53 protein-coding genes and 1 other RNA gene (2 of these 54 cut by a window edge) are annotated in these 57,671 nt (G+C 40.0%); 38 read left to right on the top strand and 16 right to left on the bottom strand.

Features of this window, described 5'->3' with window-relative positions:
• The 13 genes in view from HT99x_RS12845 to HT99x_RS12785 are tightly spaced (at most 40 nt apart) and all read left to right on the top strand, a layout consistent with a single transcriptional unit that may run on beyond the window.
• Positions 1-1,103: the 3' portion of an SGNH/GDSL hydrolase family protein gene (locus tag HT99x_RS12845; protein ID WP_139016633.1), read on the top strand. The gene continues 187 nt to the left of window position 1, outside the view; only the last 1,103 of its 1,290 coding nucleotides appear in the window; the start codon falls outside the window, past its left edge; it ends in the stop codon at positions 1,101-1,103.
• Positions 1,087-2,286, top strand: a complete 1,200-nt coding sequence (locus HT99x_RS12840; protein WP_075067168.1) for a CDP-glycerol glycerophosphotransferase family protein — start codon at positions 1,087-1,089, stop codon at positions 2,284-2,286. The genes HT99x_RS12845 and HT99x_RS12840 overlap by 17 nt, the downstream gene beginning before the upstream one ends.
• Position 2,287: 1 nt before the next feature.
• Positions 2,288-3,274, top strand: coding sequence for a GDP-mannose 4,6-dehydratase (locus HT99x_RS12835; RefSeq protein ID WP_075067169.1), 987 nt, complete (start codon positions 2,288-2,290; stop codon positions 3,272-3,274).
• Positions 3,275-3,314: 40 nt separating this feature from the next.
• Complete coding sequence (locus HT99x_RS12830) at positions 3,315-4,520, top strand: glycosyltransferase (RefSeq protein WP_075067170.1); 1,206 nt, start codon at positions 3,315-3,317, stop codon at positions 4,518-4,520.
• Positions 4,517-4,948, top strand: coding sequence for a hypothetical protein (locus tag HT99x_RS12825; RefSeq protein ID WP_075067171.1), 432 nt, complete (start codon positions 4,517-4,519; stop codon positions 4,946-4,948). The genes HT99x_RS12830 and HT99x_RS12825 overlap by 4 nt, the downstream gene beginning before the upstream one ends.
• A 1-nt stretch (position 4,949) precedes the next feature.
• Positions 4,950-6,083 carry an aminotransferase class I/II-fold pyridoxal phosphate-dependent enzyme gene (locus tag HT99x_RS12820; protein ID WP_075067172.1) on the top strand — a complete coding sequence of 378 codons (1,134 nt, stop codon included), beginning with the start codon at positions 4,950-4,952 and terminating at the stop codon, positions 6,081-6,083.
• Positions 6,077-6,925, top strand: coding sequence for a hypothetical protein (locus tag HT99x_RS12815; protein ID WP_075067173.1), 849 nt, complete (start codon positions 6,077-6,079; stop codon positions 6,923-6,925). The genes HT99x_RS12820 and HT99x_RS12815 overlap by 7 nt, the downstream gene beginning before the upstream one ends.
• On the top strand, positions 6,925-7,689 hold the full coding sequence (locus tag HT99x_RS12810; RefSeq protein ID WP_075067174.1) for a methyltransferase domain-containing protein: 765 nt from the start codon (positions 6,925-6,927) through the stop codon (positions 7,687-7,689). Before HT99x_RS12815 ends, HT99x_RS12810 begins: the two co-directional genes overlap by 1 nt.
• Entirely contained in the window at positions 7,686-8,879 is a 1,194-nt protein-coding gene (locus HT99x_RS12805) for a glycosyltransferase (protein ID WP_075067175.1), read from the top strand. The genes HT99x_RS12810 and HT99x_RS12805 overlap by 4 nt, the downstream gene beginning before the upstream one ends.
• A 10-nt stretch (positions 8,880-8,889) precedes the next feature.
• Positions 8,890-10,080: an SGNH/GDSL hydrolase family protein gene (locus HT99x_RS12800; protein ID WP_075067176.1), complete on the top strand. Its 1,191-nt coding sequence runs from the start codon at positions 8,890-8,892 to the stop codon at positions 10,078-10,080.
• Positions 10,064-11,698 (top strand): hypothetical protein, encoded by a 1,635-nt coding sequence (locus HT99x_RS12795; protein WP_075067177.1) that lies wholly within the window; start codon positions 10,064-10,066, stop codon positions 11,696-11,698. Before HT99x_RS12800 ends, HT99x_RS12795 begins: the two co-directional genes overlap by 17 nt.
• Before the next feature lie 23 nt (positions 11,699-11,721).
• Positions 11,722-13,263, top strand: a complete 1,542-nt coding sequence (locus tag HT99x_RS12790; protein WP_075067178.1) for an MBOAT family O-acyltransferase — start codon at positions 11,722-11,724, stop codon at positions 13,261-13,263.
• An 18-nt stretch (positions 13,264-13,281) separates the two neighbouring features.
• Positions 13,282-14,487: a hypothetical protein gene (locus tag HT99x_RS12785; protein WP_139016634.1), complete on the top strand. Its 1,206-nt coding sequence runs from the start codon at positions 13,282-13,284 to the stop codon at positions 14,485-14,487.
• Positions 14,488-14,914: 427 nt separating this feature from the next.
• On the opposite strand, the gene HT99x_RS12780 is transcribed toward HT99x_RS12785, so the two are convergent.
• Positions 14,915-15,664 carry a glycosyltransferase gene (locus HT99x_RS12780; RefSeq protein WP_075067180.1) on the bottom strand — a complete coding sequence of 250 codons (750 nt, stop codon included), beginning with the start codon at positions 15,662-15,664 and terminating at the stop codon, positions 14,915-14,917.
• Between the two features lie 2 nt (positions 15,665-15,666).
• On the bottom strand, positions 15,667-16,629 hold the full coding sequence (locus HT99x_RS12775) for a GDP-mannose 4,6-dehydratase (RefSeq protein ID WP_075067181.1): 963 nt from the start codon (positions 16,627-16,629) through the stop codon (positions 15,667-15,669).
• Between the two features lie 220 nt (positions 16,630-16,849).
• Here HT99x_RS12775 and HT99x_RS12770 point away from each other — a divergent pair, with 220 nt between their 5' ends.
• The gene (locus tag HT99x_RS12770) at positions 16,850-18,217 is read left to right on the top strand and encodes a nucleotide sugar dehydrogenase (RefSeq protein WP_075067182.1); all 1,368 of its coding nucleotides are present in this window, start codon (positions 16,850-16,852) and stop codon (positions 18,215-18,217) included.
• A 19-nt stretch (positions 18,218-18,236) separates the two neighbouring features.
• Here HT99x_RS12770 and HT99x_RS12765 read toward each other — a convergent pair whose 3' ends face one another.
• Positions 18,237-18,653 carry a GtrA family protein gene (locus HT99x_RS12765; RefSeq protein WP_075067183.1) on the bottom strand — a complete coding sequence of 139 codons (417 nt, stop codon included), beginning with the start codon at positions 18,651-18,653 and terminating at the stop codon, positions 18,237-18,239.
• On the opposite strand from HT99x_RS12765, the gene HT99x_RS12760 reads away from it, so the two are divergent.
• The 7 genes from HT99x_RS12760 to HT99x_RS12730 all read left to right on the top strand — a co-directional run bounded on the left by HT99x_RS12760 (position 18,652) and on the right by HT99x_RS12730 (position 24,618).
• Complete coding sequence (locus HT99x_RS12760) at positions 18,652-19,419, top strand: glycosyltransferase (RefSeq protein ID WP_075067184.1); 768 nt, start codon at positions 18,652-18,654, stop codon at positions 19,417-19,419. The two genes, HT99x_RS12765 and HT99x_RS12760, sit on opposite strands and share 2 nt — an antisense overlap.
• A gap of 2 nt (positions 19,420-19,421) precedes the next feature.
• A complete protein-coding gene (locus tag HT99x_RS12755) occupies positions 19,422-20,189 on the top strand; it encodes an FkbM family methyltransferase (protein ID WP_075067185.1) in 768 nt (255 codons plus the stop codon).
• A 15-nt stretch (positions 20,190-20,204) separates the two neighbouring features.
• Entirely contained in the window at positions 20,205-20,765 is a 561-nt protein-coding gene (locus HT99x_RS12750) for a methyltransferase domain-containing protein (RefSeq protein ID WP_083482953.1), read from the top strand.
• Entirely contained in the window at positions 20,746-21,879 is a 1,134-nt protein-coding gene (locus HT99x_RS12745) for a hypothetical protein (RefSeq protein ID WP_075067186.1), read from the top strand. Before HT99x_RS12750 ends, HT99x_RS12745 begins: the two co-directional genes overlap by 20 nt.
• Entirely contained in the window at positions 21,876-22,778 is a 903-nt protein-coding gene (locus tag HT99x_RS12740) for a 2-dehydropantoate 2-reductase (RefSeq protein WP_075067187.1), read from the top strand. The genes HT99x_RS12745 and HT99x_RS12740 overlap by 4 nt, the downstream gene beginning before the upstream one ends.
• A 290-nt stretch (positions 22,779-23,068) precedes the next feature.
• Positions 23,069-23,314, top strand: a complete 246-nt coding sequence (locus HT99x_RS12735; protein ID WP_075067188.1) for a helix-turn-helix domain-containing protein — start codon at positions 23,069-23,071, stop codon at positions 23,312-23,314.
• 2 nt (positions 23,315-23,316) lie between these two features.
• Positions 23,317-24,618 (top strand): HipA domain-containing protein, encoded by a 1,302-nt coding sequence (locus HT99x_RS12730; RefSeq protein WP_075067189.1) that lies wholly within the window; start codon positions 23,317-23,319, stop codon positions 24,616-24,618.
• 272 nt (positions 24,619-24,890) lie between these two features.
• Here HT99x_RS12730 and HT99x_RS12725 read toward each other — a convergent pair whose 3' ends face one another.
• The 6 genes from HT99x_RS12725 to HT99x_RS12700 form a co-directional block, all read right to left on the bottom strand.
• Positions 24,891-25,277: a hypothetical protein gene (locus HT99x_RS12725; RefSeq protein WP_075067190.1), complete on the bottom strand. Its 387-nt coding sequence runs from the start codon at positions 25,275-25,277 to the stop codon at positions 24,891-24,893.
• Between the two features lie 130 nt (positions 25,278-25,407).
• Positions 25,408-25,875, bottom strand: a complete 468-nt coding sequence (locus HT99x_RS12720; protein WP_075067191.1) for a GNAT family N-acetyltransferase — start codon at positions 25,873-25,875, stop codon at positions 25,408-25,410.
• A complete protein-coding gene (locus HT99x_RS12715; protein WP_075067192.1) occupies positions 25,856-26,836 on the bottom strand; it encodes an SGNH/GDSL hydrolase family protein in 981 nt (326 codons plus the stop codon). The genes HT99x_RS12720 and HT99x_RS12715 overlap by 20 nt, the downstream gene beginning before the upstream one ends.
• 4 nt (positions 26,837-26,840) lie before the next feature.
• Positions 26,841-26,993, bottom strand: coding sequence for a DUF5989 family protein (locus tag HT99x_RS12710; protein WP_164468482.1), 153 nt, complete (start codon positions 26,991-26,993; stop codon positions 26,841-26,843).
• Positions 26,993-27,397 (bottom strand): SxtJ family membrane protein, encoded by a 405-nt coding sequence (locus HT99x_RS12705; RefSeq protein WP_075067193.1) that lies wholly within the window; start codon positions 27,395-27,397, stop codon positions 26,993-26,995. Before HT99x_RS12705 ends, HT99x_RS12710 begins: the two co-directional genes overlap by 1 nt.
• A gap of 5 nt (positions 27,398-27,402) precedes the next feature.
• Positions 27,403-29,247 carry a carbamoyltransferase N-terminal domain-containing protein gene (locus HT99x_RS12700; RefSeq protein ID WP_075067194.1) on the bottom strand — a complete coding sequence of 615 codons (1,845 nt, stop codon included), beginning with the start codon at positions 29,245-29,247 and terminating at the stop codon, positions 27,403-27,405.
• A 198-nt stretch (positions 29,248-29,445) separates the two neighbouring features.
• Here HT99x_RS12700 and HT99x_RS12695 point away from each other — a divergent pair, with 198 nt between their 5' ends.
• The 12 genes from HT99x_RS12695 (at position 29,446) to HT99x_RS12640 (ending at position 41,026) form a co-directional block, all read left to right on the top strand.
• Positions 29,446-30,486 (top strand): class I SAM-dependent methyltransferase, encoded by a 1,041-nt coding sequence (locus tag HT99x_RS12695; RefSeq protein WP_235528460.1) that lies wholly within the window; start codon positions 29,446-29,448, stop codon positions 30,484-30,486.
• 6 nt (positions 30,487-30,492) lie between these two features.
• On the top strand, positions 30,493-31,536 hold the full coding sequence (locus HT99x_RS12690) for a glycosyltransferase (protein ID WP_075067196.1): 1,044 nt from the start codon (positions 30,493-30,495) through the stop codon (positions 31,534-31,536).
• On the top strand, positions 31,533-32,693 hold the full coding sequence (locus tag HT99x_RS12685; RefSeq protein ID WP_075067197.1) for a glycosyltransferase: 1,161 nt from the start codon (positions 31,533-31,535) through the stop codon (positions 32,691-32,693). The genes HT99x_RS12690 and HT99x_RS12685 overlap by 4 nt, the downstream gene beginning before the upstream one ends.
• On the top strand, positions 32,686-33,477 hold the full coding sequence (locus tag HT99x_RS12680) for a glycosyltransferase (RefSeq protein WP_075067198.1): 792 nt from the start codon (positions 32,686-32,688) through the stop codon (positions 33,475-33,477). The genes HT99x_RS12685 and HT99x_RS12680 overlap by 8 nt, the downstream gene beginning before the upstream one ends.
• Entirely contained in the window at positions 33,467-34,429 is a 963-nt protein-coding gene (locus tag HT99x_RS12675; protein ID WP_075067199.1) for an NAD-dependent epimerase/dehydratase family protein, read from the top strand. The genes HT99x_RS12680 and HT99x_RS12675 overlap by 11 nt, the downstream gene beginning before the upstream one ends.
• 67 nt (positions 34,430-34,496) lie before the next feature.
• On the top strand, positions 34,497-35,450 hold the full coding sequence (locus HT99x_RS12670; protein ID WP_075067200.1) for a glycosyltransferase: 954 nt from the start codon (positions 34,497-34,499) through the stop codon (positions 35,448-35,450).
• A gap of 103 nt (positions 35,451-35,553) precedes the next feature.
• Positions 35,554-35,650, top strand: an RNA gene (ffs, locus tag HT99x_RS12665) — signal recognition particle sRNA small type.
• On the top strand, positions 35,638-37,413 hold the full coding sequence (gene dnaX / locus HT99x_RS12660; RefSeq protein WP_200957152.1) for a DNA polymerase III subunit gamma/tau: 1,776 nt from the start codon (positions 35,638-35,640) through the stop codon (positions 37,411-37,413). Before ffs ends, dnaX begins: the two co-directional genes overlap by 13 nt.
• A gap of 11 nt (positions 37,414-37,424) precedes the next feature.
• Complete coding sequence (locus HT99x_RS12655; protein ID WP_075067201.1) at positions 37,425-37,748, top strand: YbaB/EbfC family nucleoid-associated protein; 324 nt, start codon at positions 37,425-37,427, stop codon at positions 37,746-37,748.
• Positions 37,738-38,334: a recombination mediator RecR gene (gene recR, locus HT99x_RS12650; RefSeq protein ID WP_075067202.1), complete on the top strand. Its 597-nt coding sequence runs from the start codon at positions 37,738-37,740 to the stop codon at positions 38,332-38,334. Before HT99x_RS12655 ends, recR begins: the two co-directional genes overlap by 11 nt.
• Before the next feature lie 30 nt (positions 38,335-38,364).
• Positions 38,365-40,323 (top strand): molecular chaperone HtpG, encoded by a 1,959-nt coding sequence (gene htpG, locus HT99x_RS12645; RefSeq protein ID WP_075067203.1) that lies wholly within the window; start codon positions 38,365-38,367, stop codon positions 40,321-40,323.
• A 49-nt stretch (positions 40,324-40,372) separates the two neighbouring features.
• Positions 40,373-41,026: a hypothetical protein gene (locus tag HT99x_RS12640; protein ID WP_139016635.1), complete on the top strand. Its 654-nt coding sequence runs from the start codon at positions 40,373-40,375 to the stop codon at positions 41,024-41,026.
• Between the two features lie 34 nt (positions 41,027-41,060).
• Here HT99x_RS12640 and HT99x_RS12635 read toward each other — a convergent pair whose 3' ends face one another.
• The 3 genes from HT99x_RS12635 to HT99x_RS12625 form a co-directional block, all read right to left on the bottom strand.
• Positions 41,061-41,996, bottom strand: a complete 936-nt coding sequence (locus HT99x_RS12635; protein WP_075067205.1) for an ankyrin repeat domain-containing protein — start codon at positions 41,994-41,996, stop codon at positions 41,061-41,063.
• A 77-nt stretch (positions 41,997-42,073) separates the two neighbouring features.
• A complete protein-coding gene (locus HT99x_RS12630) occupies positions 42,074-47,665 on the bottom strand; it encodes a SidE phosphodiesterase domain-containing protein (protein ID WP_075067206.1) in 5,592 nt (1,863 codons plus the stop codon).
• Positions 47,666-47,852: 187 nt separating this feature from the next.
• Entirely contained in the window at positions 47,853-49,253 is a 1,401-nt protein-coding gene (locus HT99x_RS12625; protein ID WP_083482956.1) for an amino acid permease, read from the bottom strand.
• Between the two features lie 148 nt (positions 49,254-49,401).
• On the opposite strand from HT99x_RS12625, the gene HT99x_RS12620 reads away from it, so the two are divergent.
• Together HT99x_RS12620 and amaB are read left to right on the top strand one after the other, a co-directional pair.
• On the top strand, positions 49,402-50,499 hold the full coding sequence (locus HT99x_RS12620) for a saccharopine dehydrogenase family protein (protein ID WP_075067207.1): 1,098 nt from the start codon (positions 49,402-49,404) through the stop codon (positions 50,497-50,499).
• Between the two features lie 2 nt (positions 50,500-50,501).
• Positions 50,502-52,028 carry an L-piperidine-6-carboxylate dehydrogenase gene (gene amaB, locus HT99x_RS12615; RefSeq protein ID WP_075067208.1) on the top strand — a complete coding sequence of 509 codons (1,527 nt, stop codon included), beginning with the start codon at positions 50,502-50,504 and terminating at the stop codon, positions 52,026-52,028.
• Between the two features lie 6 nt (positions 52,029-52,034).
• Here the strand turns inward: amaB and HT99x_RS12610 are convergent, their stop codons facing one another.
• From HT99x_RS12610 to HT99x_RS12595, 4 genes are all read right to left on the bottom strand, one after another.
• A complete protein-coding gene (locus HT99x_RS12610; RefSeq protein ID WP_075067209.1) occupies positions 52,035-52,865 on the bottom strand; it encodes a hypothetical protein in 831 nt (276 codons plus the stop codon).
• A 110-nt stretch (positions 52,866-52,975) separates the two neighbouring features.
• The gene (locus tag HT99x_RS12605; protein ID WP_139016637.1) at positions 52,976-53,275 is read right to left on the bottom strand and encodes a hypothetical protein; all 300 of its coding nucleotides are present in this window, start codon (positions 53,273-53,275) and stop codon (positions 52,976-52,978) included.
• Between the two features lie 139 nt (positions 53,276-53,414).
• Positions 53,415-55,022: a Na+/H+ antiporter gene (locus HT99x_RS12600; RefSeq protein WP_075067211.1), complete on the bottom strand. Its 1,608-nt coding sequence runs from the start codon at positions 55,020-55,022 to the stop codon at positions 53,415-53,417.
• A gap of 137 nt (positions 55,023-55,159) precedes the next feature.
• A complete protein-coding gene (locus tag HT99x_RS12595; protein WP_075067212.1) occupies positions 55,160-55,501 on the bottom strand; it encodes a YMGG-like glycine zipper-containing protein in 342 nt (113 codons plus the stop codon).
• Positions 55,502-55,671: 170 nt separating this feature from the next.
• Between HT99x_RS12595 and HT99x_RS12590 the strand changes: the two genes are divergently transcribed.
• The 3 genes from HT99x_RS12590 to HT99x_RS12580 form a co-directional block, all read left to right on the top strand.
• Positions 55,672-56,208 (top strand): hypothetical protein, encoded by a 537-nt coding sequence (locus HT99x_RS12590; protein WP_139016638.1) that lies wholly within the window; start codon positions 55,672-55,674, stop codon positions 56,206-56,208.
• 75 nt (positions 56,209-56,283) lie between these two features.
• Positions 56,284-57,366: a hypothetical protein gene (locus HT99x_RS12585; protein WP_075067214.1), complete on the top strand. Its 1,083-nt coding sequence runs from the start codon at positions 56,284-56,286 to the stop codon at positions 57,364-57,366.
• A 261-nt stretch (positions 57,367-57,627) separates the two neighbouring features.
• Positions 57,628-57,671: the start of an autotransporter domain-containing protein gene (locus HT99x_RS12580; RefSeq protein WP_075067215.1), read on the top strand. It continues 3,331 nt past the right edge of the window; only the first 44 of its 3,375 coding nucleotides appear in the window; the start codon lies at positions 57,628-57,630; its stop codon lies off the right edge, out of view.

Genomic DNA, 57,671 nt, shown 5'->3' with positions numbered 1-57,671 from the left:
TATTGACGAAATTTTTGGCAGATGGTTTTGATCCAGAATTAGGCTGGAGTCGAAAACCCAATACGACTAAACAAGAAATAGGTAAGTATGGTCCAACGCGATATCATATAAATGAGCATGGTCAACGGATGAATCCTGGCCATGAAGATTTGCCAATCCAGATTTCAACCTATGGCGACTCATTTACTTTCTGTCGTCAAGTTAATGATCATGAGGCCTTTCAATGGCATTTGTCGCAATTGACGCAAACCAATGTCTTGAACTATGGCGTTGGCAATTATGGTTTAGATCAAGCTTTTTTGCGAATGCAAAGGGAATTTCCCAAACAGCGATCACAAATCGTGATATTGGGCGTTGTGCCATCGACGGTGGTGCGTATTGAATCGGTCTGGAAACATTACAACGAGTTTGGCAATACGCTTGCTTTTAAACCACGTTTTATAATGCAAGGTGAAACCTTAAAGCTCATCCCGAATTTTATTAATACAGCAGAAAAATTGAAAAACTATCGCCCCTATCTTAAAGAAATTAATCAGTATGATAGTTTTTATGAATCCAAATTTTTAGCCGAAATGCTTGCTTTCCCTTATTGTTATTCCCTACTGAAGGCTCCCAAACGACACCTGTCTTTGCTGTATAAGGTACTATTTGGACAGCAACAGCAGGCTTTGGATGCCATCATGGCAAGCAATCTTTCTTTGCGGCAAAGGCTATTTAAAGAGGCTGATTCGCTACAATTGCTTAATAGTTTGTTAGATAGTTTTATAAGTTATGCAAAACAACAAGAATTTACCCCCATTCTAATGTGGATGCCTCAAAAAGATGATATTTTGTGTATCCGCTCTCAGGGGCCCTATTATCAAGACTTTATTCAAGCAGCAAAGCAGCGAATGAATGTTATCGACCTGACAGAGTCATTGTTAAAAGTCGATAATATAGAAGATCTTTACAGTGATGATAGTCACTATGGTGGCCACCTAAGCAAGGAAGGCAATAAGAGAATCGCTCATGAGATTTATCAATATCTCTTAAGTGTTAATTTATTAGCGCCTAAAGACAGACATTGTGTGAATGTGACAGAGAAAGATGCGCAGACTATATAATTATTTCAAAGAAATCGTAGCACTTTTACAACATCTGCCTTTATTGTGGCAAATGATGCAAGAGAAACGTCAAGGAAGAAAGATTGTTGCTTATCAGTTATCTTCTGCTGGGCAATTACAATACATGTTGCCGTTTCATCAAGAATTACAGAAGAAGATAACCCATGTGAGCTATTATGTCTCAATGGATTATCCAATGCATGGAAAGCTAGGCGATATTAATATTGCACCTTCCCATTATTTTCCATCAAAGATTGCAAAATATTTGTTCCCGATTGATGTCTTTCTAGAAGCCGAGATTCATAGTCGTGGGCCGAAAAACGCTGTTAAAATATTTTCAGGTCATGGACAAGCCAATAAATTATCGCATTGGGCAGATGATAATTTAAAAGCATTCGATATCTATTTCATGCATGGTCCTTTAGAAAGGAAAATGTTTGAAGTCATCCAAGAAAGCAAGCCGCAAGTCACAAATCACATTAAATTGATTAATGTGGGATATCCTAAATTAGATGATTTAGTGAATGGGAATTATGATCGTATTGAGCTCATGACCAAATTGGGCCTTGATCCCAATTTGAAAACCGTATTGTATGCGCCAGCGTGGGATCCAGGTGGTTCATTACGTACTTATGGTACGCAAATTGCGGAAATGTTATTGAGCATTCCTGATATTAATCTGATTGTAAAATTACATCCTGCCAGCATGGAGCCAGAAAATAGCCCCTATTTTGATTTTTATACCGGCGGCAAACGGTGGGAGCAAGAATTTGCTAAAATCCAAAATCCACGATGCCGTTTCGTTAAAGATTATTTAATTAATCCCTACCTTCATATCAGTGATTTAATGGTCAATGATTTCAGTGGTGTTGGGTTAGAATTTATGGTTCTAAATCGCCCCGTCATTTATATTGATTGCCCTGAATACTTTGAAAAAATATTGCCCTCTTGGCACTGTGATGGTCACTTGGCAAAAACAGATGATCGATTTAATGGTGGCAGAAATGCTGGGACGGTTGTTCATAATTTAGAAGAATTAAAATCTCAAGTTGAGCAACAATTAAAAGAGCCTGACATTCATTCAGCTAAAAGAAAAGAGTTGGCAGCACAATTAATGTATAACCCAGGGCATGGGGCTGCGGTTGGCACTGCTGAAATTTTAAAAATATTAGAGTGCGCATAAAATGAAAAAAAAAGCACTCATCACAGGAATTAATGGCCAAGATGGTTCATATCTTGCTGAATGGTTATTGGCAAATGGCTATGAAGTGCATGGGCTTGTACGAAGCGAGGCTTTTGCTAAACCCAAAGAACGCCTAAATAATATTTTACCTGTGCTTGATAGCATAAAACTTCATGTCGGTGATGCGCATGATTCCATTTACATTACACAATTAATTAGCTCGATTAGACCTGACGAAATTTATCATTTGGCTGCGAATAGTTTTGTCAGTCATGCACTTGATGCAGAGCCTGCGATTGTTGAATATAATTTCAATTCAACGCACTACTTACTTGCGAGCATAAAAGCCTATCATCCAAGTTGTCGTTTTTATTTTGCAGGCTCTAGTGAAATGTTTGGGGCAGCAGAAAATAGCCCACAAAACGAACTTACACCATTTAATCCACGTTCTATCTACGGAATTTCAAAAATGGCCGGTGCGATTCTCAGTAAAAATTATCGTCGCACGCATAACCTTTTTACCTGCAATGGGATTCTTTACAATCATGAATCGGTTCGTCGCGGATTATCTTTTGTGACGCGCAAAATTACCTCAAGTGTAGCTAAAATAGCCTGTGGACAACTGCATGAACTGGAACTTGGTAATTTAGAGGCTAAGCGAGATTGGGGCTATGCGCCGGAATATGTAGAGGCGATGTGGCTGATGCTGAATCAAGAGTCGCCAGATGATTATGTGATTGCGACGGGTAAACTTCATTCTGTTAGAGAAATTGTTGAATGTGCTTTTTCTTGTGTAAACCTGGATTATCAAAATTACGTTAAGGTCAATCCAGCCTTTCACCGAGCCAATGAAGCGGTGTCACTGGTGGGTGATTCAAGCTTTGCGCAGCAACAACTCAATTGGCGGCCACAAAAAAATATCTTTTCGATTATTGAAGAAATGGTTACTCATGATATTGAAGCGATTAAGCAGGAAGTGGTTTTATGAGAAATAATGACATATCCACTCAACAAAAAGGGGCGTTTTTATGAAAGTACTATTTACGTCGCCGATGATAATGCATCCGGCGGCCAGTGGCCCTCATTTGCGGATTGAAAATTCAATTAAAGCCTTAGCCAGTGTGACAGATTTACACGTCATGTCACGAGTAGCCCCACATGTGTTAGGTGGCGCGCAAGCGATTCAACATTACAAAAATCTTGCGCCCACTTTTACCTTTGCCCCTTCGGTCGATAAATTATCGAGTTGGCGTACTTTTCGCCGCATACAAATCGTGGCGCGCAAAGCGTGGGTGAATGATGCTAAGGCGATTGTCGAATATGCCAGAAAACATCAAATTAAAGTGATTTGGTTTGGTTATGGCAATATTTCTTACCCCCTGATTAAGCAAGTGCGTCAATTAGCGCCGGATTTATTTTTGGTGTGTGATACCGATAGCGTTTGGTCTCGATTTATTTTCCGAGAACTCCCTTTTATTGACGATGAGAATGAAAAACAACGCGTCTTAAAAGAAAGCCAAGCAAAAGAGCTTGAAGAGAAAGATTGGGTTCAATTGTGTAATATTACAACCGCTGTTTCCGAAGTCGATGCAACCTACTATCGTTATTTAACGCCGCAAAAAGACAAGGTGGCGCTATTTTCCAATGTGTTAGATATTAATCAGTATTTAGCACCGATTGCGCCGCCCTCTGATTTGAAGAAACCTGCAATCTATTTAGCGGGTTCTTTTGGTAAGCCAACCAGTGCGATGAATCGTGCAGCTGATTGGTTAATTAAAGGGATTCTACCTTTAGTGAAACGAGAGATCCCCAATATTCATTGTTATATTGTAGGCAATCATTCGGATGTGTCTTATGGGCATTTAAAAGATCCATCCATTACCGTCACCGGTCGTTTAGAAAGTGTCTTGCCTTATTTAAAGAATATCGATGTTGCTTTAACGCCACTACAATTTGAGTCGGGTACCCGTTTTAAAATTTTAGAAGCAGCGGCTTGTAAAACACCGATGGTCTCAACCACGCTGGGGGCAGAAGGTATTCCGGTAGAGCATGGTAAACATATTCTGTTAGCAGATAATTCCGAAGATTTTGCCGCAGCGATTGTGAAGCTGATTAAAGATAAAGCTTATGCAACAACCCTTGCTGAAAATAGTTTCCAACTCGTGGCCAAAGATTATGGACTAGAGCAACTAGCTAGAGAGGCCACAGATATTTTATCGAGAGTAACATCATGATTGAAAAAATTGAGCATCAAGCGGAGCTATATGCACTGATTGTTTATCATACCTTTGCAAAACCAGGGATTTCCTTTTTTACACCCGATGAATTCTCGCAACAACTCGCTTATATGAGCCATCCCGCCGGTAAAATCATTCAGCCGCATATTCATAATCCAGTCCCAAGACAAGTCAGCTACACGCAAGAAGTGCTTTTTATTAAATCCGGTAAATTACGCGTTGATTTCTATGATGAGCAGAAGAACTACCTCACTGGCCGTGAATTACAAGCTGGCGATGTCATTTTATTAGCCAAAGGTGGTCATGGTTTTGAAGTGCTTGAAGATCTGGAAATGTTTGAAGTCAAACAAGGCCCTTATGCGGGTGAACAAGATAAAACCCGTTTTACCGCTATTTCTAAAGAACAAGTATTGATAGAAGGTTAATATGGATAACTACATTGCAGTCAATACCCCTTTGCTCAATGGTAATGAAAAAAAATATTTAAATGAATGCATTGATACCGGTTGGATTTCTTCTGAAGGACCTTTTGTTAAAGCATTAGAAGAACAATTTGCCCAAAAAATGGGACGCTCTTATGGTATTGCCGTTTGTAATGGTACGGTCGCGCTTGAATTAGCGTTAAAGGCAATTGATATTCAGCCCGGTGATGAAATCATCATGCCAACCTTTACCATCATTTCCTGTGCTTTAGCGGCTGTTCGTTTAGGGGCAAAGCCTGTTTTGGTTGATAGTGATCCCATCACGTGGAATATGGCGGTTGATCAAATCGAAGCTAAAATTACCTCACGTACTAAAGCCATTATGGTGGTGCATACCTATGGCTTACCGGTTGATATGAATCCGGTTTTAGCTTTAGCGCAAAAATACCAACTTAAAATTGTTGAAGATGCAGCTGAGATGCATGGCCAAACGTATTATGGCAAACCCTGTGGCAGCTTTGGTGAAATCAGTACCTTTAGTTTTTACCCCAATAAACTGGTGACCACGGGCGAGGGGGGGATGGTCGTCACCGATGATCCAGCAATCCGTGATAAGTGTCAGTTACTGCGTAATTTAGCATTTGAACCCAAGCAACGTTATTTACACGAAGAATTGGGATGGAATTTCCGCATGAGCAATTTGCAAGCGGCGGTAGGGGTTGCACAACTCGAACGAATGGCAGAATTTATTGAGCGCAAACATGCGATGGGGCAGCGCTATGATGAATGCTTAAAAGAGATAGAAGGGATCCAACGCCCCCTTGCAGCAACCGATTATGCGAAAAATATCTACTGGGTCTATGGGATTGTCCTAGACGATGATTTGATGAATGGCAAAGCATTAATGCAAGCCTTGCATGCGCAAGGGATTGGGAGTCGCGCTTTTTTCTATCCGATGCATCAACAACCGGTATTGCTCAAAATGGGATTATTTGCCAATGAAAGCTATCCGGTCGCAGAACGTCTTGCAAGACAGGGTATTTATATTCCCAGCGGCTTAGCCTTAACGCAAGATGAGATAACCAGCGTGAGTGACAAGTTGAAAAAAATCTTAGCCAAGGCATCGGTGACATGTTAAAAAAAATTCTGAGCTATATTCATACTTCACGCACCTTAGCCAGAGTGAATATGGCTTTATCGCGTGCACAATCGGGAAATTTTCGCAATCTCTGTCCAACACTACCTACGAGTTGGGAATTTTGCGGATTTAGCCAAAATGGAGAAGATGGCATCATTGATTACTTGTGTACCCAAATTATTGAGCCTAATCGCTATTTTGTGGAAATTGGTGCCGCAGATGGTTTAGAAAATAATACCGCATGGCTTGCGATCGCTCGAAAATTTTCAGGGCTAATGATTGAAGGTTCACCGCAATTAGCTGCCAGAGCTGCAAAAGCGATCCCACAATATAATTTAGGTGTAAAGGTATTAAATGCTTTTGTCACACAAAATAATGTAAAAAAGGTATTGCAAGAATGCCTTTATCAAGATCCGGATGTCTTCTCATTAGATATCGATGGCATGGATTATTACGTGCTACAAGCGATGTTACAGGCAGGATTTTGTCCCAAGATTATCGTTGTTGAATATAATGCGGCTTTTGGCCCTGAAAAAGCGATGACCATTCCCTATCAAGAGCATTTTGATTATACGCAAGCAGATGCTTCAGGCTTATATTATGGGGTATCTGTCATGGCATGGCGTCATTTACTTGAAAATCAAGGTTATCAATTTGTGACCGTCGATAGTAATGGGGTGAACGCCTTTTTTATTCAGCCAACCTGTTTTTCTGCGGAATTTATTGCATCCTTAAAACCAAAATATTTTGCAGAAAACTTTTATCAACGACAAAAATGTAAAGGCGATTGGAAAACACAATTTGCCCATATTGCCAATAAACCTTTTAAGGAAGTCGTGTAATGTCTATTTTTGCTGATTACTCAAAATATTACGATTTGCTTTATCAAGATAAAGATTATAACAGTGAAGTGGGTTTTATTGATGGATTGCTAAAGCAATATGCCAAGCAACCCAAAACGCTTTTAGAATTAGGAAGTGGCACCGGAAAACATGCGTGCTTATTGGCGAAAAAAGACTATCACGTGGTTGGCATCGATCAAAGCCGTACCATGCTGGAAATGGCAGGGCATCTATTAGCACAAGAGCCACAAGCTGCTAAACAGATCCGCTTATTTGAAGGGGATGTGCGGACTTTTGAAATAAAAGAACAATTTGATGCGGCTATTTCTTTATTTCATGTGCTGAGCTACCAAACATCAAACCACGATGTTGAACAAATGTTTGAAACCGTCAAAAAGCATGTCAAACCGAGTGGGATATTTATTTTTGATTGTTGGTATGGGCCTGCGGTGCTAAATCAAAAGCCGGTTGTTCGATATAAACGGTTAGAAAATGAGATATTAGCGGTAGAGCGAGTTGCGGTGCCAACCATCGACGAAAACGCGAATACGGTTAATGTCCATTATCATTTATTCGTTCAAGAAAAGCCGAAGCTTATCTTCCAGAAAATGGAAGAAGATCATTTGATGCGCTATTACTTTTTGCCAGAACTGGAACGCATATGCGCCGCCTTTTCAATGAAAATAGAATTAGCCTGTGAATGGTTAACGCAAGAGCCCCTTAGCCAGGATACCTGGGGTGCATGCTTTGTAGTGCGTGTATGAAAAAGAAAAAAGTAGGCCTTTACTTAGATGCGGGCCCTGCATGTGGTGGCACCTATCAATATAATCATTTGATGCTTGAAGCATTGATGCAGTTGCCAGCCTCTGAATATGAGCCTGTGGTGTTCTATGGCTCACCACATTGGCAGAGCTTATTAGAAAAAAATCAAATTCGTGGCCAATTGATTCAAGTCCCCAAAATATGGCAAAAGATGGCAGGTCTTTGGCGACGTCTCAAATTCCCCTTATCTTTCTGGCATCATTTTGCTAAATGGGGACATCCGCTTGCTAGAGCGATGTTAAAAGAGCAATGCTCGCTTTGGATCTTCCCTTCGCAAGATGCTTATGCTTATTTGATGCCGGTCCCTTCATTAGCAGCAGTGCATGATTTAATGCACCGCTATGAAACAAGATTTCCTGAGGTGGGAGCTAAAAAAGAATATGCCAGAAGAGAATATCATTATCAAAATACCTGTAAGTGGGCAAAAGGCATATTGGTAGATTCACCGCTTGGCAAAGAACAGGCGATGGAGAGTTATCAGATCACCGCGAATGCGTGTCATGTGCTACCTTATATTGCTAATCGTTATATCGTGCAAATCCGACCATCAATCGACTTTGATCAAAAATATTCATTACCTAAAAAATATTTATTCTACCCTGCACAGTTTTGGCAACATAAAAATCATGAAAATTTGTTAAAAGCCGTTGCCATTTGTCGCCAAACAATACCGGATATTCAATTGGTGTTAGTGGGTAGCCCTAAGAATCATTATCAGCAGGTCATTGAGTTGATAAAAGAATTAAAGCTGGAAGCCAATGTTCATATTTTAGGATTGGTTGATGAGCAGGATATTCCTGAATTTTATCGGCGTGCGAGAGCGCTCATCATGCCAACCTTTTTTGGCCCAACCAATATTCCACCCTTAGAAGCTTTTGCTTTAGAGTGTCCGGTTGCCATTTCGGATATCTATGGCATGAAAAGCCAGCTGGGAGATGCGGCACTTTTTTTTAACCCATTAGATGTTAAACAAATTTCAGAAACAATAAACTTATTATGGCTGGATGATTCATTAGGTGCTGAGCTTAAGAACAAAGGAAAGACTCATCATGAAAATAAGGGTTTTTCACAATTTAATGTTCATTTTCAAAAGATAATGGAAGACGTTTTATTTAAAAAATATAGAACATAAGATAAAAAACATGAAAGCGATTATTGCCTCTTTTATCATTTGTTGTGTCATCACGATATTATGCATCAAACTCGCTCCTGCCCCTTATTTTTGGGCGGGAATAGCATGGAGCTTGGCCTTAATGCTCCTTTGTGTCAAAGACAGGAAGAAACCAAAGGCAGCCCTTTGGTTTAATTTAGCCTTCGTAGTTACGTTGTTAACGCTAGCAGAGTTTTATTTTTGGGCACCTTTTAAAACGACGGTGCAAGCGCAAGGTAATATGTGGCTACCTGAGCAATTCGTCAAACATGATATTTTAGGGTATGCACCTGCTAAAAATGTCAATAATGTTTTTGGTAAGAAATATTATAATGATCAGCTTTTTTATGATACGACATATTCAACCGATGAAAATAGTCAAAGAAGCACTTTTCCACGGAATCCGCGCGCAACCAAAGCGATAGTCTTTTTCGGTTGTTCCTTGACATTTGGTGATGGCTTGAATGATGAACAAACACTACCTTATCAAGTGGGCTTATTAGAAAAAGAAAAGTTCAATACCTATAATTTTGGGTATTCCGGGTATGGTGCTCACCAAATGCTTGCGGCGCTTGAGCATGGATTGGTTGATACTGTTGTCAAAGAGCAGCCACAGTATGCTATTTATACCGCGATACCTGGGCATATTGTGAGAAGTGCTGGTTTGCAAACTTGGATAGTGACCGCGCACGATCCTCGTTATGATTTTAACGCCAAAGGGGAGTTAACCTATCAAGGCCATTTTGATGATGACATTGAAAAAACAGGTAAATTTAAGCGAAGAATTTTAGCTTATTTAAGTAATTCATACATTCTTCGAAATATCTATAAACCGTTTAAATTTAACCAGAAGGGGCAACAAACTGACAAAGACTTACAACGATATATTCAAATTGTATTGCGTGCAAGAGAGGTCTTTGAACAGCGTTATCCTGGTGCTGAGTTTCATATTGTGCTTTGGCGTTTGTATGATTCAATGAATACCGATCGTGAATTCAACTTGTTATTGACAGCGTTTAAAGAACACCAAGTGAGAGTGCATGTCATCAACGATATCTTACCTGGGTTTTATCAAAATAATCCGCATTATCAGCTGGTACATGATAGTCATCCTACGGCTTATGCTAATTATTTGATAGCGCGTTATATTGCAAAGGATATTCTGCATGAGACTCATACTTAAACAAGGAACTATACCGCTCATTCTTTTAGTGCTCTTATTGTTTAGTCCATACCATGCATTAATGAAAGATAAGCTCTATGCTGATGATGCTTCCTATTTAGCACATGGGTTTACCTTAGGGCTTGACTATAATCTGCAATATAAAGATTCCGTCGCAGAATGGAAAACTCAAAATCAGCAGGCAGCGGCGCATCCGATAGGTCCGGGCTTATTTGCTTCCCCTTTTATTGCCGCGTTCTCATTGCTTGATAAAATAAGCAATCATCCTGTTATCAAAAATCATACCCATTTTCAATATTCATGGTCTTTTTTCGGATTTGCTTTTTCTTCGGTTGTATTTTTTGTTCTAGGATTATATTGCTATATCAAAGGACTGGAAGATTTATCATTCAAGCTATCAAGGAAGCATTTTTTATTTGTTGCCAGCAGCTTTGGCATTTTATTCTATGTGTTGTTTAGACCTGTTATGGGGCACTCGTTTGAATTTTTTACGATAGCTTTATGCTTTTGGTCTACCATCAAAATGTTTTTGACTATTTCAGCGCATGAAAAACTGCCATATCGTTATGCCTTTATTTGTGCATTAAGTATCATCCTAACAATGCAGATACGCCCTGCGAATATCAATGTTATATTGCTGCCAGTCGTCATGTTTGGTTTTCTATATGTGACTCAAAAAAAAGAGATGACGGCGAGCGATTTGAAAAATTGTTTACTGACATCAATGTTTGGAGCTGTTAGCGTACTGATTTGTTATTTGCCATTTCTGTATATCAACGAACAACTTTATGGCATGTTGTATCCAAGTTCGAGTGCAATGTATGGCCCAACCACCAATCCAGTGCCAGAAATTACTAGCTTCTCTGACTTTATTAATACCTTGTTAGTGTTACTGTCACGGATGCCACATATTTTGACTATCTGTTTTTCTTCTGAATTTGGTTTGGCCTTTTCTTCGGCTATCTTATTTTTTGGTACGGTATTCCTTTACTATTATTTATTCGCGAACCTAAAACAAAAAAGCGTCTTGGCATTATCAACCTTAATCTTTCTAAGCCTTTACATAGCCTTGCCGGTTGTTATTACTTTATTTTGGCAATCTTTGGGTGATGCTTACGGTTATCGGTTTTTATATTGTCTTTTTCCGCTTGCCATATTGGGGTATGGTTTTTGGCATCAACAGTTAAAATCCTATTTAGCCAAGGTGTTGCAAGTGACTATTTTGTTACTTTGTGGCTATGGTCTGTTGGGTAATATGTTATTTGGCCTGAATAACGATTTATTATACAAATCAGATGTAGCTAATTCCTTTGGTCGAGAAGGAGGAGGCGCCGTGGGCTATAACTTTGCGGTGTTAGAATCGGCAGCGAAACCTTCAACCTGGGTCAACCTAACCGCAACCAGAACCCCGGGCTTTTTTATGATGGGCATTTTACAGATGCTATCAATTAATCCCCAAGCTCTTGATTTACCCCAGGCCTTAGCTGAAAGACGGGATAAATTCTTTAGTCAGCATACGCAACCACCCGTGCAAACGTACTTACAAGCCTTGATTATCTGCTTGTTTTTTGTCGGTTCCTATATCATGTTGATTAAAAATGATCCATTAAGAAAATGACATCTTAAGGTAGATTGATTGTTATGCTGTTTGACTCCTATATTTTTATTTTTGTTTTTTTGCCTGTTTGCTTATTACTTTATGGGCTGTTAACGCAATATAAGCAATACGGCTACGCGCTATCTTGGCTAGTATTAGCTTCATTGTTTTTTTATGGCTGGTGGAATCCACCCTATCTTATTTTATTGTTAACATCGATTGCGGTGAACTTTGTGATAGGGCAATCTTTAAGGCAACGAGCAAAGCAAAATAAAAGCAATACGGTACCATTAGTGTTTGGGGTGAGTTTAAATTTATTGTTCATTGGCTATTTTAAATATGCCTACTTTTTTGTTTCCAACCTCAACCAATTTACGGCGCAACCCATTCCCTTCGATCCGATTATTTTACCATTGGGCATTTCGTTTTTTACCTTTCAAAAAATTGCTTTTCTGGTTGATGCCAGCCGTGGCGAAATCAAGGATTTCCGTTTTATTGATTACTGCTTGTTTGTTACTTTTTTCCCACAACTGATTGCAGGCCCGATTGTTCAACACAAACAAATCATTCCACAGTTTGCATTCAAAGATAAATTAAAAATCAGTAGTGATAATTTTAGTATTGGCTTAACTCTGTTTTTATTAGGTCTCTTTAAAAAAATAGCACTTGCGGATTCTATTGCTGTATATGCCAATGCTGCATTTAATGGGGCAGCAGCAGGCATCAACTTATCATTCTGGGAAGCTTGGCTAGGCGCTCTTGCGTATGCACTGCAGCTTTATTTTGATTTCTCAGGCTATTCTGATATGGCGATTGGTCTTGCTTTCTTATTTGGTATCAAACTGCCGCTTAATTTTTATTCGCCATACAAGGCTAAAAGTATTATTGATTTTTGGCATCGTTGGCATATGACGCTTTCCAGTTTCTTACGTGATTATTTATATATACCGCTGGGCGGTAATCGCAAAGGTCCTGTTAGGCGCTACGTTAACCTTATTATCACGATGTTGTTAGGCGGCTTATGGCATGGTGCGAATTGGACGTTTGTGCTTTGGGGAATGCTGCATGGATTATATCTGACCATTAACCATGGGTGGCGATGGCTTTTTGGCCAGCGACAAATATCACCGCTTTGCTGCCAGCTCGTCACTTTCTTTGCGGTGGTTGTTGCTTGGGTACCTTTTCGTGCAGATAACATTCAAGTAACGCAATCGATGCTGACAAGCATGTTTTCATTGCAATCAATCTCGCTTCCTAAGAGCGTATTGACGCAATTTTCGGCATTGCAAGAATACGTGACGATATTGGGATTACAAGGTAAAGGCATGTTTTATAATGGCCTTGCCAATTGGCATTATGGCCTTTTATGGATCATTGGCTTACTGGGCTGTGCTTGGCTGATGCCCAATACCTCGCAAATCATGAATCAACATTTTGTCCCGGAAGGGATAGCACCCGAAAGAGTCAGCGCAAGTCGATTGAGTTGGCAGCCATCAAAACGTTGGGCACTATTACTGGCAATGATGGCATTGATCTCCATTATGCTGATTTCTGAAGAAAGTGAATTTTTGTATTTTCAATTTTAACGCTTGATGTGAATGGAAATGATGTATAACCAATACCTAAAAACACTTGTCATTTTTATTATCTTATTCGCATTGCCCATCTGTGGAAATTGGCTTTTTCTCTACAATAGTGGTGAATTGTTGCCCGTCGAGGAAATTGCACACAAACAATGTGTCAATAATCAACAGTGCATTGTTGGTTTAGCAACCCGTAATCAAGGATATTACTACAAGAAAGCACTTTATCAGGAAACGAAGCCCAAAGTATTAATACTCGGTTCTTCTCGTGTCATGCAATTTCGCAAAGCTTTTTTCTCACAAAGCATGATCAATGCCGGAGGAGCTATGAATTCTATTAATGAGGGATTGAGTTTTTTACGTGACGTTCTTAAAGAATCAACTCCGGAAGCAGTGATTATTGGCCTTGATTATTGGTGGTTCAATCAAAATGCATTAGAGCCTTCACTTGCCGTGAAACCGCCGCCGAAATTGAGCCATACCTTAACACTACGAAGCTATCTACTTCCTTATAAGTGGCTGTGGCAACAAAAGATCACCTTGGGGCAATATGTTCAGCGAATGAATCCATTGTATTCGTTCCTAGAGCATGCAGAATATGGCATTGGGGTTGATGGTATTTTCTACCAAAATGGTTTTGCTGAAGATGGTTCTTATGTTTATACCAAAACGATAACCGGCAGAGAAAAAAATATTGATGATAAATTTGAATTGTCTTTCACGAGCATGGCACAAAATGGTCCTCGCTTTGAATATGGCGATAGTATTGATGCAACACACTTTGAGCAATTTAAAGAGATAGTCAAATTATTAGAAGGTAACAAGATTAAAGTCTATTTCTTTATTGCCCCACTCGCTCCAAGGATCGCCAACAAAATGGATGAGTATCAGAAAGAATATGCCTTTATTGCGACATTGCGCTCAACGTTAACGGCAGCAGGTATTTCGTTTATGGATTTTCATCACCCTGATTTAATTGGAGCAACTGATTGTGAGTTTATTGATGGCATCCATGGCGGTGATTTAGTCTATGCTAAAATATTACGCTCCCTTGCCGCTACTCACCCAACATTAAATGCTTATGTCGATCATCAATATCTTACGCAAGTGACGCATTATTATCGCGACATTGCGATGATCCCACCGCAAAATGTGCAACAAACAGAAATCGATTTTTTGCATCTAGGATGTGATAAATCAACCCAATACGTAAGTCTTCGCAGCTGAATTTACGGCGTTGCGAAGTCCGCCCATAGCTTTAGCGACGGCGGATTGCCGACCTAAATGTCTTGCTCGAGGCTTGGCGCCTGTCTTCGCTAAAGCTACGTCGGGGTATAGAATTTTATTCATTCCAACCGGGGCGCCGGTGACACAATCATTGTTTCACTGCTACCGCAGTTTTGATTTTAGAAGATTTTTTTACCCCGGGTTCCACTCACTTGCCTTACGGCTCGTTCGTTTTACCCGGGGCTATTTACTGTCGCATCCCCTCACGCTGCGTTTGACTCGCTTTGCTCGTCAACCTTACGCGGGGTATGAGTCCATCCCCCCCACACCCAAGCCCCGTAGTGGCGCAGGAAAATTCAAAATATTTCTGTGGACAAGCCGCGGCAAGTTCGCAGTAAAGCGAAGTGCAGTCCTTACCAGAATCAGATTAAGAATCTTTTAGAATATCACCAACGGCACTGGGTTGTTTGAACATGCGATAAAACAGCCCATATTTGACGATACAATAAATGGCTCTAAATCCATCCTTCCAGCCAATTTTCTTACCTTCTTTATAGGTACGACCGTAATAAGAGATCCCAACTTCATAAATATGAATATCAGGAATACGAGCAAGGTGAGCGGTTACTTCGGGTTCAAAGCCAAAGCGACGTTCTTGCAGTGGAATGCTTTGGATGATTTGGCGCTTGAAAACTTTGTAGCAGGTTTCCATATCCGTCAGATTGAGATTGGTAAACATATTGCTTAGTAAGGTTAAAAAGCGATTGCCCATGGAGTGCCAGAAATACAAGACCCGATGTGTTTCGCCGCCGATAAAGCGACTACCAAAGACCACATCAGCCTTGCCTTCCAGTAAAGGAGCTAAGAGCTTTGGATACTCTTGAGGGTTATATTCTAAATCGGAGTCTTGAATAATCACATAATCACCGGTGGCATGTTTAATCCCGGTATGCAATGCTGCGCCCTTGCCGGCGTTTTTAGGATGATGAATCAAGACATCAATCATCGGTTTGAGTGTGGTATTTAGGAGTTCATCGACCCCATCTTGCGAACCATCGTTGACCACAATGATTTCCAACTTGCCCTCAATCGGCGCATTACGAACCGATTCTAATAACTGGCCAATCGTTTTCTTTTCGTTATAGCAAGGAATAATGACGGATAGAGTGTATGACATAATTAAACACTAACCACATTCAGTTGATGAATTTTTTTTTGGAAATAGGCTATCGTCTTTTGTAAACCTTCTTTAAGATCAACAACCGGTTCCCAATTTAATTCTGCTTTCGCTCGACTGATATCGGGACAACGCTGCTTCGGATCGTCGGTTGGTAAGGGATGGTAACTAATGGTTGAATGGCTACCGGTTGCGGCAATAATAATTTGTGCAATTTCTTTCATGGTTTTTTCAATCGGATTACCAATATTAACCGGTTGGTGGCAGTGAGGTTTGGCCATCAACTTCATTAATCCTGAAATAGTATCATCGACATAGCAAAATGAGCGGCTTTGCTCGCCATTACCATAAATGGTTAACGGGGTATTTTGCAGTGCTTGAACAATAAAATTACTAACAACGCGCCCATCATTTAAATTCATTTGTGGGCCATAAGTGTTAAAGATCCGCGCAATGCGAATATCAACTTGGTGTTGGCGATGATAGTCCATAAATAAGGTTTCAGCGCAACGTTTGCCTTCATCATAGCAAGCACGCGGACCGTTGCAGTTAACATGACCCCAGTAATCTTCTCGTTGCGGATGAACGAGCGGATCGCCATACACTTCACTCGTTGAAGTAAACAAAACAGGTACTTTTAATCGTCGTGCCAGATCAAGCACATTCAAAGCACCTAAGACGCTGATTTTGGTGGTTTGAATGGGGTCACGTTGGTAGAACACGGGGCTTGCAGGGCAAGCTAAGTGATAAATGGCATCGACCTCAACGGATAGGGGCTGACAAATATCGTGTCGTATCACTTCAAAATGAGGATTGTTCGATAATGCTCGGATGTTCTCTTTGGTGCCGGTATAAAAATTATCTAAACAGACCACTTCTTTACCGATTTTAAGTAGGCGTTGGCAAAGATGTGAACCTAAAAACCCTGCACCACCTGTCACCAAAACACGATTTGTATGTCTCATAACTTTTATTAATCCAAGCATGCTGAAAGCCCGAAAGTCTAGCATGGCCGCAAGCGACAAATCTATCGAAGAGATGGATCCCTATACTCAAACCCATTTGCATCTAGGCAACAACCGGTCTTTGCTAAAGTGAAGACAAGGCTAGTTTTGACAGCTTGAAGAGAAGCCTTTATTGTTGCGGTTGTTCTTCTCACTTCACATAAACGGTTATTTAAATAACATGAAAATTACGGTATATGGTTCAGGATATGTTGGCCTTGTGATGGCCGCCTGCTTCGCCGAAGTAGGTAATGAAGTCGTGTGCATGGACGTTGATAAAGACAAGATCAGCCGCTTACAAAAAGGCGAGATCCCTATCTACGAACCAGGCCTTCATGAAGTGGTGATAAGCACCCTCAAGTCAAAACGACTGCAGTTTACAACGGATGCTGCGTTTGCGGTTAAGCATGGTGAGTGTCAGTTTATTGCAGTAGGAACGCCACCTGATCCACAAGGTAAAGCCGATTTGAAATTTGTGTTAGCGGTTGCAAAGTCGATTGGTGAACATATGCAGCGCCATACGATTGTGATTAATAAATCGACTGTGCCTATCGGAACCGCTGATAAAGTACGTGAAACCATTCTCAAAACATTGGCTGAGCGCAAAAAGGACATCCCTTTTGATGTCGTATCCAACCCTGAATTCTTAAAAGAAGGGGCTGCATTAGCGGATTTTAGAAGACCCGATCGCATTGTTTTAGGGGTTGAAAATGCGGTAGCAGGTAATGTGTTAAGAAAACTTTATGAACCCTTTAATCGCGATAATAATCGCTTAATGGTGATGGACACCCGTTCAGCAGAGCTCACCAAATATGCTGCAAATGCTATGCTAGCAACTAAAATCAGTTTTATGAATGAAATGGCGAATTTAGCCGAGAAAGTTGGTGCTGATATTGAAAAAGTACGCATCGGCATTGGCGCGGATCCGCGCATTGGTTATCACTTTACGTATGCTGGTTGTGGTTATGGCGGCTCTTGTTTTGGTAAAGATATTCAAGCCCTGATTCATACGGCAGAAGATTTTAATAGTCATGCAGAAGTGATCCAAGCCGTTGAAAGAGTGAATGCCGATCAGAAAAGACGTTTATTTGATAAGATCAATGCTCATTTTAATGAGCAGCTGACCAACAAAGTATTTGCTATTTGGGGTTTGTCGTTTAAACCTGAAACCGATGATATGCGTGATGCCCCCAGCTTAACGATTCTGCGAGAATTGTGGAAAGCAGGCGCGCGAGTCAAAGTATACGATCCGCAGGCAATGCATGAAGCAAAGAAAATATTTGGCAATAGAGATGACTTAATCTATTGCGCTGATGCGCAAGATGCCTTAGAAGGCGCCCATGCATTAGTGGTATTAACAGAGTGGCGTGTATTTCGTTGTCCTGATTTTTATGCCATTAAAGAGTCACTACAAACGCCAGTGATTTTTGATGGAAGAAACATTTACGATCCAATCCTGCTTAGCGAAATGGGTATTGCTTATTATGGAATGGGACGCACCAATGTAAAGCAAGCGGTTGAAACAGCGATGCTCACTGCTGTTGAGTAGGTAATGCTTAAGCGCTTGCCTAGGCAGGCGTTGCCGTTTTAAACACCAGGTACTTACGGGATAAAAAATTCCAGCCAAAGGCAGTACCCATCGCGAAGAGTTTGCTGATAACAAGGCTTAGCGCCAACCATTCAAAAGTCAGAAAAAGGCAAAAATGGTGAATGCTAAGCCCAATACCACTAACCAAATAAGTCAGCATAAAGCGCGTTTGTGAAGAATGGCGTTGCTGATGCTTAAAGACGAATTGATTGCATAAGATAAAATTAGCTAGAGTGGCAACGATGAAGCTAAACGTTGCTAGAATTAAGTAGTGGTAGGCAAAATGCTGGCGCAGTAGCAAAAATAAGCTAATGTCCAAAATAGCACAAGCGCCTCCCGCAATGATATAGCGGTAAAGCTTCGGATCGCGGATAAGTTGTAAGATAAACGTTACCATGTTTCAACCTTCAGTCTCTGTCATAATTGCAGTTAAGAATGCTAAAGCGTATTTAGCACAAACTTTAGCAAGCATTCGCGCTCAATGCTATCCATTGCTTGAAGTCATTGTCATTGATGGCGCTTCAACCGATGGTACGCTCGATGTTATTAGAGAGAATCACGACCTGATTCATTGTGTGATTTCTGAGCCGGATAAAGGGATTTCAGATGCATTTAACAAAGGGTTAAGACAAGCAACGGGAGATTATATTAATTTCCAGGGAGCCGGTGATGTGTTTTATGCGCCTGGCTGCCTTACGCAACTATTTCACTCTCTGGATGACAGTTACCAACTTATTTGTGGCAAAGTAGAGCGTGTTGAAGAAGATGGTGTTACGCCATTATGGGTTGCGCCAAAACACATTAAACCTTTTAATAAAAAGTCACTCCTTTTTAAAATGTCCTTGCCGCATCAAGGTTTATTCACTCATCGGTGCTTTTTTGAGCAGTTTGGCAGCTTTGATCTCAAAGTGCGATTCGCGATGGATTATGAATTATTATTAAGAGCTTACGAAGAGTTCCCTAAAACAATTATTAAAGATGTATTCATTTCACGCTGGCGTGCAGGCGGAGTGGGTGCTCATCGGATCATGGAAATTTTTGATGAATATCATCGTATCAAAAAACAACATCGCGTTGCTTCCACTATGGCGTTACAAGCAATCGATGCATTCACTCGCTTAAAATACCTCATTAAAGATAAATTGCTAAAAATGGCCTATTAAATATGAAACAAATTTTGCCTATTCTTCGCTATATCATCCAAAATAATTCGCCATTTGCCATACCTTATCGATTAGGATTAGCCTTCTTGTATCAAGGTTATAAGCGGTGTGTCAAAACCATTTTTAGCAAGCGATTATTTAATGGGCAAAAAATATTTTTATATCCCAATAATTGTATTTCATCTGCTTTTGTCTATGCGAGTCACCCAGACAAGCAAGAGATAGCAGCGCTTCGCCAACTAGCCGATAATCAATCGGTTTTTTTAGATATTGGTGCCAATATTGGTGCATACAGTATTATGTTAATGGATAAAGTTAAAAAACTTTATGCTTTTGAAGCACATCCGCATACTGCTAATTTATGTAAAATGAATTTTTTATTAAATGGTTTATCTGAAGAGCAGGTAATTGCAAAGGCGGTGAGTGATAATAATCAATCAACCTATTTTAGCAATCTGGACGACGGCGATCCTTTAAATACCATTGTGCAAAATAGTTCACAGGCGATTGAGGTGCCATCGATTACATTAGATCAATTCATTCAAGAAAAGCAATTTGAATCAGGCACAAACTTTTTGCTGAAGATCGATGTTGAAGGTTTTGAACATCATGTCTTGCAAGGCGCTGCAGACTTTTTAAAGAATCAACCCATTAAAGCCATTTTGCTTGAAACCTTTTCGACAGAACATCAAGCGATTCAACAATGCCTTGAACAACTGGGTTTTAAAATGAAAATGATAAGCAAACACAATATGCTTGCTTATCGATAAGGATATCATCTTCATATGCGTAGTGATTATTTCACGCCAACACAAGCGTTTGATAAATTTTTAACCCAATATCGTTATAATCGGATGTTTAAAGCATTAAAACAGTTTAATCATATCAAACAAGTTTATGATTTAGGCTGTGGTTCGGGGCAATTAGTGCATTTGCTTTGCGAACAGGGATATGATGCATATGGGATTGATGTCAAAAGCGATCAGCGTATCATTGCTGCTGATTTAAATAATACCCTTCCACTATCTGATGAATCGGTCGATCTGATTACTTCATTAGCCAATATTGAACATTTAGAAAAGCCATTGTTTAATTTGCATGAGATCTATCGTGTGCTTCGCAAAAATGGGGTACTTATCTTAACGACGCCAAGTACCGCTGCCAAACCGATATTAGAATTTTTAGCCTATAAATTAAAATGGATTAATGAAACGGAAATCCGAGATCATAAAATTTATTTTTCGAAGAAGCTATTGGAGCACTATTTACAAAAGGTAGGCTTTCATCAATTTCAAGTAAAACGTTTTCAAATGGGTCTGAATCTACATGCCATCGCAATCAAATAAAACATCTGCTGTGGGAATGTATTATTTTCTTTTGATATTGCTGGCTGGATTACGAGTCATTATCACTCAGCCTAAAGGCTGTCCCGCTTTTTTTGATTGTAATTCCTACCTCGCAATGATGCAGTCTATTGCTTACGATCCCAATATTGCAGGCCATCATGCCATGCGAGTATTGCCTGTTTTGTTAGCCAATGGTTTATCTTATTTGGGTTTTAGTGATGAGATGGCATTTCGCATACTCTCAGGGGGCGGCTATGTTGCTTTTGGAGTACTACTCTTTTGGTTTTTCCAAAAATGCTCCCTTAAATCTTGGGTAGCATTTGGATTTACACTTCTGTGCTTGGCAGCAAACGAAGCCATCCGTATTCCATTGGTGTTGGTTTACCAAACTTGCGATATGTTCACTTATTTATTCATCATATTGATGTTTTACTGCTCATTAACCCGACAGACAACAAGTTTATTTGTTCTTAGCATGCTAAGTATTTTAACTAGGCAGAATCTGCTGATATTAGGCGTTGCTTCCTTACTCTATTGTTATAGCCAGACAAAGCAGCGGCGAGTTTTCTTTTATACCGCGGTTTTAATTACGGCCTACAGTTTTTTACAAAGTTATTATCATGCCACCTCAACCTTTACGGCTTTGCTACAACCTCCGGCAGGCTTTTTTACCTTTTCTCATTTATGGTTTGTGGTAATTGATTCAAAAGTGCTTGAGCTTTTTGTGCCGCTGTTGCCATTTCTGTTGCTTTATGCCAAATCAATGATTCAATTAATGTTGCGCTATTGGCATTTAACCTTATACATGGCGATTACCATTGGCCAACCGTTCTTGGGCTATCACATGACTGGCAATAATTTTGCCCGCATTGCGTTGCAAGGGGTGATTGGTTTGTATCTTTTAGCAGGCATGGCAAGCGCACAATACCAATGGTCCAAAGCACAGATTATGCTTTTTCTGGGGTATGCATTATTAATTTATACCACGTGGGGCATCACTTATCGGTTGGGTATCATGGTGCTGTTTAGTGTGGTTTTTGTTTGGATGCTTTTCAAACAACATAGGCAATCATCATCATTACTATCCTCTAATATACAAAGGTTAAACGCATGATCATTTCCATTGTTGGCGCTGGTGCTTTAGGTAAAACTTATGGTGGGCTATTAGCTCAGCAGCATGAAGTGCATTATTTAATGCGTTCAGAATATGCCCAAGTTAAAAGAGAAGGTGGTTTTACGTTAGTGTTTCCACCGCCGCAAAATAGTATGCAGATTGAAGCGCCTTTATTACACCAAGATGCCAAAACCTTGCCCCCCTCTGATTTAGTCATTATTAGCACCAAAACAACTGCCAATCATGAACTGGGTGCATTATTAGGCCATTGCATAAAAGAAAACACACTGGTATTGGTGATACAAAATGGGATAGGGAATGAAGAATGGATATCGCAATTAGTTCCTCATAATCCTCTTATCTGCGGCGTTTCTAGTATGAAAGCCACACGCTTAGAGAATAATACAGTCGAGATTGCTTATATTGCAGAATTACGTTTAGCCCCGTTTCAAGCGGCAACTGAAAAACAGTGTGAAATCATTGAGCAGGCTTTTGCGGCAACTTCACCTGCTATTCCGGTTAAAGCCTATCAGAGTTATAAAGAAATTCGTTGGCGCAAATTAATTTGGAACGTTCCTTTTTCGGCGCTTTCGATTATTTATCAACAGGATACTCAAGTATTAGCAACCCGTCAGCCGTATGTGAGTATTGTGCGCGCTTTAATGAATGAAGTGGCCGATATTGCCAAAGCAGATGGTGTCACTATTTCACAAGAACATATGGCAAAAATGCTAGAGGCGACTCAAAAGTCAGGGCCATACTATCCGAGTATGTATTTTGATTCTATTCAGGGTAAGCCGATAGAAAAAGAATACATTATTGATAATGTTTTAGCACTTGCAAGGCAATATCATATTGAGACACCAATGTTGAATTTGATTCAAACGAATTTGAATTAATAAAATTGCTCTGATGATGAGTGCAGCGATCAAGCGCCCACTTTGTAAAAGGGGGCAGCTTGGTGCGATCTTCCGTCGAAGTTTTCTTGTCTTGCGTAGCCTCTTGGCGAAGCAAGAAGCGAAGACGGAAGCACCAAGCGGGGGATTTTATCTTAGGTTTTTAAATGGTCCAACGAAGGTTTTTCTATCACTTCCTTGCATTTATCCCTTAGAGGGTATAATATTGAAAATATACCCTTAAGGGGATAAATTTGAAATATACCCTGCAGGGTATAAATAAGGAGTGAACCGTGTTTATCCGCTCTCCTCAAGAATTTGCTGTGATGGTGATTGATCAAAGGAAAAAGTTAGGTATAACTCAAGCAGAGGTTGCTAGTAGGGTCGGACTTAAACAAAAAACCATATCAGCTTTTGAAAATAAGCCTGAAAATACCAAAATCTCGACGCTCTTTTTAATCCTATCGGCTGTTAACTTAGATATGAATGTTATACCTAAAAATGCAGAATCGAAATCAGATTGGCAGCATGAGTGGTAAAAATGCCTAGAGATGTACGCACATTATATATATTCATGAATGAATTTTTGGTTGGCAGATTAGAAAAGCAATCCAAAGGAATCTTGCAATTTTTTTATGAACCGAGTTGGTTAGCAATGGCTGGGGCGCGTCCCCTGTCGTTATCTCTTCCTTTAAGTGCAAAACGATATATGGGAGATGTTGTTTATCATTTTTTTGATAATCTCTTACCAGATAATCCACAGATAAGAGCAAGAATTCAAGCAAAATTTAGTGCAAAAACCGATCAGCCTTTCGATTTGCTTGAAAAAATTGGACGAGACTGTGTAGGGGCTATTCAACTCAATGATGTGACTAATATCACAATCGTTAAAAGCATTCAGTTAAAAAAGCTCAATGAAAAAAATATTGCTGAGATATTACGTCATTACCAAAACTACCCGCTTGGCATGATGGAAGATACTGATTTTAGAATTTCCATTGCTGGGGCTCAAGAAAAAGCAGCATTGCTGTATTATAAAAAAAAATGGAGTTTACCATTAGAACAAACACCAACAACACATATTCTTAAATTGCCTATTGGTCGTGTACATGGTATGGATTTAACAGATAGCTGTGAGAATGAATGGCTATGTGCACAAATTGCAGCAGCATTTGGTTTACCGGTAGCAAAGTGCGATATATTATATTTTGAAGAAGTGAAAGTGTTGGCAGTAGAACGGTTTGATCGAAAATTATCCAGTGATAAAACCTGGATAATGCGTTTACCTCAAGAAGATATGTGTCAAGCATTAGGATTTTCTCCAAATCTAAAATATCAAGCTGATGGAGGTCCTGGTATTTCTGAAGTGATGAATTTATTACTAGGCGCCATTGATCCTTTAAAAGACAGAGATGCTTTCTTTCGTTCGCAAGTATTGTTTTGGTTATTAGCAGCAATTGATGGTCATGCTAAAAATTTTAGTATCTTTATTGAGCCTGAAGGAAAATATCAACTAACCCCATTATATGATGTTATGTCTGCATATCCATTGATAGAAAGTAAGCAATTACAGCCGCAGAAAATAAAAATGGCAATGGCGCTAAAAGGTAAAAATAATCATTATTATTGGCATAACATTCAACATAGACATTTTATTGAAGCTGCTAAAAATGCAAATTATTCTCCTTCGCGAGCTCAAGCAATATTAGATGAAATGTTGGAAAGAGTGGATAGTGTGATTGATAAAGTATCGACAATGCTTCCTTCTTCTTTTCCTAAACAGATCTCTACTTCAATATTTGAGGGGATGATAAAAATGAAGAAAAAATTAATTAAAAGATAGAAGAGAGCAGTGAAAAGAACATGGTGTTTTGTGGCAGAAATTAAAAAACATTTTTTCTTGATAATCATTTGTTGCATCGCTACCGCGATTAAATAAATAATGAGTTTATTATCCCCCATTCCCACATTCACGGCTAACGCCGTTTCATGTTTGCATAGGGGGCTAGCGAATGTCGCAGCTACCGCTGCTAAAAAACTCGCGGCAGCGAGGAAATTCCCTTTTAATGGAAGAAAGAGAAAGGACATCCAACAATATGAGATGTCCTATAATCTTTAGTTTAATGTCGCTCGACTCGTCGCGCTTGGCATTTCAGCAAGGGTTGGCTCAATCGTTTCAGTCGATGAACGTCGTGGTAGGTATGTGCTTGCCGCATTGTGTAACCAAGTCAGTGGTCTTGTCATTTGGGTAAACAACGTTGATTCTGCTTGCGTTTGAACTGGTGCGATACCGTCCGCTTCAACATCACGGCCTATGCTTTGATTTTGGCTTCGAGCCCAATTCCACACAGAAACAGCGGCGTTGCTGATGGCTTGCCAGATACTATCTGCGTGTGCGCGAGTAAAATCCCAGCTTGCTCGTAATGCATTTTTTATCGCAACTGCATATTCATTGGTATGAGTAGCGATCGATTCAAACGTATTTCTTAACATAGTAATCATGATAAACCTCTTTGGTTGTTAATTAAATTTGAGGCGTCATGAATAACATGGTGATTGTTAGCGAAACCATTCAATTGAGACCAGCGATTAAGTTGGTCAGATTATTGGTACAAATAAGTCGACTAACTTATCAAATAACGGGACCTTCTTTTTGTTTTAAGAACTTACGAAAATAGCGTGATTCATATTCACCATGATTGTTATAACCATAAGAATCATAAAAATCATGAGCGCCATATTTAAGGCGTTTTAAACTACTGGTGAGCTCAAGGGCAGTGCAACCTTTTTCCTTTGCGTGACGTTCCGCATAAGCTAACAATTGTTTGCCGACTCCTAAACGTCGATAGGGCGCATCAACCACGACAGTGACAATTCTGCTGTAACGTTCAGTGCAATGAAATAAATCATAAACATGAACAGCAATCACACCGATCGGTTTTTCGTCGACCAGTGCAACCCAGGCTGCATCATTATAGCCTTGATAGAGCGCTAATCGGGCAATTAACTGTTCTTCAGAAATAGGGTAACCCAATTGGCTTATTAAAGGTAATAACGCTTTAACATCACATAAGGTAACTTTACGAATTTTTATTTTCATAGCTTAATTGCTCTTGCGCCAATAACGCCTGTTTTAAATCAGGTTCAATCAATGCTGCCCATTGTTGATGCCCTGCAATTGATAAATGTATTTCATCATGAAAGTACGCGGCTGCTTGTGAAGCAGGAATAGATTGTAAGCGGTCTTTTAAATACACAACGTGTAGCTTGTGATCTTGGAATAATTGTTTTAGTGCAAGATCTTCTGTTTGCGTCTTGAGTATTTGTGAACGACTCGGTGAAATATAAATAAGATGGGTTTTACCTTCACTTTTTAAATACTCATCCAGTGCTTTTAAGTTCCTGACCGCAAGGTTTGCAATATGGGTGCGCTGCGCCGTTGTCATTTCATAAAAATGAATAGGAGGTACTTGGCGTTGTTGAATTTTATAAATGAAATAATGAAATAACTCTTCCAAAGCAAAACGGGGTTTTTTAGTCCAAAAGGGTTGTCCGCCAATGCGGGTTAAACCACGATAAAAATCCCCTTCGGGAAAGACGCTAACATACACATCGGCTGGCAGAAAATGCATTTCTTTTACCAGCGCATACACATTGTCAACACCCCAGCCATTGACACCAGCATTGCCACTTTCATAGCCTGCGAACGATTTGATTGCCAAAGATGAGAATAGTTGATCATTATGAATATAGCTTCCGCCATAGGTGACAGAATCGCCTAAAAACAGAATTTTATGCTGGGGCTGATTGAGATCCCAATCTTGATTTGCCCGTAATCCTAGATTATTAATTTTGACGACATCGTTCTTATTGCGCGCGACAAATTGATTAGGTTCAGGACGATAGCCATAAACAGGATGTGATTCATAAATCACAGGATGCCCCAAGCCAAACAAAGAGCCTGCAGCAAGCTCTAAACCCGCAATACCAGCTAATCCGAATAAAAGAAGCACCCCCGCTAATGTCAGTCGGGGGTGTTTTTCAAAAACACTTTTTTTCATAGAGTTAAAAGAGTGTATAGATGAAAGGTGCAATCGCTGAACCTTGGGTTAGAACGACTAAAGCGCCTAGCAAGGCCAAAAAGGAAATAATAGGTAACAACCAAAACTTTTTTCGTACTCGCATGAAGCGCCAGAGATCCATCATTAAATCTATCATTAGAAAGGTTTCTCCATGTGTTGAATGCTTTGCGATGCAACTTGTTTACGATAAGTTTTTAATTCTTTATCAAATTGCAGACCCAAGGAATCTTTACCTAATACACGACGAAATAATCCTATTGGTGTAATCAGAAAGAAAAAAATAAGCCCTAATATAATTCGAGTATTAATCCAGCCGAGTACGTGGCCGATTTTCATCCACGGATGATAAATAGCTTTTAACCAAGCCGGTTTTGTCATGGTCGGAATTAAAACTGCGATCCCTATGATCCATGGCCAAGAAGGTATTGGCTTATTAAAGAGTAAAGGAAACAAAAGGCCAAATGCGCCAATAAAAACGGATGCTAGGGTTAAGCCGAATTTTCGTAATTCTGGTATGGTTAAGCTTTGAATGTTCATCATAATCCTTAATCTAACGCAAATTCTTCTTGCCAACGACTGGTTTCTTGCCAAGCAGGTTGCTCCTTCTTGCATAGAACCAGATTTTCTAAAATCAGATAATCCATTTCCGTACGCATAAAGCAGCGATAAGCATCTGCCATACAATGAACAATCGGTTCGCCCCGAACGTTAAAAGAAGTATTAATTAAAACGGGGCACCCGGTGATTTTTTCAAATTGATTTAACAATTCATAAAAACGTGGGTTGGTTTCAGGGTGTACCGTTTGTAACCTTGCCGAATAATCAACATGGGTAATCGCTGGCAAAGTAGAACGAGGAACATTTAATTTTTCTATGCCAAAAAGTTGCTGTTCCGCCTCGGTCATTGCAACACGATGATTTTCTCGAATCGGTGCAACCATTAACATGTAAGGGCTTTTGCCATCAAATTCAAACCACTGTGAAACCTGGTCATGTTTAATAACCGGAGCGAAAGGTCTAAAAGATTCGCGATATTTAATTTTCAAATTCATGATGGATTGCATTTTAGGACTTCTGGCATCGCCAATAATGGAGCGCCCCCCTAAGGCTCTTGGGCCAAATTCCATGCGCCCTTGGAACCAGCCAATCACGTTTTCATTTGCCAGCAAATCGGCGACATGAGGTAGTAAAGCATCATCGGTCATGAAATGATATTTAGCGCCAATGCTCTCCAAGTAATCAATCATTTCTGCATTGCTGAACTTGGGCCCTAAGTAACTGCCACCCATGCTATCTTGCGCATCGGGCTCTCTGTCTTTTTGTAAATACTCATACCATACACTCAGCGCAGCACCTAAGGCACCTCCTGCATCACCGGCTGCAGGTTGTACAAAAATATCTTTAAACAATTTTTGACGATGAATTTTGCCATTGGCAACGCAATTGAGCGCAACGCCGCCTGCAAGGCATAAATAGTCGGTGCTTAATTCTTTTTTGACAGTATTCGCAAGCTTAAGCACAATATTTTCGGTAACCGCTTGAATAGAGCTTGCAATGTCCATTTCACGTTGCGTAATCGTTGATTCGCCTTGACGAGGAGGTCCACCAAAGAGTTCGTCAAATCGGCGATTGGTCATCGTGAGGCCGGTTGGATAGTTAAAGTAATCCATATTGAGGCGGAAAGTCCCATCTTCTTTCAAATCCAACAAATGATCGAGAATGAGATCAACGTATTTAGGTTCCCCATAAGGGGCAAGGCCCATTAGCTTGTATTCACCAGAGTTTACTTTGAATCCGGTATAGTAAGTGAATGCGGAATATAAAAGGCCCAGAGAATGTGGAAAGTCGAGTTCCCATGCTAATTCCAGTTTGTTTTGATTACCTAACCAAACTGAACTTGTTGCCCATTCACCTACGCCGTCTAAACACATGACGGCTGCGCGTTCAAAAGGGCTTGGAAAAAAGGCAGAAGCGGCATGGGCTTGGTGATGCTCAGTGAATAAAAGAGGAGGCAACGCTTTTATTGGCATGTTGCCAAGCTTGGCAAGCGATTTTTTTAAGAGATCTTTTAAAAAAAGCTTTTCCTTCATCCAAATGGGCATGGCTTGTAAAAAAGAGCGAAAACCCCGGGGGGCAAAAGCTAGATAAGTTTCTAAAAGACGTTCAAATTTGACCAAGGGCTTATCGTAGAAAACCACATAATTTACTTGTTTGAGAGAAACGCCTGCTTCTTTCATGCAGTATTCTATGGCATGTGTGGGAAACGCAGGATCGTGTTTTTTACGGGTAAAACGCTCTTCCTGTGCACAGCTGATAATCTTCCCATCTTGTACAATGGCGGCAGCACTATCGTGATAAAACGCAGAAATGCCTAAAATTGTCGTACTCAAAAGCGCTCCTTAATGTTCCCACAGTCCATCCGTCGACTTCCGTGACGGCAAGGTGAAAAAGTGTAACGAAATTGAATAACTAGAGCTAGTCTTTCCTCTGTATGATGATTGCGGCAGAATACGCCCATTCATCTGCTGGAAAAGACCATGCCCTTAATGACAAACTATAAAGAGTTGGAAAGTATACTAAGATGTCCATTGACTCGCTCCAACTTAAGTTGGCTGAATGACGGCGATTTGCAAGCCTTGAAGTCTCGAGTCCAAAAACAAGAACTTCGTTCATGCCATGCTTCTTTTGATGCTGCTATTTGGCAGGGTGCTTTTAAAGCAACCAAGTTTGATGTCTATTATTTGGTTGTCGATGACATCATTTATTTACTTCCTGAGTTTGCTTTGCAAAAACAAAATGTACTCCGTCTTGCAGAGCATGATAACGATATGACCAAACAATCAGTCAAACAGTTTTATGATAGTTTTGGCTGGCAGCAAGAAAGTGGTATTTTTCAAGATGCGCTCGATTCTGAAGATTTACGAGAAGTCTCAAGAGATTACATTGAACAATGTCATGCCAGATTAAAACAACATTTACCCGCAACCGGGCGCTATTTATTAGATGTTGCCTCAGGCCCCATTCAGTATGATGCTTATTTGGCTTATAGCGAAAATTATCATTATCGACTTTGTGCCGATATCTCTTTGCGAGCATTACAAGCCGCCAAACAAAAATTAGGTGCAAAAGGCATTTACTTATTAAGCGATGTAACGCGTCTACCACTGCAAACCGGGAAAATTGACGCCGCTATTTCTTTGCATACCTTGTACCATGTTCCTAAGGAACAACAGCTGCAAGGCTATACCGAGATCCAACGCGTATTAAAGCCCAAAGGCAGTTCGGTTGTGATTTATAGCTGGGGACGACGTGCTTTGCTAATGAATGTCTTGATGTTTCCTGTGAAGCTATGGTCTTTATTGAAGCGACTGCAACGCACAAAGCAAACAGGGCAAACATTATATTTCTATGCACATTCTTACGAATGGTATCGTCGACATATTCAGAGGCAATATGATTGTAAGCTGTATTCTTGGCGCAGCGTTAATGTGCCGTTTTTAAAGTTATTTATTCATCGCAAATTTGGGGGACGCATGTTATTAAAAGCCTTTTTCTGGCTTGAAAATCGCTTCCCTCAATTAATGGGACGCATTGGTGCTTATCCGTTATTTGTTAGCACTAAGCCATAAACATCAATGAAAACGGTTGACATCGTCTTTGTTACGCATTTGCCCGCTTTTTATAAAGTAAATCTTTATAATGAATTGGCTAAGCATTGCCGGCTATTTGTTATTTTTATTGCCAGCGCTTCCAATATCCGCACCAAAGATTTTACCCCAAGTGATTTTGCATTTGATTATTGCATGATCAATGAAGGGGCATTTGAAGAACGCATGAAGTTAAAAAGCCTCGCGCAACTTTATCGACAGTTAAAAGCTTTAGATTATCAGCAAATTATTGTCGGTGGTTGGGATCTATGGGAATTTTGGTTGATTGCCATGTTATTTCCTAAAAAGCGCAATGCTTTAGCACTGGAATCTTCTATTTTTGAAAGTAAGACGCAAGGTTTGGCCGGGAGCATAAAACGGTTTTTCTTGTCGCGTATCGAACGAGTTTATTGTTCAGGCGATGCCCAGCGCCATTTGCTGCAAGCCCTTTCATTTAACAAAGAGATAAAACAGACGCTAGGTGTTGGGATTTTTCATTATGCAGTGAAGAAAGCGAGTATCGCTAAAACCTTTCATGGAAAATTTCTCTACGTTGGTCGCTTGTCCCCTGAAAAAAATCTTGAAAATTTGGTGCAGTTTTTTGCGGAATTTCCTCAATATCAATTAACTCTCGTTGGACAAGGGCCATTACAACGGAAACTAGAAGCCTTAGCAGGAAAGAATGTGATATTGGCAGGGCATGTGCCAAACCAAGATCTTGCTGAATATTATCAAAGCCATGATATGTTTATTTTACCGTCTTTAAAGGAACCTTGGGGCTTAGTTGTAGAAGAGGCACTTTATTATGGATTACCAGTTATCGCTTCCAATCAGGTAGGTGCCGCAAAAGATTTTATTACGCGTTACCAGGCGGGCAGATTATTTGAACCAAAATCGCTACAATCCTTCGCTGAAGCATTAACGTGGTGCATTGCTCATTACGCTATGTTATTAGCGAATGTCGCTGCCATTGATTTTAAAGCACGTGATGAATGGCAAGTGAAACAATATCTTGAAACGGTGACGCTATGAAGATATTAGTGATACACAATGCTTATCAATCTCATTTGATTGGTGGCGAAGATATTATTGTGCAAAGAGAATTAGCCGCTTTAAAATCAACCTTAGGTAGTGACAATATATTCGAATATATTGTGAGCAATGATGACATTCGAATGTTGGCATTGGCGCAAAATATTTGGGGTGATAGGCGACATTTTAACGCCATTGCGACGATAGTGCGTGAACAGCAAATTGATATCGTGCATATCCATAATTTTTTTCCCTTATTAACCCCGAGCGTCTTTGCTGGGGCTAAGGCAGCTGGTGCTAAAGTCGTTCATACTTTACATAATTTTCGTTGGTGGTGTATGGCAGGTACCTTATACCGAGAAAATAAAGGGAATTGTGAACAATGCGTCGGTAAAGCGTTGGCGCTACCTGGTATTTTACATCGTTGTTATCGAAATTCTTGGCTACAAAGTAGTGCAGCGGCGCTAGCCTTCGCTTGGTATCGTTTTAAAGCCTATCAACAATATATCGATGCCTATTTTGCCTTGAGTCATTTTCAGCTACAAAAATTATTATCATGGCTACCGAAACAGAAATTGTTTTATAAGCCTAATGCCATTGTGCCTGCGACCCAATTATGCCCATTGACTGAAAAAAAGGGTTATTTGTTTGTTGGTAGACTTGAAGCAGCAAAGGGGATTGAATTGTTGCTTGCTGTGTGGGAAACCTTACCTTCCCATTTTCATTTGACTGTCATTGGCAAAGGTGAGGATGAAGCACGGTTAATTGGGCGCTACAAAAGTCCTCAGATTTCTTTTGTAGGGCAGTTGCCACACGCGCAAACCTTATCATACATTGCCAAAGCAAAATATCTCATTCATAGTTCGTTAGCTTATGAAACGTTTGGTTTAACGATGATTGAGGCTTTTGCACATCAAACCCCGGTGATTGGCTTGAATTATGGTACACGTAAAGAAATGATTGAACATGGTAAAAATGGTTTCTTATGTGCACAAGAAGAATTAGCACCCACTATTTTGCAATCGTATGATTATGCAAATTACGAACTGTTGGCAGCATCTGCCCTTAAGAGAGCACAACAGTTTTATATACAACCTGTCATGACACAACAAATGAATCTTTATCAAAAAATCTTACATGAAGACGCTCATGCATAAACCACTTAAAATATCGATTATTACGGTTTGCTTTAATAGTGCAAATACCATTAGAGAAACCTTACAATCTGTTGCTTCTCAAGAATATCCTCATGTGGAATATATTTTGATCGATGGTGGTTCTAAAGATGGTACGCAGAATATCATTGAATCCTTTCGTTCGCATATTAAAACGGTTGTGTCTGAGCCTGATAAAGGCATCTATGATGCAATGAACAAAGGCATTCAATTAGCAACGGGTGATGTGATTGGTTTATTAAATGCCGACGATCTTTATGCACATTCAGCTGTGTTGACGCAGGTTGCTAATGCATTTGAAGATAATCACTTAGATGCTTGTTATGCGGATCTTATTTATTTTGCAACACATTCGCCTGAAACCGTTTTACGTTATTGGCGCTCTAATTCATTTCAACCGGGGTTGTTTGCTAAGGGTTGGTGTCCGGCCCACCCCACCTTTTTTGTGCGTCGTCGCGTTTATGAACAGCATGGTGTTTTTGATATTCATCTTAAAGGTGGAAACGATGTTGAATTGATGATGCGTTTTTTAGAGAAACACCGTATTACGACGCGCTATTTGCCACAAGTCATGGTCAAAATGCGTTTAGGTGGCGTATCCAATAACAGCATCAAAGGCATTATTCGACAGAATCAACAAATTCTGCAAGCAGCTAAAAAATTAGATATTGCTATTTCACCATGGTCTTTCTTTTTTCATAAAGTATTGTCACGTTTGAATCAATGGACTCGTAAACCAAAGAGAGAAGCCCTGCATGTCAAGTAGCCTCCACACGATATTGGTAACAGGTGCAACCGGCTTTTTAGGATTGCATTTGTGTCAACATTTATTAGATCAAGGATATCGCGTTAAAGCAGTAGGCCGGCAACCGGTTTATCCTCTTACCCATGAGAATCTGAGTTATCATCCCATTGAAAATATCGATGGTAAAACGGATTGGCAAGATCTATTAGACGATGTTGCTGTGATTGTGCATTTGGCTGCGCGTGTTCACCATATGAAAGATCGTAAAATGAAAGCTTTAAGCGCTTATCAAGAGGTGAATGTCAGAGGAACACAGCAACTCGTACGCCAAGCCGTAAAAGGGAATGTTAAGCGATTCATTTATGTGAGCAGTATTAAAGTGAATGGTGAACAAACGTTTGAAATGCCATTTCGTGCTGAAGATCACCCACAACCACAAGATGCTTATAGTTTATCGAAATTGCAAGGTGAACAAATTCTCAAAGAAGAAGCAAGACGTCAGGGGATGGAATGGGTCATTATTCGCCCCCCACTTATCTATGGTCCTAAGGTAAAAGGCAATTTCCAACAGCTGATTGCGTTAGCGAAAACACCTTATCCTTTACCATTTCGGTTACTTAAGAATCAACGTAGCCTAGTCAGTGTTTTTAATTTGGTGAGTTTTATTGAATGTTGTTTGCATCATCAAAATGCACACCGAGAGATTTTTTTAGTTTCTGATAATCAGGATTTATCAACGTCACAATTGTTGTTGGCGTTGCGTAAGGCTTTGGGACGAGGTGGGCGATTATTCCCCTTCCCCTTATTCGTGCTCAAATTATTCGGCTTGCTCACGGGTAAACGCCGTCAGGTAGGGCGAATAACCGAATCATTACAAGTTAATATTGAGAAATCTACTCGACTATTGAACTGGCTACCGCCTGTGACGGTTGAAGAAGCTTTAAAAATGACGGTTGCTGAATCTTTGAAGTGACATTTTCCGGTCAGATTGCCTTATAATGCGCAATCTCGTTGATATGGATTAAATTTAGGTTGTTCGTTTGACTTACGTTCTTGATTTAAAACGCTTATGGTCCGATCGCTTAGCGATCACCGAAAGCCAGCGCAAAGCGGCCGCTAGTGTTCATTTAGATCCGAGACAAAAAATGGTATCGGTCATTGTCGCTATTCAAAGCGATGATCTACAAGTAATGAAAACCTTACAATCTGCTATCACGCAATTGATGGTAAGAGAGCTCATTATTGTTAACGGTAGTCATTCAAGCTTGATGGAAGATGCGTTAACGCAATTTGCTTATCAATATCCACGTGCCATTTTGGTCGATGGGCACAACGTTTGTGGTCTTGCTGAGGCTTATAATTTAGGGGCGCAATATGCTTCTACGCCTTTTGCCTTATTTTTAAGTGCTTATGGTTTATTGCAAAAGAATGCCATTATGCAGCTATTAGCCATTGGGATCCGTAAACCCGGTGCATGGGTTGTGGGGGCTGCATTAACCAAGAGAGAACAAAAACATCATCTGCCCTCGCAGTTTATGAAGAATTTTAAGACATTAACAACGAATGAAGTACCCGAAGTCTCATTGGTAGGAGGGGGGCTTTATGCACAAGTGGTATCAGCAGAGTGTTTATTGCTTCCTATGCGCACTTTTGCGCAGCTGAAAGGTTTTGATAAGCGCTGTTATCACACGACCTTTCATTGGGATCTGTGTTTGCGGGTTCACCAAATGGGAGGGGATGTTTTCCAAGCGCCTGAAGCCGTTTTGGCAATCGCTAATCCTGCTTTGCGCTCTAGAAGATTATTCAAGCAAGAATGGCAATCTTTCTTAGGGTGGAGCCATTTTTATCAGAAAAACTTTAGTGAACTGACAAATATTTTTTCACGTAGTTTCTTCTACCTAGCGCTAACCTTATCGAGTACTATTTCTTTCGGTAACCGACTAATTAATTTGCTGACTAAACGCGAAACGACGCCAAAACGTAAAATGGCCTGAAGGCTCTGCGAAGGGTGCTTAACTTAGTCGCCAATAATATGATAAGCTTTGCGGGCTTTTAACGCTTGAATTTTGAGCGAATAAGTATATCCTATGGTGATCTCGTCGGTCCCTCCGCAATGATACACTATGAACCCCGCCAGGCCCGGAAGGGAGCAACGGTAGTAGTGGACTCATGTGCCGGAGTGTGGCTGACGAGGTTGCCGCCAACCTCAAACCAATACCTTTACTTAACAAAGGATGTGTTGTGGCCTATCAAGTGTTAGCGCGTCAATGGCGACCCAAAACTTTCTCGAGCTTGCGTGGTCAAGAACAAGTCACCCGTGCATTAACGAATGCTTTAAAACGACAGCAAGTTCATCATGCTTATCTTTTTACTGGAACGCGAGGGGTGGGTAAGACAACCATTGCTCGCATTTTAGCCAAAGCGCTTAACTGTCAAAAAGGCATTACACCAGAACCTTGCGGTGAGTGCGCTGCTTGCATTGAAATTGATAATGGACGCAGTGTTGATTTGATTGAGGTGGATGGCGCATCCAGAACCCGTGTCGAAGATACACGAGAATTATTAGATAATGTGCAATATGCCCCAACGGCTTCACGTTTTAAAATCTATCTCATCGATGAAGTTCATATGCTATCAGGGCATAGCTTTAATGCACTGTTAAAAACGTTAGAAGAACCCCCAGCACACGTTAAGTTTATTTTAGCAACAACCGATCCAGAGAGGATCCCTGTCACGGTATTATCGCGTTGTTTGCGTTTGAGTCTTAAAGCCCTCTCCTCAGCCGATATCTTCGCGCAGTTACAAGATATCGTGAATAATGAAAAAATCCCTTATGAGCTTGGCGCATTGCAACGAATTGCCCGCCTGGGAGCAGGGAGTATGCGTGATGCTATTAGTTTATTGGAACAAGCAATTGCTTATAGCAACCTTGAATTGAAAACCAATGAAGTCGATGAATTATTTGGCTTAAGTTATTATCGATATTTACCTTCATTGTTGCAGGCACTGGCTGACGAAGATTTGAAACAATGTTTAGCTATTGTTGAAGAAATCGCGACAGTGGGTGCTGATTATGAAAAAATATTAGGTTCATTATTACAGAGCTTACATGCCATTGCCTTAGCGCAAGCTTTACCCGAAGAATCAGCCTCATTGGCAGCTTTAGCAGAAATTGATGAAGCAACCTTAGCCGTTAAAGATAAATTAAGCCAAGAAGCGGTACAGCTTTTATATCAGATTGGTCTAACAAGCCAAAAAGATCTGCGTTTTGCGCCTGACATGCGAACAGGTTTTGAAATGACTTTACTGCGAATGGCTCTTTTTAAACCGCGCGAACTAAGTGATGGGAATAAAGTCACCCAGCGTCCTGTGCCATCGAAAGTGCCAGCGCCTCTCACCGTGCCGCCTGCAATGACAACACCCGCACCGATGATTGCAACAGCGGTTAGTCAAGTGCCCATTGCAGCACCGGTGCGAGAGCCATCGCCTGTGGTTGCGGTTTCTCCCAATGATGCGCCACCAGCGCCTGCTCCTGTTGTAGCACCTGCTGCTGTTTCCGTTCAAGCGAATCTTGCCTCCAGTGCATCCGAGATTAATTGGTTAGAGCTGAGTGCTAAATTACCGTTATCCGGGTTAACCCGCATGTTGGTGAAACATTGCATTCTAACAAAATGGGATGGGCGCAATATGGTATTAACCTTAGAAGAATCGCAAAAGACGCTGGTTAGCCCATTACGCCTAGCACAAATACAAGACGCGCTAAAGAGTCAGCTGGGTGTTGAGGTAAAACTGACCATTGAATTAGGCGTTGTCCAAGGGACGACATTGATGATGCAAGAGCAAACGCAATTAGCCGAGCGTCAGCAACAAGCCGTGCGCTCTGTTGAAGAAGATCCAATAGTACAATCTTTAGTATCGACTTTCGATGCTAAAGTTGAAGATATTAAAGCCGTTTGAGGTACGAAAAGATGGATAACAATAATATTGATTTAAAAGCCATGATGAACACCCTATTGCAAAATGCGCAAAAGATACAAGAAAATATGCGCCATCAAAGTGACAAAATTGTAACAGGGCAGGCTGGGGGCGATTTAGTTATTGTGGATGTGAATCTAAAAATGCAAATAACTCGTCTAGCACTGGCACCTACTTTATTTGAAGAAAAACCCGAAGTCATTAGTGAACTCATTATGGGCGCTGTGAACCAAGCATTACAAAATGCAGGGCAAATGGTCAAGCAAGAGATGATGGAAGCGACTAAACAAATGGGCGGAGGAAATTTTGGCTTTTAGCCCGCTTGTTAAACAATTAATCGAGGCATTGCGAGTGCTACCGGGTGTTGGGCCTAAAAGTGCGCAGCGCATGGCATTTTACTTGCTCGAGCGTGAGAGAGATGGCGCGCAGCGTTTAGCACAAATGCTCTCGTTAGCGATTAAACAAGTCGGTAAATGCGAAAAGTGTCGTTCGTTATGTGAACAGCCTTTATGCGCTATCTGTGAAAATAAAAACCGTGATCGCAGCTTATTGTGTATCGTGGAAGGACCTGCCCATCTTGCCGCTATTGAGCAAACCGGTGGGTTTCATGGGATTTATTTTGTATTGACAGGTCACTTGTCGCCTATCGATGGTATTGGGCCAGAGGACATTGGGATTAACGAATTGGTGGCTGTGCTTGAAGAAGGCACGGTAAAAGAGGTTGTCTTAGCAACCAATGCAACGGTCGAAGGAGAAGCGACCGCTTATTATATTGCAGATTTAGTAAAATCTTTTAACATACAGGCCACTCGTATTGCTCATGGCGTGCCGATGGGGGGCGATCTTGAGTACATTGATGGTGGCACTTTAGCAAAAGCACTCGCCGACAGAGCAACAGTCTAAAAAGAGAAACGAAAAATAGAGAGGTAAACCATGAACGTAGCGACAGCAAAAGAAACACGTGGCTTTGAAACTGAAGTCAAACAGCTGCTGCATCTGATGATCCATGCTCTTTATAGTAATAAAGAAATTTTCCTAAGAGAACTTATCTCTAATGCTTCGGATGCGATAGATAAACTGCGTTTTGCTGCTATTTCTAATTCAGAACTTTTTGAAGGGGATACCGAGCTTGCTATCCATGTCTCCTATGATAAAGATGCTAATACGATTACGGTTCGTGACAATGGCATTGGTATGTCACGCGAAGATACCATTTCTCATTTAGGAACGATTGCCAAATCAGGTACACAAGCTTTCTTGCAATCCTTGACCGGCGATCAAGCAAAAGATCGCAACCTAATTGGCCAGTTTGGCGTCGGTTTTTATTCCAGTTTTATCGTTGCGGATAAAGTGACGGTGAAAACCCGCAAGGCAGGGTTACCCCCAGAAGAAGGCGTTTGCTGGGAATCGGCTGGTGAAGGTGATTATACCGTTGAAAATATCGAGTTACCTGAACGTGGTACTCAAATTATTTTACACTTAAAGCCAGCAGAAGATGAATTTCTGAGTGGCTTACGTTTGCGTAATATTGTTGGCAAATACTCCGATCATATTAACGTTCCCGTCTATATGAAGAAAGAGCCCTATAGCCACTGGGCCGAAGGTAAAGAAGTGCCAGAAGATACCACCGAGCAAGAAGTGGTAAATCGCGCAACGGCTTTATGGGTTACACCTAAAAGTGAAATTGATAATGAAGCCTACTGCGAATTTTATAAACATATAGCGCATGATTTTGAAGATCCCATGTTATGGGCACATAACAAAGTGGAAGGTAAATTTGAATATACAACGCTGCTATATATTCCTTCAAAAGCACCCTATGATCTATGGCAACCCAATAAACCCCGTGGTTTAAAATTATATGTTCGTCGCGTATTCATTATGGATGATGCAGAACAGTTCTTACCTAGTTATTTACGTTTTGTGCGCGGGATTATCGATAGCAATGATTTGCCTTTAAATATCTCTCGAGAAATTTTACAAAGCAATAAGTTGGTCGATGCAATTCGTGCTTCAGTTATCAAACGAGTGCTAGGAATGCTGGCAGATTTAGCCAAATCCGATAATGAAAAATATCTTAAATTCTGGCGCGAATTTGGCCAGGTGTTAAAAGAAGGCCCTGCTGAAGATTTTGTTAATAAAGAAGCGATTGCGAAATTATTGCGTTTCTCTTCTACTCACAATGACAATGAAACTCAGGAAATTTCGTTAGATGATTACTTATCAAGAATGAAACCCGAGCAAGAAAAAATCTATTACATTGCAGCAGATTCATTTAATGCTGCTAAGAATAGTCCGCATCTTGAAATTTTCCGCGCTAAAGGAGTGGAAGTTCTCTTATTGAGCGACAGAATCGATGAATGGTTAATGTCACATTTAACAGAATATGAGAAAAAACAATTTCATTCGGTTGCCGCAGGCAAACTCGAGAATTTAGATTTTGTTAAAAGTGAACATGAAAAGGAATCAGAAGCAGATAAAGAAAAGAAATCAGCTGATGAAGCTACATTTAAAGATTTACTGATTAAGGTAAAAGCTGCGCTAGGTGATAAAGTAACCGAAGTACGCTTAAGTGAACGTTTGACCACCTCTCCTTCTTGTATTGTCAGTGATGAAGGGCAGATGAGTAGTCATATGCAGCGAATTTTACGGCAAGCAGGTCAGGCGGTGAACAATCAGCCGACATTAGAGCTGAATCCCCATCATTTGTTAGTTTTGCGTCTGAAAGATGAACAAGATGTGAGTCGCTTTCATGATTTAAGTGAAATCTTGCTAGATCAAGCTATTTTAGCAGAAGGTGGGCAATTAGATGATCCAGGTACCTTTGTGAAACGTTTTAATGAACTATTGCTGAATGTGGCACACAAAGGTAATGGTAATTCGACGAACTAATTTTCGCTTGAGGGCTGTAAGCCCTCGCTTTAAGCAAAATGGAAAAAAAATGATATCAAGTATAAAAAGTTATGTAGCCTCTGATAATAGAGGCTTCATTGATTACTTCCTTTTTTTTTATAGTCTGATTTTAGTTTCCGCTAATTTTGTCGGTGATCATTCTTTACGATTGTTTTACTTTAGCTGTTCATCGGGTACTTTGTTAATTCAGTTGATATTCTGTGGTGTGATTTTTCTGACAGAGACGATAGGTTTTCGCAAAACCAATTACATTATTGGTTATACAGCGGCTATCAATCTGATCATTGCCGTTTTTATCTACTATGGATTGTCGCTCCCTATCCCGACATTTTGGGTCAAAGACGATGTGGATAATATTGAAAATTGGCAACAATTTGGCATTGTCTTCATGTTAACCTTAAGTTATTTATTGAGCGCAAAGGCAATAGTCAAAGCTGGTGCCTTTTTGAAAATCAAATTGGGTAAAGATTGGCTGTTACTGCGGATCTGTCTGCTATTGCTTGGGGTTTTGGTGCTGGATATGTTAGTTTTGGCGCCCATTTTTCACTGGGTTTCAAGTGATTCTTATATTGCATTATGGAAAATGTTGTCTTTGCTATCCGTTAAAATTTGGTTAAGCATTTGTTCTATTCCCATGTGCTTTTTATTCGTGAAATTTTTCGGCCCCAAAGCTCGTTATTAAGTATATAAAAAGAAGCCGGCAACTGCCGGCTTTTTTATTGCATAGACATTTTGTTAAAACTTGAAACTAAGGCTTTGCACTCATCATCATTTTGTGCGGCACTGACAAAATCTTGTAGACCAACCTGCTCGAGAATAAGTTGATAGATTTCGGCTGGCAGGTTAACTTTTTTCTCATCAAACAAATTGAGTAAAAATTGCCATTTTGCATCGTCAGCAAGTGCTTTAGCTTTCGCGGTAACGATTTCTTCTAAGGCTTTCAATTGTGTATCGCAACCAATACTTTGCAGATAAACGCTATTTGAACCCACCTGAAGAGGTGTTCGTTGTTCGCTATCTTGCTGCATGAAGTTAGCACTATGTTGAATTAATACTTCAAAGGATTCTTTAGGAGCGTTGCATTCAACCGCATAATGTAATGGCGTTTTCATTTTATTACAAAGGGGGTTGATAGGCGATCTGTATTCCAATAAAGCAGCAATAATGTTAGGGAAACGAACGGCAAAATGAATGGGGAATTGCCTTGAATTATTCATCGATAACACGCTACCTCTATCTTTATCCAATAGAAACGTAACAGCATTGAGATGTCCCATTGCGCAGGCGACATGAAGCGCAGTATTGCCCTCATTATCAAAATCGTCAATGTTGGCTTTAAAAGAGATTAATAATTGCATCAGTTGAATATCATTGCATGCTGCGGCTTTAATAAGCGGGGTTTCACCATTATCCGTGTCTTGACAGTTAGGATTGGCAGCTTGGCGATGTGCTAAACAATAATGCGCATATTTATACAAATATTTTTGGTGAAAATCGGTGGTGTCTTCGTTAACACCATCTCTTGCTAAAAGTTCAATCAATTGCTTATGTGTATTGCCATCAATGTTAGAAGGCGTCTTACCTTCTGCTATTAATAAGAGATGTTGGCTATGAATTTGAGAATAAGTTGTTCTATTTGAAAATGTTAGCATAATATGTTGATAACCACGTTATATTGAGACTTTGGTAATATTAATCTAACTAACATCTGGTTGCAACAGTTTATCGGCTAAAGATTTCTTTTTATCCGTTTTTGCTGTGTACCTGCTAATAGTTCATCCGCAGAAAGAGGGATGCTATTCCAAGTTTTTGCTTTACTGATTCCCGCCAGTCTCTGTTGTACGTCTTGGGGATTTTTGGAAACAATAGCCTTTGCAAGATCTTGATACAGCTTAATTTCTGGATCATTGTCTTTATATCCCATCGCCGCCGCAAAATAATTAATGAGTTCAGGTTTGTCAGGATGTTCGAGTGCTGCAATCATGATGGGAGTTTTACCTTCATCATTTATGAGATAGGAGGCATGGTAAAGTGTGTTGTGTAGCCCTCTGTACCATCCTCCGAAAAGGGTATCAATGTCACCTAATAGCGTCAGATTTGCCGATTGTGCTAACAAATGTGCTGGTGTATTGCCATCGTTATCTTTAATGCAAGTGGGATCATACGCCGTAGAAAACTGTTGTTTCCAACTGCTACTATCTAATAATAATTTGATAACATCCATGCTGTCAGTGCGTTCTACAAGATAGTGTAGAGCTGTTTTTCCATGTGTATCTTGAGACGTGCGTCTTGTATCTAATGTCGTTTTATTAGAAAGCAATTTATGAACAGTTTCTAGATCGCCTGCTTTTGCAGCAGCGAGTAAAGGCGTATCATTTTCTTTGTCATCTTTACGGGCAGTAGAAAGTTTAACTTGCTGTTTATTCGTTAAATGGATTAAATTTTCTAATTCATCATGATGTTTTCCTAGTGAAAGAGAGGCTAATAAAATACTTAAATAGGTTTTGACCCCTTCGAGATCTTGAGCGGCCAATAGATCGTGGTAAATAGCTTCAATTTCAGCGGAATTGTTTTTAACAGTTAAGGCTTGTTCAAATTGCTTTTTCAATTCATCAATTGTTTTTGGTTTGCTGATTAATTTAGACACATTGCCAAGTTGCAATTTTTGAAACTCATGGGGCATTTGCCATTGCTTAGGAACAAAGCCTGGGATATTACCATATTGGTCAATATTGCGTTGAATTTCAGCTAGATGCTGGTAAGGTGCTTGCGCCATCCATAGATAAATAAGCCGTTGATTGTTAGATAATTTTGCTTTTTCTGCAAATAGCACGATAGCATCAATATTTTGGGTGAGTGCTGCAATCATGATAGGTGATAAACCGAATTGGTTAACTGTAGTCACGGCATTGACACCAAATAAGGTATCAAATTCGCTGGCACTTTTTTCATCTAATAGATAATTTAAAATCTCACTTCTGCTTTCAGCAGTTTCTGGCTCATTAAAAGCAAGTATATGCAGTGGCGTATTACCTTTTTTATTGAGATGAATACCTGTGTGATAGATATAAGAGGTATAACTTCGGCGAGAAATCAGTGATTGCACTAGATTTTTAAATCCCTCAATATTTCCAGCCTGTGCTAAATAATGTAGCGGAGTATCTCCGGTTTTTTCATCAACGGCCATTCTGCGTAAAGCTAAATGTCCAGAAGGTCTATTAAAAATGCCGATATTTTGTTCACGGGTGGCCAGTAATTCCTTAAGCATTGCTGTTTGATTATAATTTGCGGCCAAGATGAAGGCATTAACAGGATTCTTATCTTTTGCAATAGCATCAAGGCTAATTGGGAAATATTTATGATTGTAATTTTCGCTTGAACTGTAAACTTTTAATAGTCTAAAGATTTCGATGTCGCCAGAGGCAATGGCATCAAAAAATAGCTGATAAAGCGCTGTTTGCTTTTTCTCGTCGCTAGAGAAATTGCTATTCATATAAATAGCAATTTGATTGATTTTTTCATTGAGTTGAATTTGTCGCTGATTTATATCATCGATGTTTTTAAACAAAGGAGAAACCGATACCACCGGTGATTCTGAGATTTCATTGGGTTGAATCATTTGCTTCAGCAATGCTTTTGCTTTCTGATGGGCATCTTCATCGGTATATTTAAAAGGATGCATGAAGATACTTCGCTTCAACTCATCTGGAACCTGATCTTGTTTAGCCAGATTTTTTCTTTGTGCCTTAATAACAAGGCCACATATTTTTTCAGAGAACTGATGTAGTTTTTCGTGGTATTCTGCTTCAATTTTCAGGTTGGTTGGCAGCGAATAATACGTGTTAACCTGCATACGGTCAGGTTCAAATAAATCAGGATGAAGATATAATCTCGCTTGAAATTGACCCATGTTTTTACGTTCATCCATCTCTGAGCTATAATCATTATCGTACACTTCTGCTTTATGGTTTATTTTAAGATGGTCAATAAAGAGGTCTGCATTGTCTTTGTTCTCTAGCAAAGACTTTCTTTTGATGCCAGCTTCTTTGATAAATTCATCAGGGCTTTCAGTGTAATAATCTAGGGTTTCGCTAAGTTTTTCTGTCTCAACGATTTCTCCTATTGGGTTGTTGACCCCAGGAAGTTTAAAACCATAAGCGCCGCTTAACCAAGCATAGCGATCGATATCCTCAGCCGATAATAAAAATTGAGTCATACGGGCACCCAATTGATTGCTCAGTTCTATGAGTTCTTGATATTCTTTATTGAGTTCTCGAATCATTTTTTCATCTAAAATCACGCTGCTTAATTTGGGTAAAATTTCTTTCTCCCAACGATCAAAAGTCTGGACATTCCTATTATGTGCCCAAAAATCTAAAGGGCTTTCATTTTGTAATGGTTGAAAAGGGCTTAAACCACAACAAAGCCCTCTGCTGTGAAATTCGGGGCCTCCATCCATTATTTTTTGCGTTTCATAAACATCTTTTCTAAAATCTTCTGCGGTATCGTAATCAAATCCTTCTGAAAATAAACGAAACATCGCATCATAGCCTTTACCAGCAAATAGCGAGCTGAGTTCTCGAATGACATCATTACCGACACCTAAATTGGCAGACATTGCATTATATAATGCATACGAGCCTGCATTTTGCGTTTCTGCGAAGACCATTTGCTTTAGCTGTTCGCATAAATGTTCAATCAATTCCTCATCATATTGACCATCGTCGCGTTGAAAATCTGCGACGCGACCAAAAGTGTGAGCATCTTTGTGATAATAGAGCCATTTATCACCAACCTGACCGCCATTATAAAGCATTGCTCTAATGAGTGGATCTTGAAAATATTGTTTAATGTTTTCTTTTATTGAAAGTAAAGGATCATAGTTAGCTCTGAGAAAATTCTTAAGATGAACCAAACTGACCACATTAAAATTGATTTCAGTCTTATCAGAAGCTTTAACATCAAGTAGTTTATGAGCGAGATTTTCTTTACGCTTATAACGAGCAATCATCTGAGCACGATTATCATTTGGGACCATTTCACGAAGAATAAAGGTCATTTCTGTTTCAAGTTCTTTTAATTTATCTGCAGCTATTTCTTTTACTTTTTGTTGCGTTATTTTAGCTTCCTCAATTTCTTGCTTGAGCTTAAGAAGCTCGGCAGATTCAAGATGGACCTGTTTTGACACCATCTCAACTTGTTTAGCTATAAGACTTCGCAAATGTTGATTGGCTTTTGATAGTAAATTGATTTGATGTTCATATGCTTTCATTAACATTGCATAATGCATTCTCAAGCTTTTATCAAAAGAGGGATCTTTGTTAAATGCTTGGCGCATTTCTTCCAAAGATTTTCCCTGTTCTACGAAACGTGATGCTAATAGCTCAAGGTTGTGTCTAAGTTGTTGTTTTTTTTCTTCTTGCATTTGCGTTCCATTCTCTAGATTTTGCGTAATTTCTCTCATTTTTACGCCAACTTGATGGAATTTTTTGCCTGTTTCCAAGTAATTTTCATAAGTAATTTCAATACCTATACTAGTCTTGCCTTTATGAATGTCATGGATATTCGTTTTGCCTGCATCCTTTTGCGGAATTTTTTGTAGGTCCGCTAAAATTTGTTGGCGTCTTATTTGATTGATTTGTTGTTCAAATAAGATGACAGGATCGTTAAAAGGTAAACCTTGCCATGCATCATGAGCAACATAAAAGTTATAATGGACGCTGGTATGATGTAGATAAACAGTGGGATGAGTTGGATCGGTTTCAATGGTAACGGGAGCTTGAGCTTGTCTATCAGAAAAAACAACAACATTCATCTCTAAAATTTCTGCCATTTTTTTTAGCTCGTATTCTCCTCCCCAAGTATCTAATTTTTCTACTTCGTTAATATATTCATCAAAAGTTTCTATATTAGTTCTAAATTCTCGATTGTATCCTTCTATAGCTGCAGCAAAATCGCCACCAATATCATTGGGATTAAGATCATAATCGGCCCGCATTCTCCTCGCCACTTCTTGTCTTAGTTCATAATGGTTACTAATTCCCCGGGGTAATTGAACGCCCGCTTGTTTCGCGGCAACAATCGCAGCATTGTAACAGCAATTATTATCGCCAGGGATACGTACCTCATCTCGCAGTACACCATCATAGCATAGGCTATTTTTAACCATAACCTGATAAGAATTAGCACCATAAATTTTCTGCTCAGTGCTTTTACTTTCTTTACCATTTGCAACCTTACCCGTTAATTCTGCAATTTCCTTCTTTACCTCTTGCAATTCGGCTGTTTTTTCTTGAATAACGACAACTCCATCTTCTCCCAGCCCTTCAAGAGCAATGATCCACTCTTTTAACTCAGATTCCATTTTTTGTAATTCTAGCAGTCGCCTATTTTCTTCATCAGATAATTTTTTGGGTTGGGGAGGTTGTGGTGAAGTTATTGCAACTGGTTTTTTATTATTAATAAGGTATTGAATACCAAAGGGGGGCTTAACGGAAACTATTTGTTGTAAACACTTTTCAACCGAATATTGGCAATCTTCAAATGTTTCTAGATTAAGTGGTATTTCATCTCTCTTAAAAACGGGAGTAGACTTAGGATAAGTTATGTCGCCATGTTGTAGCGAAATAAATTGTTTACCAGGACCGATATCAATTTTATCTAGTGTATCACCGGTTGCTTCAAACAGTGAGACAATGTAATCCATATAATCAAGCGCTGATTTTTCGTCAAATTGTTTAACCAGACCACCAGCAATACCGTTATAATTGTCAGACATATAGAACATTTCAACAGATTTGTCTTGCAATCTAATTAACTCTAAAGCATGAACTTGACGCATAATCTTCATTTCTAGTGAATGTTGGTATGGGTTATGCGCAGCTTCGGCAATAATGGCTTTATATTTTTTAATATCGTCATTTTTAAATAAATGACTCATATGCTGTTTAGCAAATTTTTCAAAGTTATCTGCGCTGGCTTGTCGATACCTGCCACGTTTGTCACCACTATTGAATTCACTTTGTCTACCTGATATTTGAAATAACAAGGCAATCATTATTTTTTTTAGTTCATTTTCATCTAACGCTTCACTCCCTTTTACCCCTTTATTTTTTAACAGCTGATAATAGACAGGAGCATAGGCAACTTTTCTCATGGCATGGATTAATCCATGAAGCGGACGATCGATGTACTGTTTAGAATATCCTGGTTGCCTTCCACCATCACCAAAGCCCTCTGTGTAAGGCAAGCTAAGATGTTGCTCTAAAACATAATTAGCTGCATTGATGAAATCTTGGTCAAAATTGATATTTAAACTCATTCCAATACCCTCGTTGCACATTTTGAAGATTATGTGTAATTACAGTTTTAATTGCAGATAATTACTCAGGTATACGACATTTGAGGGAAAATATTAGTTCAATGATGTAGGGTGCAAAAGCCTTGTATTCGGGGGAATAAGACGGATAAATTGATAGAAAAATTTATCCATCTTGTCATGCTCGCATTTAATTCTGGGCTAAATACTTACGCCACCACTGCCATAAAAAGGGTGGTGCTGAAAACAGAATAATACCGCTTAAGAGGGTAAGGGTGTAGGTTTTTTCATCAAACTGGTATTCAGGTGGCGCAATGAAGCCTAATAGAAAAGCCGCAACACAAAAGAGAGCACCAGTTCCTGCCACTATCCAAACGCCATAATTGCCGCCGGGGATACGATAGATACGTTGTACGCCAGGCTGGGTATAACGTAATCGAATCACACTTAAAAAAATCATCAGATACATTAGAAGAATTAATTGGGCCGCTTGCACTTGGAAGATCCAATAAAATTGATTCATGGTGGGAATGAATAAATTCATGCTAATGAGGCAACTACCAATCAGAGCTTGCATCAATAAAATCACAATGGGTGAGCCATTACGGTTGGTATATTGCGTGATTTTAGGTAAATCATCATGTAAGGCACTGGCATGTAACCCTTTACTTGGGCCAATAATCCAAGTGTTTAATAAGGCTAACCCCCCGATCACTGAAAAAATCGCAAAGACCGGCACGGCCCACGGCATGTGTAAGAACTTGAAGAATTCAGTCATGGCTTGCATCATGCCAGAGGCAAGATTCAAATCTTCTTTAGGGATCACAATCCCAATCGCCAAGGCTCCCAACACGTAAATCGTAATGATGATGGCAGCAGAAATAAACGTGGCACGAGGAAAAGTGCGGGTGGGGTTTTCAGTGTCTTGTACATAAAAGGCCGCGACTTCAATCCCGGCAAAACCCAAGGCAATCACTGTAAAATAAGAAAGAGATGAGAGAGAAGAAAAATCAGGTAATAATGCCGCCGTTGAAAATTCTAATTGTACCGGTTGGCCGGTAGCAAACCACATTGAGCCAAGTGCAATAATAATCATACCTGGGATAAGACTACCGGCAATGATCCCAAGCGTACTCACCCAACCTGAGGTTTGCGTGCTTAAAAAATTGAGCAAGGTGCCAGACCAAAGCACCGTTAACATTACAGCCAACATATAATAGCGATTTTGAGCGAGCACCGGATCCACCACATAGGCAATCGCTGATGCGATAAATGAAAGCACGGTAGGTAGCCAAACCACGCTTTCAATCCATTCAAGCCATACAGCTAAAGCACCCGCTTTTTCCCCAAAGGCTTCTTTGACCCAGGCATAGACCCCACCATTTTTAGGCCACCCGGAGGCTAATTCTGCACAGCAAAGCGCAACAGGAATAAAAAACAACAAAGCCGCCAGCACGAGTATAGAAACGATAGAGAAACCATTTTTCGCTAAGGTAGGTAGGTTTCGCAACGCAATAATGGCTGAAACACTGATCATCGAAAGTGTAAACAAACCTAAGGCTTTTGCTGGACGTGCTGTCGTTGGGTTCACTTTGATCCTTTGGGTGCTAATATTGAAAAGGGTAATATGCCTTGCCTAAATGCAAAATGGCTGGCGTATAGTAGCACCCTTTATTGAAAAATTAAGCAGTTCACATAAGTTATTTGTAAGTTAATTAAGAAAGTGGCAAGGAGAAGCTATGCAAAAAATAATCGTAGCGGGCGCAGGCAGAATTGGGAGCCTGATTGCCACCTTGTTGGCAACCGTCGATGAATATGAAATTCATTTGCTGGACAGTAAATCTGAGTCGTTTAACTCTGACTTAATGCCAACCGCAAAGGCTTATCGGCAAGTCGTGTTAGATGTCACTTCAAAACAACTAGACGCTTATATTAAGAAAGAAAAGATCACTGCTTTGGTTTCGTGCTTGCCCTATACCGCCAATATTGCGCTTGCAACGCTCGCTAAAAATCATCACCTTCATTACTTTGATCTGACAGAGGACATCCAAGTTTCTGCGGCCATTAGCCAGCTTGCGCACCATGCAGAAACGGCCTTTGTGCCACAGTGTGGAGTGGCTCCGGGCTTTATTAGCATTGTTGCTAACGAACTCATGAAATCGTTTACCAGCTTAGAGAGTGTTTACTTACGTGTCGGTGCTTTGCCTAAACATACGAATCATGCCTTAAAATATGCGTTGACCTGGTCGCCAGAGGGCTTGATCAACGAATATGCCAATCCTTGCAATGCTATCGTTAATGGCCAACTTACTCAGGTACAACCCTTAGAAGATCTAGAAAGCATTGAAATAGATGGTCTTCATTATGAAGCATTTAATACCTCGGGAGGCTTAGGCACCTTGGCAATGACTTATCAGGGTAAGGTAAATACCTTGAATTACAAAACGATTCGCTATCCAGGTCATTGTGAAAAAATGCGTTTTCTGATGATTGATCTGAAATTAAGCCATGCCAGAGAGAGCCTTAAAACAATTTTGCTGAATGCGTTGCCCCAAAATGCCGAAGATGTTGTCCTGATTTATGTTGCGGTGAAAGGTAATCATAACCAAACCTCGGTTGAAAAAAATTATGTGAAAAAGTTTTATCCACAAGTTATTGCAGGTAAAACATGGTCTGCGATTCAAATAACCACTGCCAGTAGTGCAAGTGCGGTGATTGATGAAGTCTTACAAAATCCAAAAGCATTTAAAGGGTTAATCAAACAAGAGAATTTTGCGCTTGAGGCCTTTCTGAAAAATCGCTTTGGCAGCATTTATAAAAATGAAGAGGATAAGTAGTGATGGATTTTTTAAAGAAATTAGGGATTAAAAGCGAAAATCCAGGTGCCAGTTGCGGTGATGGAACATGGTTAACCAGTGCTACTTCAAAACATGTCATTGTTTCAGAAGATCCTGCTACCGGTAAAGAAATTGCCAGTGTCCATGGAGTAACCCCGCATGAGTATGAACAAGTCATTAAAAGTGCAAAGCAACGATTTGATTCCTGGCGACAAGTACCCGCCCCTAAGCGAGGTGAACTGGTTAGGATGATAGGAGAAAGACTGCGTGAGCATAAAGAGTATTTGGGAAGTTTAGTTGCTTATGAAATGGGTAAAAGTAAGCAAGAAGGTGATGGCGAAGTTCAAGAAATGATTGATATGGCAGATTTTGCTGTAGGATTATCACGCATGCTTTATGGGCTTACCATGCATTCAGAACGCCCCATGCATCGCATGTATGAACAATGGCATCCGCTTGGTGTGGTTGGCGTGATTACCGCATTTAATTTTCCTGTGGCAGTGTGGGCATGGAATGCATTTATTGCTGCTGTTTGTGGCAATACGGTGGTATGGAAACCTTCTTCCAAAGTCCCTTTATGTGCCATAGCAGTACAACATATTTGTAATCAAGTAATGCAAGAGCAAGGCTTTGCAGGTATCTTTTCTTTGTTTATCCCACAGTCTCGTGATCTTTCTGAGCAGTTTCTACAAGATGAGCGGATTTCATTGATTTCCTTTACAGGTTCAACCGCCGTCGGTAAACATGTTAATCAAGTCTTAGCTAAACGCTTAGGTCGCGTATTATTAGAGTTGGGCGGTAATAATGCCATCATTGTTGATGAGACTGCGGATCTCGATTTAGCGATTCCTGCGATTGTATTTGGCGCCGTGGGGACAGCAGGGCAACGCTGCACAACAACTAGGCGGCTATTGGTACAACAATCTTGTTATGACGAGGTGGTAAAACGTTTAATCCATGCTTATCACCAGATCACCATTGGTTCTCCTCTTGAGCCGAAAAATTTAATGGGACCTTTGATAGATAAGCAAGCGGTTGAGCAATATGTCCAAGCAATCCAAAGCATTAAAGCACAAGGGGGAGAGATTTTATGGGGTGGCAAGGTGATACCAGGTCCAGGCTATTTTGTTGAACCTACCTTAGTGAAAGCCGAGAATACTTGGCCAATTGTACAACAAGAAACTTTTTCGCCTATTTTGTACGTGATCCCTTATCAATCTCTAGAAGAGGCTATTGTCATGCAAAATGCGGTGAGTCAGGGGCTTTCATCGGCATTATTTACCAATTCATTGCGTCATAGTGAACAATATTTATCAGCCATAGGCAGCGACTGTGGTATTGCGAATATCAATATTGGCACCTCTGGCGCTGAAATTGGTGGCGCATTTGGTGGTGAAAAAGAAACCGGTGGTGGCCGAGAAGCAGGTTCAGATGCTTGGAAAGCCTATATGAGGCGGCAAACCAATACGATTAATTGGGGAAAAACGTTACCCTTAGCACAAGGTATTCAGTTTAAACTCAAAACCTAAGCGGGGTTATTTTGCGGATGGAGGAAACGGTATTGTTTGAAACTGACTCACTTCCATCAGATTGCCAGTAAAATCTTCACTGCCGTGATGTGATAAAGTAATGCTTAAATCTGCATAGACTTTTCCGCCTATTTTGCTCCATAAACGACAAAAGCTATAATCGCTTGATAAGTATTCACCATCGATATTTTCTTGTTCAAATAATGAATAAAGATGATTTTGTACCTTTGCTGGAAGTTCAGTAAAATTGTTTATTTTTCTTTGCGGATACGCTTTTTGCATTTGTTCCAATACTTGTCGTTCAATCAACATAAATGCGGTTGCAACCTGTTTAACTTCAATGACATGATGATTGACTTCTCTTGATTCACCAAACCCAATGGCATAATCGACCAAATTGGCTTTGATTTTTCGTTGAAATTCTTGGGGTGAAAGTTTGTCATTTAAAACAAGTTCTTTGACGGATGAAGTTCGTAATTTTTCCCAGAGATATTTTTTCATGGGAAACGTTGCAGCAATAAGCGGTTTTTTAGCGCTTAATAATTTTTCAATATGTTCTGGCATCCAACTGATGTCCGCATCAATAAAGAGCAAATGCGTTAAAGTAGGATCACTTAAAAAGTAAGCAACAAAATGATTTCTAGCACGGGGAATAGAACAATCATGCAAACGAAACTGATGGACAATCTCGATATCTTGGCGTTTTTGAAAGTGAACATAGGTTTTAACAAGGGATAAAGCATATCCGGTATGCACTTGTGCATCGTAACTTGGGGTCGCGATAAGCAATCGCATCGGTTTACTCAATTTATGATCAGCATCGGTCATGATTGTCATTTAGAAAGAAGAACTCTAAATGCTATCGGCAGGTGATACTTGGTGAATGAATGCTGGATTTTTTTAGCTGTCCTGCCTGCGATGAAACGCAGGCAGGATAAAGAAGGGTATTACGCTACCGTCGTTACAACTGCAACAGCCGTCACTTCTTCGGGGGCGATTTGCAAGTAATGATCTAAAGCATTGGCTCCCATGGAAGCTAAAGAATAAGCGCCAAATAATGCACCGGTTGCTAATACCGGATTAGCAATCAAAGTGGTAACACCCAGTGCGACTGGAATGCCAGGAAACATGAGTCCCATAAAACCACCTAGAGCGGCATTACTAATCACATTTGAAAAAGTGTGTCCGTTTCCGCAACCACCGCTGATTGCTGTTATTTCATTGGATGCTAAATTTCTCATCATCATTTCCCCTTAAGTGATTTTTTTTTAAAGTTTTGCGATGGATGAGAGCGTATAGCAGAAAAGCGTGGGCGCCAATCAAAGACAGATAAACGGTAGGTATCATTTGACCTACGTTATTTGTGAGTCGACTTGTGTTTTCTAACTAATATTTAGAACGATGATCTAATTGTTGTAACAATTTATTACGGGTTGCATGAGAGATTTCATTGTTATGCCAAAGACGAGATAATTCTTTGCGTTCCACTTCAATCAGTTTGACAGCAAGATGAACAGAGGTAGTGAGTTCGGTCATATCATCGTGTTCTTGATCATCTTGTAGCGCTTTAAGGCGCTCAGAAAGTTGTTTCTTACGCATTTTGTATTGCTCAATATGCAGTTGCACACTGGCAACTAAAGGTTGATTTTCTTTCACGATAGCTTCGTATTCTTTTAGCCATTTGATGGCTGCTTGTGTCATCTTTTTGAGGGCTTTCAACTCAACGATTTCTTCTTGTTTTTGCTCTTGCTGACGATATTGTTCTATCGCTAAGTGCTTTAAAATCCATGGTAAGGTTAAACCTTGAATCAATAAGGTTGAGCAAATGACTGCAAAAGTAAAAAGGATAATTAAATCTCGACTATTGCCACCAACAAATGAGTTGGTTAATGGTGGAATGGCAAATGCGGCGGCTAACGAAATGGCTCCGCGCATTCCTGCCCATGAGGTGACAAAAGGATATTGCCAGGGAGGATAGGGATCTTTCTTACGAAGAGAAGGCATAAAAAAGCGTGGTAAATAGGTGGTACCGTAAGTCCAAATAAATCGTCCAATCATCACGGTGAGTGTTACCGCGATACTATAGATTAATAATTTTTGGTGAGTGAAAAAATCATCGGCTCTGTCAATCACATATTTTAAATTCAGCCCGACTAATAAAAATAGAATACTTTGTAAGCCAAAACTGATGGATGTCCATACCGAGTGAGTGACAAGACGTACTTCAGGTAGGAATTTATCGAAGTAACGATGCCCGATAACAAGTCCTGTGACTGCGGTTGCCAATACGCCACAGCCTCCCAGACGCTCTGCGGGTAAATAAGCAAGAAAAGGCGTCAAGAATGAAAAAAGCATCTGTAGACGGGGATCGGTCACCGTTAAACGTAATTTGCCAATAAAATTCCCTAATGCTAATCCATACAGGGTTTCACCTAGCACAATTAATAAAAAAGTACCAAAAGCGCTGGATGCTGAGAATTCATGCGTTAAGAGCGCAGCCAGAGAAAAACGAAATAATATCAGCGCAGTTGCGTCATTTAACATCGCTTCGCTTTTTAAAATGGTAAGAATGCGCTGTGGAATATTCGCTTTTTCTGCAATTGCCATGATGGCCACATCATCAGGCGGTGCAACCACGGCACCTAAGACGAATGCAAGCGGCCAACCAATATCTGGGATTAAGGTATGTATCAGTGTGGCGACCAAGATAGCAATAAACAGGACATGGCCTATCGAGAGCGAGATGATAGGGCGTAGATTAATTTTCATTTCTCGCCAGGAAGATTCAGCGCTCATTTCATAAATCAGTAAGGGGAGAATAATATCGAGCACCATATTCGATTTGAGATGCACCTCTGGCATAAAAGGAACGAGACTCACTAACATGCCAATGATCACGAGCAATAGGGAAATAGGGACGGTGACTTTACGAGAAAGCAGTCCTACGACGGCAATAATGCCAAGGAGGATAATAAAGATTTCAATTTGCGCCATTCTTTATTGATAGTCGATTTTTGGCGCTTGTGTATACTCTTCCCAGTTTAAACTGGTTTGAATATCAATGCGGGTGACATAACTGCGTAATGCAGTCTTTATGGGCAGGGCCTTATCGACCCTACCCACATCAAGAGTTAGTCGGCGTAGTATTCTTCTTCGACGATTTCATTACCATTGGCATCATAGTAGTGATGGTATTCGTGACGGTGATGTTTACCGTTTTGACGTTGTTGTTGGCGACGTTGTGCTTCGCCACGTTGTCGGTCTTCATCAATAATGGCACCACTCACCGCACCAACGCCTGCGCCAATTAATGCACCTTCGCCAGCATGACCGGATAATGCGCCAATCGCCGCACCGCCAATAGCGCCCAATGCACCGCCGCTTAATGCGCTTTGCTCACCGGAGGTCATGTTTGCGCAACCTACCAAAAAGCAAAAGGGTAAAACGCACATGAGTGTAGTTACAGTTTTCATTATTATACTTCCTTAAATTAAGCAAAAATGCCGTAAATTGGGCAGATTTTTACACCATCCATTTTCTTTTGTCTAGAGATATTTCCAGTCCTTTCATTAAATAGAGAAAGGATTATCCAAAGAGCCAATCCTTTACTAAAATGGAAAATGAATGCAAGGAAGAGGCTGTTATGGATACGATCACCCAATTTGGCAAAAAAATAAGTAGCTGGTTTCAAGATAAATTAAGCACCTCCAACGAAGACAAGGCGGTATTGCAGCAATATCATACCGAGCTTTCTAATGCCTTGAAGACGTTAACTAAACTCAATCAAGAATTATCACAAAACCGCCCTATTCTAAAAACGCTATCGTTTTCAGAGTTAGAATTATATGTCGATGATAAGCATCGTCATGCATTAATTGAATTAAAAAGCAAAATGAAAGATGAAATTATTGAGTGTTATCAGCTGATTGATGAGTTTGTTGCAGCGGGTAAAACCCAAAATACCAATTTTGAAAAATTTGTCTCACTTTATATCCGAAATGGTTTATCGTTAACCGGTATTAGTCAATACCATCCCGGCAAAACCAATGCCTATCCTGAGGTGAATCAGCAGTTTGATAAGTTAACTCAAAGTTCGAAATCTGTGATGGATAATGGCTTAAAATCAACGAAAATGTTGGCACAAGCTTTAAAGAAGATTGAAACGATTGTGCCGGTGTAGCTTCCCCCATTACTATTTTGTTAGCACCATAATCTATTATCAGTTATAATGCCGGCCTTATTTTTGGAGGGCGGCATGCTAGCAGGTACCAGTTCTAATTTTTATTCATTAACTGAAGTCAATAATATGTTAGAGGTTGCAAAACAGTTACTTGATTGTAATGAACCGCAATTATTAAGAGCCTCTCATCATGCTGAAGTCGCTACTGCTTTCATTAAATTTATCCAGCCTGAATTAAATAATAACAAAGATGGCGAAGAAAAATTAATTGTAGCAGCAATTACTGCATTCAAGACGCTGCAAGCGGAAAAGGGTGATTTTAATCGCAATCACATGCTTGCCTTTTTATTCACCCATTATTTTCAAAAAGGGGATTTGTTCGATTTAGATAGAGTCAGTGTGATTATCAGTTGGCATCTTTTTCAGGCAGGTTTAAAAGAATTAAGTAGCAATAAAGAAATGGATCCTAATGCCATTGAAGGAATTTTTTTAGGATTTATGGGCGAATTACAAAAAGCTAACCAATTTGAGACGCTTAAGGCTATCCATCATTATTTTCATATTAGCTATCAGATTGTTGCAGCAAAAGATAATGGCATGCCACTTGAACATTGCGCTGCCATTCTTGGACCTTCCTTGCTCGAAGGATTAAAACTGCAAGACAAAATTTTACCAGGGGATGTACCTGCAGAATGGAAAATGATGTCGACTATTTGTCGATGTTTATTACAACTCGATCTCTTTAAAGAGCCATTCACCGCAGAAAAATATACATTGTGGTCGTTACCTAAAAGTGAATTTTATAAAACGCGCGAGAAAGCTTTGGGACAATTGCATGTTACACCGGTCGCAACGTATGAACCCAACGGTGCTGAAATTCTAAAAAAGCAAACCCATGTTGCTAAACTGATTAAAGGCCAAGCCGCAATAGCTGCCACTAAAAAAGAATCGGCTGAGGAAGCTTCAGAAGGAACGGTTACCCCATCGCCGCTAGAAAGAGGATTCGGCGAGCTTCAGGCTGCATTATTAGATATTCCTGAAACTGTCATGTTACAATTTTCAGAGAAAAAAGCGTCTTCTCAATCTACGGATTCAAATCCCAAAGAAGAAAGTAAGTCGAGTAAGAAAAAATCAGCTATGTCTAATAGTAAAAAATAACATTTTTGAAGTATTCATTGAGCCTTACCTTCTCTTGCGAGAGAAGGTAAACACCTTCTAAATAGCTAACTTTCTCACTATTGATATTTTTCTGCACAAATCGGTTTTTCAACGTCAAGCGTTCTAGCCAAAAACAACTCTGACTGTTATATGTATATATTAAGCGTGGATCTCTATTCTGCTATCTAAGTGGGTATTATAGCTACCCAAGGAAATACTTAGAAAAATAACTCTTTTCAAGATCGGTCAGGGACGGACACGATGAAACAGATTTCCCGAAGTAAAAAATCCTTCTTATGGCAAGC

Origin of the sequence: Candidatus Berkiella aquae (genome assembly GCF_001431295.2) — a bacterium.
Lineage (GTDB): Bacteria > Pseudomonadota > Gammaproteobacteria > Berkiellales > Berkiellaceae > Berkiella > Berkiella aquae.
This window is presented reverse-complemented; position numbering and strand designations above follow the sequence as displayed.

What these genes read in the sequence shown, in the direction of transcription:
- HT99x_RS12840 (WP_075067168.1), top strand. Translation starts at nt 1,087, where the DNA reads ATGCGCAGACTATATAATTATTTCAAAGAAATCGTAGCACTTTTACAA.
- HT99x_RS12835 (WP_075067169.1), top strand. Translation starts at nt 2,288, where the DNA reads ATGAAAAAAAAAGCACTCATCACAGGAATTAATGGCCAAGATGGTTCA.
- HT99x_RS12830 (WP_075067170.1), top strand. Translation starts at nt 3,315, where the DNA reads ATGAAAGTACTATTTACGTCGCCGATGATAATGCATCCGGCGGCCAGT.
- HT99x_RS12825 (WP_075067171.1), top strand. Translation starts at nt 4,517, where the DNA reads ATGATTGAAAAAATTGAGCATCAAGCGGAGCTATATGCACTGATTGTT.
- HT99x_RS12820 (WP_075067172.1), top strand. Translation starts at nt 4,950, where the DNA reads ATGGATAACTACATTGCAGTCAATACCCCTTTGCTCAATGGTAATGAA.
- HT99x_RS12815 (WP_075067173.1), top strand. Translation starts at nt 6,077, where the DNA reads ATGTTAAAAAAAATTCTGAGCTATATTCATACTTCACGCACCTTAGCC.
- HT99x_RS12810 (WP_075067174.1), top strand. Translation starts at nt 6,925, where the DNA reads ATGTCTATTTTTGCTGATTACTCAAAATATTACGATTTGCTTTATCAA.
- HT99x_RS12805 (WP_075067175.1), top strand. Translation starts at nt 7,686, where the DNA reads ATGAAAAAGAAAAAAGTAGGCCTTTACTTAGATGCGGGCCCTGCATGT.
- HT99x_RS12800 (WP_075067176.1), top strand. Translation starts at nt 8,890, where the DNA reads ATGAAAGCGATTATTGCCTCTTTTATCATTTGTTGTGTCATCACGATA.
- HT99x_RS12795 (WP_075067177.1), top strand. Translation starts at nt 10,064, where the DNA reads ATGAGACTCATACTTAAACAAGGAACTATACCGCTCATTCTTTTAGTG.
- HT99x_RS12790 (WP_075067178.1), top strand. Translation starts at nt 11,722, where the DNA reads ATGCTGTTTGACTCCTATATTTTTATTTTTGTTTTTTTGCCTGTTTGC.
- HT99x_RS12785 (WP_139016634.1), top strand. Translation starts at nt 13,282, where the DNA reads ATGATGTATAACCAATACCTAAAAACACTTGTCATTTTTATTATCTTA.
- HT99x_RS12780 (WP_075067180.1), bottom strand. Translation starts at nt 15,664, where the DNA reads ATGTCATACACTCTATCCGTCATTATTCCTTGCTATAACGAAAAGAAA.
- HT99x_RS12775 (WP_075067181.1), bottom strand. Translation starts at nt 16,629, where the DNA reads ATGAGACATACAAATCGTGTTTTGGTGACAGGTGGTGCAGGGTTTTTA.
- HT99x_RS12770 (WP_075067182.1), top strand. Translation starts at nt 16,850, where the DNA reads ATGAAAATTACGGTATATGGTTCAGGATATGTTGGCCTTGTGATGGCC.
- HT99x_RS12760 (WP_075067184.1), top strand. Translation starts at nt 18,652, where the DNA reads ATGTTTCAACCTTCAGTCTCTGTCATAATTGCAGTTAAGAATGCTAAA.
- HT99x_RS12765 (WP_075067183.1), bottom strand. Translation starts at nt 18,653, where the DNA reads ATGGTAACGTTTATCTTACAACTTATCCGCGATCCGAAGCTTTACCGC.
- HT99x_RS12755 (WP_075067185.1), top strand. Translation starts at nt 19,422, where the DNA reads ATGAAACAAATTTTGCCTATTCTTCGCTATATCATCCAAAATAATTCG.
- HT99x_RS12750 (WP_083482953.1), top strand. Translation starts at nt 20,205, where the DNA reads ATGCGTAGTGATTATTTCACGCCAACACAAGCGTTTGATAAATTTTTA.
- HT99x_RS12745 (WP_075067186.1), top strand. Translation starts at nt 20,746, where the DNA reads ATGCCATCGCAATCAAATAAAACATCTGCTGTGGGAATGTATTATTTT.
- HT99x_RS12740 (WP_075067187.1), top strand. Translation starts at nt 21,876, where the DNA reads ATGATCATTTCCATTGTTGGCGCTGGTGCTTTAGGTAAAACTTATGGT.
- HT99x_RS12730 (WP_075067189.1), top strand. Translation starts at nt 23,317, where the DNA reads ATGCCTAGAGATGTACGCACATTATATATATTCATGAATGAATTTTTG.
- HT99x_RS12725 (WP_075067190.1), bottom strand. Translation starts at nt 25,277, where the DNA reads ATGATTACTATGTTAAGAAATACGTTTGAATCGATCGCTACTCATACC.
- HT99x_RS12720 (WP_075067191.1), bottom strand. Translation starts at nt 25,875, where the DNA reads ATGAAAATAAAAATTCGTAAAGTTACCTTATGTGATGTTAAAGCGTTA.
- HT99x_RS12715 (WP_075067192.1), bottom strand. Translation starts at nt 26,836, where the DNA reads ATGAAAAAAAGTGTTTTTGAAAAACACCCCCGACTGACATTAGCGGGG.
- HT99x_RS12710 (WP_164468482.1), bottom strand. Translation starts at nt 26,993, where the DNA reads ATGATAGATTTAATGATGGATCTCTGGCGCTTCATGCGAGTACGAAAA.
- HT99x_RS12705 (WP_075067193.1), bottom strand. Translation starts at nt 27,397, where the DNA reads ATGATGAACATTCAAAGCTTAACCATACCAGAATTACGAAAATTCGGC.
- HT99x_RS12690 (WP_075067196.1), top strand. Translation starts at nt 30,493, where the DNA reads ATGAAAACGGTTGACATCGTCTTTGTTACGCATTTGCCCGCTTTTTAT.
- HT99x_RS12685 (WP_075067197.1), top strand. Translation starts at nt 31,533, where the DNA reads ATGAAGATATTAGTGATACACAATGCTTATCAATCTCATTTGATTGGT.
- HT99x_RS12680 (WP_075067198.1), top strand. Translation starts at nt 32,686, where the DNA reads ATGCATAAACCACTTAAAATATCGATTATTACGGTTTGCTTTAATAGT.
- HT99x_RS12675 (WP_075067199.1), top strand. Translation starts at nt 33,467, where the DNA reads ATGTCAAGTAGCCTCCACACGATATTGGTAACAGGTGCAACCGGCTTT.
- HT99x_RS12655 (WP_075067201.1), top strand. Translation starts at nt 37,425, where the DNA reads ATGGATAACAATAATATTGATTTAAAAGCCATGATGAACACCCTATTG.
- htpG (WP_075067203.1), top strand. Translation starts at nt 38,365, where the DNA reads ATGAACGTAGCGACAGCAAAAGAAACACGTGGCTTTGAAACTGAAGTC.
- HT99x_RS12640 (WP_139016635.1), top strand. Translation starts at nt 40,373, where the DNA reads ATGATATCAAGTATAAAAAGTTATGTAGCCTCTGATAATAGAGGCTTC.
- HT99x_RS12635 (WP_075067205.1), bottom strand. Translation starts at nt 41,996, where the DNA reads ATGCTAACATTTTCAAATAGAACAACTTATTCTCAAATTCATAGCCAA.
- HT99x_RS12630 (WP_075067206.1), bottom strand. Translation starts at nt 47,665, where the DNA reads ATGAGTTTAAATATCAATTTTGACCAAGATTTCATCAATGCAGCTAAT.
- HT99x_RS12620 (WP_075067207.1), top strand. Translation starts at nt 49,402, where the DNA reads ATGCAAAAAATAATCGTAGCGGGCGCAGGCAGAATTGGGAGCCTGATT.
- amaB (WP_075067208.1), top strand. Translation starts at nt 50,502, where the DNA reads ATGGATTTTTTAAAGAAATTAGGGATTAAAAGCGAAAATCCAGGTGCC.
- HT99x_RS12610 (WP_075067209.1), bottom strand. Translation starts at nt 52,865, where the DNA reads ATGACAATCATGACCGATGCTGATCATAAATTGAGTAAACCGATGCGA.
- HT99x_RS12605 (WP_139016637.1), bottom strand. Translation starts at nt 53,275, where the DNA reads ATGATGATGAGAAATTTAGCATCCAATGAAATAACAGCAATCAGCGGT.
- HT99x_RS12600 (WP_075067211.1), bottom strand. Translation starts at nt 55,022, where the DNA reads ATGGCGCAAATTGAAATCTTTATTATCCTCCTTGGCATTATTGCCGTC.
- HT99x_RS12595 (WP_075067212.1), bottom strand. Translation starts at nt 55,501, where the DNA reads ATGAAAACTGTAACTACACTCATGTGCGTTTTACCCTTTTGCTTTTTG.
- HT99x_RS12590 (WP_139016638.1), top strand. Translation starts at nt 55,672, where the DNA reads ATGGATACGATCACCCAATTTGGCAAAAAAATAAGTAGCTGGTTTCAA.
- HT99x_RS12585 (WP_075067214.1), top strand. Translation starts at nt 56,284, where the DNA reads ATGCTAGCAGGTACCAGTTCTAATTTTTATTCATTAACTGAAGTCAAT.